This is a genomic window from Streptomyces sp. NPDC026673 (genome assembly GCF_040638135.1).
In the GTDB taxonomy this organism is placed as follows: domain Bacteria; phylum Actinomycetota; class Actinomycetes; order Streptomycetales; family Streptomycetaceae; genus Actinacidiphila.
Genome location: NZ_JBEZXR010000025.1, coordinates 55,652 through 107,377, shown reverse-complemented (window position 1 = coordinate 107,377; position 51,726 = coordinate 55,652). Strand labels below are relative to the sequence as shown.

51 protein-coding genes (1 of these 51 running past the window's edge) are annotated in these 51,726 nt (G+C 67.7%); 17 read left to right on the top strand and 34 right to left on the bottom strand.

Translation table 11 applies throughout. From position 1 onward, the window contains the following. Nucleotides 1-343 precede the first annotated feature (343 nt). On the bottom strand, nucleotides 344-904 hold the full coding sequence (locus AB0F62_RS19285) for a hemerythrin domain-containing protein (protein ID WP_361799956.1): 561 nt from the start codon (nucleotides 902-904) through the stop codon (nucleotides 344-346). Nucleotides 905-1,479: 575 nt separating this feature from the next. On the opposite strand from AB0F62_RS19285, the gene AB0F62_RS19280 reads away from it, so the two are divergent. The 7 genes from AB0F62_RS19280 to AB0F62_RS19250 all read left to right on the top strand — a co-directional run bounded on the left by AB0F62_RS19280 (nucleotide 1,480) and on the right by AB0F62_RS19250 (nucleotide 6,237). Then, a complete protein-coding gene (locus AB0F62_RS19280) occupies nucleotides 1,480-2,514 on the top strand; it encodes an iron-containing redox enzyme family protein (protein WP_361799968.1) in 1,035 nt (344 codons plus the stop codon). Between the two features lie 75 nt (nucleotides 2,515-2,589). Next, nucleotides 2,590-3,465 carry an SDR family oxidoreductase gene (locus tag AB0F62_RS19275; RefSeq protein ID WP_361799953.1) on the top strand — a complete coding sequence of 292 codons (876 nt, stop codon included), beginning with the start codon at nucleotides 2,590-2,592 and terminating at the stop codon, nucleotides 3,463-3,465. Nucleotides 3,466-3,542: 77 nt separating this feature from the next. Further along, nucleotides 3,543-3,764 carry a DUF5133 domain-containing protein gene (locus AB0F62_RS19270; RefSeq protein ID WP_361799950.1) on the top strand — a complete coding sequence of 74 codons (222 nt, stop codon included), beginning with the start codon at nucleotides 3,543-3,545 and terminating at the stop codon, nucleotides 3,762-3,764. A gap of 5 nt (nucleotides 3,765-3,769) precedes the next feature. Further along, on the top strand, nucleotides 3,770-4,867 hold the full coding sequence (locus tag AB0F62_RS19265) for a glutamate--cysteine ligase (protein WP_361799947.1): 1,098 nt from the start codon (nucleotides 3,770-3,772) through the stop codon (nucleotides 4,865-4,867). A gap of 264 nt (nucleotides 4,868-5,131) precedes the next feature. Continuing rightward, nucleotides 5,132-5,386, top strand: coding sequence for an acyl carrier protein (locus AB0F62_RS19260; RefSeq protein ID WP_361799944.1), 255 nt, complete (start codon nucleotides 5,132-5,134; stop codon nucleotides 5,384-5,386). A gap of 272 nt (nucleotides 5,387-5,658) precedes the next feature. Further along, nucleotides 5,659-6,078: a nuclear transport factor 2 family protein gene (locus tag AB0F62_RS19255; RefSeq protein WP_361799941.1), complete on the top strand. Its 420-nt coding sequence runs from the start codon at nucleotides 5,659-5,661 to the stop codon at nucleotides 6,076-6,078. Between the two features lie 6 nt (nucleotides 6,079-6,084). After that, a complete protein-coding gene (locus AB0F62_RS19250; protein WP_361799938.1) occupies nucleotides 6,085-6,237 on the top strand; it encodes a hypothetical protein in 153 nt (50 codons plus the stop codon). 113 nt (nucleotides 6,238-6,350) lie between these two features. On the opposite strand, the gene AB0F62_RS19245 is transcribed toward AB0F62_RS19250, so the two are convergent. From AB0F62_RS19245 to AB0F62_RS19235, 3 genes are all read right to left on the bottom strand, one after another. Further along, nucleotides 6,351-6,785, bottom strand: a complete 435-nt coding sequence (locus AB0F62_RS19245) for a DUF2267 domain-containing protein (RefSeq protein ID WP_361799935.1) — start codon at nucleotides 6,783-6,785, stop codon at nucleotides 6,351-6,353. 61 nt (nucleotides 6,786-6,846) lie between these two features. Beyond that, the gene (locus AB0F62_RS19240) at nucleotides 6,847-7,242 is read right to left on the bottom strand and encodes a DUF2267 domain-containing protein (protein WP_361799933.1); all 396 of its coding nucleotides are present in this window, start codon (nucleotides 7,240-7,242) and stop codon (nucleotides 6,847-6,849) included. A 98-nt stretch (nucleotides 7,243-7,340) separates the two neighbouring features. Continuing rightward, a complete protein-coding gene (locus AB0F62_RS19235) occupies nucleotides 7,341-7,775 on the bottom strand; it encodes an Hsp20/alpha crystallin family protein (RefSeq protein ID WP_361799930.1) in 435 nt (144 codons plus the stop codon). 126 nt (nucleotides 7,776-7,901) lie between these two features. On the opposite strand from AB0F62_RS19235, the gene AB0F62_RS19230 reads away from it, so the two are divergent. The 3 genes from AB0F62_RS19230 to AB0F62_RS19220 all read left to right on the top strand — a co-directional run bounded on the left by AB0F62_RS19230 (nucleotide 7,902) and on the right by AB0F62_RS19220 (nucleotide 11,768). Next, nucleotides 7,902-8,603 carry an HSP18 transcriptional regulator gene (locus AB0F62_RS19230; RefSeq protein WP_361799927.1) on the top strand — a complete coding sequence of 234 codons (702 nt, stop codon included), beginning with the start codon at nucleotides 7,902-7,904 and terminating at the stop codon, nucleotides 8,601-8,603. Between the two features lie 1,067 nt (nucleotides 8,604-9,670). Next, on the top strand, nucleotides 9,671-9,958 hold the full coding sequence (locus AB0F62_RS19225) for a hypothetical protein (protein ID WP_361799924.1): 288 nt from the start codon (nucleotides 9,671-9,673) through the stop codon (nucleotides 9,956-9,958). A 1,615-nt stretch (nucleotides 9,959-11,573) separates the two neighbouring features. Next, nucleotides 11,574-11,768, top strand: coding sequence for a hypothetical protein (locus tag AB0F62_RS19220; RefSeq protein WP_361799921.1), 195 nt, complete (start codon nucleotides 11,574-11,576; stop codon nucleotides 11,766-11,768). Nucleotides 11,769-12,180: 412 nt separating this feature from the next. On the opposite strand, the gene AB0F62_RS19215 is transcribed toward AB0F62_RS19220, so the two are convergent. After that, entirely contained in the window at nucleotides 12,181-12,384 is a 204-nt protein-coding gene (locus tag AB0F62_RS19215; RefSeq protein ID WP_361799919.1) for a hypothetical protein, read from the bottom strand. A gap of 884 nt (nucleotides 12,385-13,268) precedes the next feature. Here AB0F62_RS19215 and AB0F62_RS19210 point away from each other — a divergent pair. After that, complete coding sequence (locus AB0F62_RS19210) at nucleotides 13,269-13,544, top strand: hypothetical protein (protein ID WP_361799916.1); 276 nt, start codon at nucleotides 13,269-13,271, stop codon at nucleotides 13,542-13,544. A 212-nt stretch (nucleotides 13,545-13,756) separates the two neighbouring features. Here AB0F62_RS19210 and AB0F62_RS19205 read toward each other — a convergent pair whose 3' ends face one another. Continuing rightward, nucleotides 13,757-14,650 (bottom strand): IS982 family transposase, encoded by an 894-nt coding sequence (locus tag AB0F62_RS19205; RefSeq protein ID WP_361799913.1) that lies wholly within the window; start codon nucleotides 14,648-14,650, stop codon nucleotides 13,757-13,759. Between the two features lie 69 nt (nucleotides 14,651-14,719). Further along, nucleotides 14,720-15,478 (bottom strand): Ku protein, encoded by a 759-nt coding sequence (locus tag AB0F62_RS19200; RefSeq protein WP_361799910.1) that lies wholly within the window; start codon nucleotides 15,476-15,478, stop codon nucleotides 14,720-14,722. A 124-nt stretch (nucleotides 15,479-15,602) separates the two neighbouring features. On the opposite strand from AB0F62_RS19200, the gene AB0F62_RS19195 reads away from it, so the two are divergent. After that, on the top strand, nucleotides 15,603-15,869 hold the full coding sequence (locus AB0F62_RS19195) for a hypothetical protein (protein ID WP_361799907.1): 267 nt from the start codon (nucleotides 15,603-15,605) through the stop codon (nucleotides 15,867-15,869). 1,120 nt (nucleotides 15,870-16,989) lie between these two features. Further along, the gene (locus AB0F62_RS19190) at nucleotides 16,990-17,946 is read left to right on the top strand and encodes a TIGR03557 family F420-dependent LLM class oxidoreductase (protein WP_361799904.1); all 957 of its coding nucleotides are present in this window, start codon (nucleotides 16,990-16,992) and stop codon (nucleotides 17,944-17,946) included. A gap of 611 nt (nucleotides 17,947-18,557) precedes the next feature. Here AB0F62_RS19190 and AB0F62_RS19185 read toward each other — a convergent pair. From AB0F62_RS19185 to AB0F62_RS19130, 12 genes are all read right to left on the bottom strand, one after another. Beyond that, a complete protein-coding gene (locus AB0F62_RS19185; RefSeq protein ID WP_361799901.1) occupies nucleotides 18,558-18,833 on the bottom strand; it encodes a hypothetical protein in 276 nt (91 codons plus the stop codon). 1,037 nt (nucleotides 18,834-19,870) lie between these two features. After that, complete coding sequence (locus AB0F62_RS19180) at nucleotides 19,871-20,038, bottom strand: hypothetical protein (protein WP_018562898.1); 168 nt, start codon at nucleotides 20,036-20,038, stop codon at nucleotides 19,871-19,873. Between the two features lie 684 nt (nucleotides 20,039-20,722). Then, nucleotides 20,723-21,568, bottom strand: coding sequence for a hypothetical protein (locus AB0F62_RS19175; protein WP_361799898.1), 846 nt, complete (start codon nucleotides 21,566-21,568; stop codon nucleotides 20,723-20,725). Next, the gene (locus AB0F62_RS19170) at nucleotides 21,568-21,903 is read right to left on the bottom strand and encodes a hypothetical protein (RefSeq protein ID WP_361799895.1); all 336 of its coding nucleotides are present in this window, start codon (nucleotides 21,901-21,903) and stop codon (nucleotides 21,568-21,570) included. Before AB0F62_RS19170 ends, AB0F62_RS19175 begins: the two co-directional genes overlap by 1 nt. A gap of 69 nt (nucleotides 21,904-21,972) precedes the next feature. Continuing rightward, entirely contained in the window at nucleotides 21,973-22,323 is a 351-nt protein-coding gene (locus AB0F62_RS19165) for a hypothetical protein (RefSeq protein ID WP_361799892.1), read from the bottom strand. After that, on the bottom strand, nucleotides 22,323-23,372 hold the full coding sequence (locus AB0F62_RS19160; protein WP_361799889.1) for a major capsid protein: 1,050 nt from the start codon (nucleotides 23,370-23,372) through the stop codon (nucleotides 22,323-22,325). Before AB0F62_RS19160 ends, AB0F62_RS19165 begins: the two co-directional genes overlap by 1 nt. Nucleotides 23,373-23,390: 18 nt before the next feature. Beyond that, nucleotides 23,391-23,801 (bottom strand): head decoration protein, encoded by a 411-nt coding sequence (locus tag AB0F62_RS19155; protein WP_361799886.1) that lies wholly within the window; start codon nucleotides 23,799-23,801, stop codon nucleotides 23,391-23,393. Nucleotides 23,802-23,923: 122 nt separating this feature from the next. After that, on the bottom strand, nucleotides 23,924-24,619 hold the full coding sequence (locus tag AB0F62_RS19150) for a hypothetical protein (protein ID WP_361799883.1): 696 nt from the start codon (nucleotides 24,617-24,619) through the stop codon (nucleotides 23,924-23,926). Nucleotides 24,620-24,873: 254 nt separating this feature from the next. Beyond that, nucleotides 24,874-28,077: a type I restriction endonuclease gene (locus AB0F62_RS19145; protein WP_361799880.1), complete on the bottom strand. Its 3,204-nt coding sequence runs from the start codon at nucleotides 28,075-28,077 to the stop codon at nucleotides 24,874-24,876. A gap of 3 nt (nucleotides 28,078-28,080) precedes the next feature. Then, entirely contained in the window at nucleotides 28,081-29,208 is a 1,128-nt protein-coding gene (locus AB0F62_RS19140; protein WP_361799877.1) for a restriction endonuclease subunit S, read from the bottom strand. Nucleotides 29,209-29,342: 134 nt separating this feature from the next. Next, nucleotides 29,343-31,334, bottom strand: coding sequence for a class I SAM-dependent DNA methyltransferase (locus tag AB0F62_RS19135; protein WP_361799871.1), 1,992 nt, complete (start codon nucleotides 31,332-31,334; stop codon nucleotides 29,343-29,345). Between the two features lie 125 nt (nucleotides 31,335-31,459). Further along, the gene (locus tag AB0F62_RS19130) at nucleotides 31,460-31,597 is read right to left on the bottom strand and encodes a hypothetical protein (RefSeq protein ID WP_361799868.1); all 138 of its coding nucleotides are present in this window, start codon (nucleotides 31,595-31,597) and stop codon (nucleotides 31,460-31,462) included. A gap of 65 nt (nucleotides 31,598-31,662) precedes the next feature. Between AB0F62_RS19130 and AB0F62_RS19125 the strand changes: the two genes are divergently transcribed. Further along, nucleotides 31,663-32,193, top strand: a complete 531-nt coding sequence (locus AB0F62_RS19125) for a hypothetical protein (RefSeq protein WP_361799865.1) — start codon at nucleotides 31,663-31,665, stop codon at nucleotides 32,191-32,193. 480 nt (nucleotides 32,194-32,673) lie between these two features. Here the strand turns inward: AB0F62_RS19125 and AB0F62_RS19120 are convergent, their stop codons facing one another. Together AB0F62_RS19120 and AB0F62_RS19115 are read right to left on the bottom strand one after the other, a co-directional pair. Further along, entirely contained in the window at nucleotides 32,674-33,702 is a 1,029-nt protein-coding gene (locus tag AB0F62_RS19120; RefSeq protein ID WP_361799862.1) for a PIN domain-containing protein, read from the bottom strand. A gap of 229 nt (nucleotides 33,703-33,931) precedes the next feature. After that, nucleotides 33,932-35,740, bottom strand: coding sequence for a hypothetical protein (locus AB0F62_RS19115; RefSeq protein ID WP_361799859.1), 1,809 nt, complete (start codon nucleotides 35,738-35,740; stop codon nucleotides 33,932-33,934). Between the two features lie 207 nt (nucleotides 35,741-35,947). On the opposite strand from AB0F62_RS19115, the gene AB0F62_RS19110 reads away from it, so the two are divergent. From AB0F62_RS19110 to AB0F62_RS19100, 3 genes are all read left to right on the top strand, one after another. Further along, on the top strand, nucleotides 35,948-36,472 hold the full coding sequence (locus AB0F62_RS19110; RefSeq protein ID WP_361799856.1) for an HNH endonuclease signature motif containing protein: 525 nt from the start codon (nucleotides 35,948-35,950) through the stop codon (nucleotides 36,470-36,472). Nucleotides 36,473-36,753: 281 nt separating this feature from the next. After that, nucleotides 36,754-40,212 (top strand): AAA domain-containing protein, encoded by a 3,459-nt coding sequence (locus AB0F62_RS19105; RefSeq protein WP_361799853.1) that lies wholly within the window; start codon nucleotides 36,754-36,756, stop codon nucleotides 40,210-40,212. Further along, nucleotides 40,199-41,551: a phospholipase D-like domain-containing protein gene (locus AB0F62_RS19100; protein ID WP_361799965.1), complete on the top strand. Its 1,353-nt coding sequence runs from the start codon at nucleotides 40,199-40,201 to the stop codon at nucleotides 41,549-41,551. Before AB0F62_RS19105 ends, AB0F62_RS19100 begins: the two co-directional genes overlap by 14 nt. On the opposite strand, the gene AB0F62_RS19095 is transcribed toward AB0F62_RS19100, so the two are convergent. The 13 genes from AB0F62_RS19095 to AB0F62_RS19035 all read right to left on the bottom strand — a co-directional run. Beyond that, the gene (locus AB0F62_RS19095) at nucleotides 41,520-41,843 is read right to left on the bottom strand and encodes a hypothetical protein (protein WP_361799850.1); all 324 of its coding nucleotides are present in this window, start codon (nucleotides 41,841-41,843) and stop codon (nucleotides 41,520-41,522) included. The two genes, AB0F62_RS19100 and AB0F62_RS19095, sit on opposite strands and share 32 nt — an antisense overlap. 299 nt (nucleotides 41,844-42,142) lie before the next feature. Beyond that, nucleotides 42,143-42,439, bottom strand: a complete 297-nt coding sequence (locus AB0F62_RS19090; protein ID WP_361799847.1) for a hypothetical protein — start codon at nucleotides 42,437-42,439, stop codon at nucleotides 42,143-42,145. A 77-nt stretch (nucleotides 42,440-42,516) separates the two neighbouring features. Continuing rightward, nucleotides 42,517-44,070 (bottom strand): terminase family protein, encoded by a 1,554-nt coding sequence (locus AB0F62_RS19085; protein WP_361799844.1) that lies wholly within the window; start codon nucleotides 44,068-44,070, stop codon nucleotides 42,517-42,519. Next, on the bottom strand, nucleotides 44,054-44,602 hold the full coding sequence (locus AB0F62_RS19080) for a hypothetical protein (RefSeq protein WP_361799841.1): 549 nt from the start codon (nucleotides 44,600-44,602) through the stop codon (nucleotides 44,054-44,056). The genes AB0F62_RS19085 and AB0F62_RS19080 overlap by 17 nt, the downstream gene beginning before the upstream one ends. A gap of 103 nt (nucleotides 44,603-44,705) precedes the next feature. Beyond that, on the bottom strand, nucleotides 44,706-45,224 hold the full coding sequence (locus tag AB0F62_RS19075) for a hypothetical protein (protein ID WP_361799838.1): 519 nt from the start codon (nucleotides 45,222-45,224) through the stop codon (nucleotides 44,706-44,708). Between the two features lie 32 nt (nucleotides 45,225-45,256). Beyond that, nucleotides 45,257-46,738, bottom strand: a complete 1,482-nt coding sequence (locus AB0F62_RS19070) for a ParB N-terminal domain-containing protein (RefSeq protein WP_361799835.1) — start codon at nucleotides 46,736-46,738, stop codon at nucleotides 45,257-45,259. Further along, nucleotides 46,735-47,496, bottom strand: a complete 762-nt coding sequence (locus tag AB0F62_RS19065; protein ID WP_361799832.1) for a ParB N-terminal domain-containing protein — start codon at nucleotides 47,494-47,496, stop codon at nucleotides 46,735-46,737. Before AB0F62_RS19065 ends, AB0F62_RS19070 begins: the two co-directional genes overlap by 4 nt. A gap of 59 nt (nucleotides 47,497-47,555) precedes the next feature. Next, nucleotides 47,556-48,458 carry a DUF2637 domain-containing protein gene (locus AB0F62_RS19060; protein ID WP_361799829.1) on the bottom strand — a complete coding sequence of 301 codons (903 nt, stop codon included), beginning with the start codon at nucleotides 48,456-48,458 and terminating at the stop codon, nucleotides 47,556-47,558. Between the two features lie 256 nt (nucleotides 48,459-48,714). After that, nucleotides 48,715-49,404 carry a hypothetical protein gene (locus tag AB0F62_RS19055; RefSeq protein WP_361799826.1) on the bottom strand — a complete coding sequence of 230 codons (690 nt, stop codon included), beginning with the start codon at nucleotides 49,402-49,404 and terminating at the stop codon, nucleotides 48,715-48,717. Beyond that, complete coding sequence (locus AB0F62_RS19050; RefSeq protein ID WP_361799823.1) at nucleotides 49,401-49,811, bottom strand: hypothetical protein; 411 nt, start codon at nucleotides 49,809-49,811, stop codon at nucleotides 49,401-49,403. Before AB0F62_RS19050 ends, AB0F62_RS19055 begins: the two co-directional genes overlap by 4 nt. A gap of 11 nt (nucleotides 49,812-49,822) precedes the next feature. Continuing rightward, on the bottom strand, nucleotides 49,823-50,158 hold the full coding sequence (locus AB0F62_RS19045; protein ID WP_361799821.1) for a hypothetical protein: 336 nt from the start codon (nucleotides 50,156-50,158) through the stop codon (nucleotides 49,823-49,825). Nucleotides 50,159-50,417: 259 nt separating this feature from the next. Continuing rightward, on the bottom strand, nucleotides 50,418-50,660 hold the full coding sequence (locus tag AB0F62_RS19040) for a hypothetical protein (protein WP_361799818.1): 243 nt from the start codon (nucleotides 50,658-50,660) through the stop codon (nucleotides 50,418-50,420). A 67-nt stretch (nucleotides 50,661-50,727) separates the two neighbouring features. Next, nucleotides 50,728-51,726: the 3' portion of a ParB/RepB/Spo0J family partition protein gene (locus AB0F62_RS19035; protein ID WP_361799815.1), read on the bottom strand. The gene runs 111 nt beyond the window's last position; only the last 999 of its 1,110 coding nucleotides appear in the window; the start codon falls outside the window, past its right edge; the stop codon is at nucleotides 50,728-50,730.

Below are 51,726 nucleotides of genomic sequence, written 5' to 3'. Positions count from 1 at the left end.
TGAGCGTAGAGAACTCCATGATCACTTTGGCTCGTGCCTGCTCTACTTCCGGGTGCCTGCCATCAACTCCACACCCGCCTACTGCCGAGCCCTCTAAAAGGGTTGATCGCTAGGGCTCCGGCTTGGCGCCTTCGGCGCCATCGGCATGGCCGCCCGCGCGGGGTAAGCCCGTATCGGTAATGTCGCCCCGTTGATCCAGGGCGCCCATCGTGTGCCCGGATCGCCAGGCCACCAGCCACGGCAAAGCCGATGCGCCCACGATCCACCGCGCTAACGAGACCGCAAAGACCTGGGGCGCTCCGGCGCGCATCCCGCCTGAGCGCCCCAGGGAGGCTGGCTCGCGTCAGGAGCGACCGCGGCCGGTGACAAAGTCGCGGGCCCGATCGACCAGTCCGGTGCCCGGCGCAAGGAGCTTGTTGCCGGGCGGAGTGTCAGGGGCGCTGGGGTGCGGCCGGGTCGGTGCGACCTTCTTGGCCTTGCGGACCTTGTCCCCGAGGTCATTGAGCTGCTCGGGCGAGCAGGCCTGCGCCAGGCTCGGGAAGAGCTGCTGCTCTTCCTCCTGGACGTGCTTGGTGACGTCGGTGACCAGTTTGCCCACCAGCTGGTCGAAGCGGGCGTCGTCGATATCGACGTCCTCCAAGTCCTTGAGGACCTGCTCGACCTCGGCGTGTTCCTCGATCTCTTTGTCGGCGAGGGCGTCCCCGCCGGGCAGGTGCTCCCGGACGGCCGGGTACAGGTACATCTCCTCGGCCACCGAGTGCCGCACCAGTTCGATGGTCACCTCGTCGAGCACGTTCCGGCGTTCCTTATCGCCCGCGGGCAGGGCCCGCAGACGGGCGAAGTACTCCTCGACCTCGCGGTGGTCCGCTGTGAGTTCTGCGATGACATTTCCGCCGTGTCCCATCACATGGCTCCCTTCCGGTTCGGACGATCCTCTCCGGGACGGCTTCCCGATCCCGCTACGGGCACGCCCCCATATGTCAGCCATCTCGGCGCCGATGCTCCGCCCAGGCTGGGGCGGTGACGTCGCGGTCGGCTAGGACGTCGCCTGCGGTGCAGGCCAGCGCCTGGGCTGCGGCCAATACCCACCGCTGGCCACTTAGTGCGACCGCTCAGTAGCGCGGGGCCCCTCATCAGGCCAGGCTGGTTTCGTTGAGCTTTGCACGTCAGCGCCGAGGACATAGACCGCCTCCCCGCGTCATTCTGTGCAACGACCAGTGGCGCGACGCTTACCCCCTACACGGAAGGTCACGGTCGCCATGCCCGGGCCGGAGAAGTTGCTGAAGCACCCACGGCCTCTACGCCAGAACCGGCCACGGCCCAATGTGCGGGACACCAATGACTCCGCGTCGCCGGAGACGCTGCATCCCACGGCCCTCACCCGCTGCGGCGTACCGGGGGTCTGATCTCCTTCGGCATGAGGCACTCGCTCTCGGGCAGGAGCATCGGTGTCCCGATGAGGAGGGAAACGTGATCCTCATGACCGTTGCCCCCGACCTCAGGCAAGAACCTGCGCTTCCTGCCGCGCGTGGACCAGTTTCCGCAGCGATCCTGGGCGCGCTGGCTGCCAGCCCGTCGAAAGGTCGGCTACCCGATCTCGGTGAGGAGCTGGAGCAGGCTGATCCGTACGGCGAAGACCTTCAGCTCACGCTGCACGCCTGCTACGAGCTGCATTACCGCGGATTCGCGGGGGTCGATCCTGTCTGGGAGTGGAATCCAGAGCTGCTGCGGCTTCGTGCTGCTATCGAGGACGTCTTCGAAGCTGCGTTGCGCGCGGACACCAGCGGAGCCGACGACTCGTCGGCGCTCTATGCAGAGCTGGACGCACTACTGACAGAGCCCACGGATGCCGACAGCGTGTCGCACCACCTTCGCGACGAAGGGACCTGGGAGGAGGTACGCGAGTACTTCGTTCACCGGTCGGTGTATCAACTCAAGGAGGCGGATCCGCAGGCATGGGTCATCCCGCGGTTGACCGGCCAGGCAAAGGCCGCGCTGGTCGCCGTCGAGTACGACGAATTCGGTGCGGGACGCGGCGAGCGCATCCACGCGCAACTCTTCGCCGAGCTCATGCGCGACGCTGACCTCGACCCGACATACGGGCGGTATGTGAACGATGTCCCGGCAGTCACGTTGGCCACGGTGAACCTGATGTCCCACCTGGGTCTGCACCGCCGCCTCCGCGGCGCGCTCGTCGGGCACTTTGCCGCAGGAGAGATCACGACCGCCCCAAGCGCCCGCCGGCTTGTACAGGCCATCGACCGGCTTGGAGGGGGCCACCCCGCGTGTCGGCATTTCTACAGTGAGCACATAGAGGCTGATGCCGTGCACGAGCAGGTCATGCGCCGCGACGTCGTCGGTGATCTGATCGCGCACGAGCCCTGCCTCACGTCGGATGTCGTGTTCGGGATCCGCGCCACTGGGCTGCTGGACCAGCGCCTGGAGAGCAATCTGCTGGAAGCGTGGCGCGAGGGTCGCTCGTCGTTGCGCGGCTCCACGTTCAGCGCGTCATGAGTGCCCTGCAAGGCCGTTCTTCGTGGCCGTCGACGCTATCTCAAGACTTGATTGAGAAGTGACGGAGGAACCCGCATGACCTCCCGCAACGAGGACCCGGTCAGCCGCCATCCCCAGCCGGACTTCCCCGCCCAGGACCAGCCGCATCCGACGGGGCCGATGGACCCGCCCCCCGACCACGGCGAGACCTCCTACGAGGGCAGTGGCCTGCTGGAGGGCAAGGCTGCCGTGATCACCGGTGGCGATTCCGGGATCGGTCGGGCCGTTGCGCTCGCGTTTGCCCGCGAAGGCGCGGACGTGCTCATCACGCACCTGCCCGAGGAGAGGGCAGACGCGGACAGCACCGTCGCACTCATCGTGGACGCCGGACGAAAGGGCGTCGCCCTGTCCTGCGACATCCGCGAGGAGGACCAGTGCCGCGAGGTGGTCGACCTGGCGCTCGCGCAGTTCGGACGGCTCGACATCCTGGTCAACAACGCCGCGTACCAGATGTCACAGCCGGACGGGATCGGCGCCATCGACACGGAGCAGTTTGACCGGGTGCTCAAGACCAACCTGTACGCGATGTTCTGGCTGTCGAAGATGGCCCTGGAGTACCTCCCCGCTGGCGGCTCGATCATCAACACCAGCTCCGTGCAGGCCTACAAGCCCAGCCCCCATCTCCTGGACTACGCGATGACGAAGGCGGCGATCGTCAACTTCACCCAGGGACTGGCACAGATGGTCGCCTCCAAGGGGGTACGCGTCAACGCGGTGGCCCCGGGACCGGTGTGGACGCCGCTCATCCCGGCGACCCTCCCGGACACCACCGAGTTCGGCAAGCAGTCCCCGCTCGGCCGACCCGCCCAGCCGGCCGAGATGGCCCCGGCCTACGTCTTCCTCGCCTCCCAGCGCGCCAGCTACATAACCGCGGAGGTCGTCAACGCCACGGGCGGCACGCCGCTGCCCTGAGGAACGGCATGCGCCGCCACCTACCGGGAAGACGGTGGATCAACGACCACCTTCGAGTAGCTGCTGGAGGAGACGCCATGCTGATGGCCCACCCCGCCGTCCTGGACGACCTGGTCGACCGCTACCAGACCCTCAGCCTGCTCAACGCCCAGGACCCCGAGGTTCGCCGGCGGCTCGATGACGTCGCGTACACCCTCTGCGTGGCCACCGGCACCAGCGACGTCGACGCGGCCCTGCTCGCCGCCCGTCTCCACCTGCCGGGCGCCCGCCCCCACGACGACTCCCTGGTGGTGGGGTGACGGTTGTGCGCAGCGTGGGAGTAGAGGAAGAGCTCCTGTTGCTCGATGCCGATTCCGACCAGCCGCGTGCACTGTCGTCCGCGGTGCTTCATTCGGCTCGGCGCGACTCCGCTACTCCGGCCAAGGTGTTCGAGGCGGAACTGCAGCGACAGCAAGTGGAGTTCGCCACTCGCCCACAGACGCGGATGCAGGACCTGGCCGACGAGATCGTCCGATGGCGGGCTGAGGCCGCCCGCCACGCCGCAAAAGTAGGGGCCACGGTAGCCGCGCTGGCGACGTCACCTCTGCCGGTGAGCCCGACCCTGAGCACGGGGGCACGGTACCTGTGGATGCGAAAGCGGTATGGGCTAACTGCCGACGAGCAGCTGACGTGCGGGTGTCACGTCCATGTGTCGGTGGAGTCTGACGAGGAAGGTGTGGCGATCCTTGACCGGATCCGGCAGTGGCTCGCCGTACTGCTCGCGATGAGCGCCAATTCGCCCTTCTGGCAGGGGCGGGACAGCGGATACGCCAGTTACCGCAACCGGGTATGGGGGCGATGGCCCTCTTCGGGTCCGGTGGAGGTGTTCGGCTCGGCGGCGCAGTACCACCAGTTGGTCAGGACCATGGTGGCCACCGGCGCTCTCCGGGACGAGGGCATGATCTATTTCGACGCGCGTCTCTCCCGTACCTATCCCACCGTGGAGGTCAGGGTCGCTGACGTCTGTCTGGATCCCGCAGTCTCCGCCCTCATTGCGACGATGGTGCGCGCCCTGGCCGAGACGGCTGCCCGCGAATGGCGAGCGGGAGAGCCGCCTGCCGACTGTAATGTGGCGCTGCTACGGCTGTCCGCGTGGAGGGCGGCACGAGAGGGCCTGGACGGGCAGCTGATCCATCCCGCCACCATGGAACCCGCCCCGGCGGAGACCGTGGTCCATGCCATGCTCGACCACGTACGCAACGCCCTGGAAGACAACGGTGATCTCATCCCCGCCCAATACGCTCTCGCCGAGCTGTTGAAAACCGGGACCGGAGCCCGTATCCAGCGCGAGGTGCTGGCCGAGTGGACCGGGAGCCTCCGCGAAATGGTGGCTGAGTGTGTCCGTCGCACTCAAGGGACGTAAGCGCGGTCGCGTCGCTACGCTTTGCATAGGAATGCGCGTACTCGAAGGGCCATCCCCAGTCGTCGTGTCCCGAAGGCCCCCATAATTCGTCGGAAACTTGACGGCAGCCAACCTCCGCCGACGCTGCAGCCCTACTTCAGTACAGGCCAGAGTGGGTGAGACCTGGGCGGCCGAGGTTCGGTAACGCCTTTCTGAGATCGCACCGTTTGCCCCGTTTTCGCATGGGCAGGCGTGGGACGTTCGCACGATAAACGGAGGGAAACCATGGCGACAGGTGAGACAGGATTCAAGGACGTCGCGTACGACCTGGTATCGGTCCAGTACCACTCACTAAAGGCAGGACACGACTACGGCCAGTACGTCCGGGACGCCAAGAACGCCGGAGAGACCGAGATCGCGGACTTCTTCCAAGACGTGATGCGCGAGGACTCCGAGCGTGCCGCGCGCTGCCACGATTTCCTGACGGAGCTCGCGGAGAAGGGCGACATCGGGCCCGCCGCGTCCTCGTCGAATAGTTGACTCGCGCCGGGCGCGGGTCCCTAAGGGAAACCGGAAGACTGGGCACGGGCGGGTGACCTCAGCGACAGGGCGATCGCACACGGGCGCCCGCCGGTGCCCACCGTCGCTCGACGAGCATGGCGACTCCCGACGGCGAAGGTGAGCCGGTGGATCGTCAGGTTGGTTCCTCCCGCGCCCTGCTGGCGGTCCGTGAATAGGCCCGGCACGACGGCGGTGACTTCCGCCGAGGACGCGGGCACTGGTGTGGTGCCGCCAGCGCCAAAGAGGCCGCAATGTACATCGCCCGTGAGGACCCTAGGAGATGCGCATGGGGTCCCAAGGAGGAGCCGCACACGCGCGGTCACACATGTGATGGTGCTCCCGGAGCGCGGCCCCTAGGCACGTCTGACGAACACTGTTGTACTTTTGGACATGTAGAGGCGACCGCAGACGCTGTTGCCATTTCCAACCTGATCGCCAAGTACGCCGAGCTGGTCGACACCGGAGATCTCGCCGGCGTCGGTGAGCTGTTTGCCGACGCCGTGTTCATCGGCAGCGGCGCGCCGGTCCAGGGCCGGGATGCGGGTGTGGAGAAGATGCTCCGAGACAACATGATCCTCTACGAGGACGGCACGCCTCGCACCCATCACGTCACGACCAACACTGCCGTCGACGTAGACGAGGATACAGGGACCGCTGCTGCGCGTTCCTAGGTCACGGTGTTCCAGTCCCTACCCGACTTCCCGCTGCAGCCCGTGGCCGCGGGGCGCTACAACGACCGTTTCGAGCGCCGGAACCGTCAGTGGCGCTTCACGGAACGCCGGGTCCGCATCCACCTGGTGGGCGACGTCAGCAGGCACCTGCGCGCCTAGCTAGAGCCGAGGCCGCTCGACTGCATCGACCACTTGTTCACTGGAGATATTTGCGCGCCGTCGCTGTGATAGGGGAGCACCAGGGCGTGAACCACGTGAGCAGGTCGCCCGGACTACCCAGCTGGCGCCAACTCTGCACGGCCGAAGAGCAGGCTGTACCCACTGGGCAGCTGCGCAAGGACACTGCCGACCAGGTCCTCCCCGACCATGCGCGCGAGCACCGCGAACACGGTCCCGGCGTCCCAGCGTGCGGTAGCAGGTGTTCCGCCGGTGCGGCTGGCCAGGTCGCTGACGAAGCCGAAGCCGGTGAGCGGTTCCGTGCGAGGAACCTGGGCGGTGAGTTCAAATGCGGCTTCGACGGGAAGCCTGGCGGCGAGGGCAACGCGTTCGTCGCCGATGAGCTGCCGGCCGAGGCCGGCCAGCACCTCACGAATGGCCTGCTCGGCCCGGTCGTAGGTCGGGTAGGCGCCTTCGTAGCGGACGTGCTCGACCATCGCATCGAACGTCATCGCCTCGGCGTGGGGGGTCGCTTGGTTGTGCGCGGGCATCGGAGTGCCTTTCTCGAGCTGTGGGGTGGGAGCAGAGAGTGCTCGCCCCTCGTGGTGATGGTCAGGCCGGTTCAAGGTGGCCGAACAGCAGGTCGTACCCGGGCGGCAACTGCAGCAGAAGCCGTCGCAACAGGTCCGGTCCTGCCTCGTCGGCGGCAACGCTGAGGACCGCGCCGACGTCCCACCGGGCGGTCTGTTCGCTCGCGCCGTCGATCCAGGTGGCGGTTGCTCGCACAAACCGTTCGGCGTCCAGCGGCTCGACGGCCTGGAGCGGGTTGAGCAGGATGAGCGCGTAGGTCTCCGGCAGGCGGGCGGCGAGTTCGGCGCGTTCCTCGCCGACCACGTGGGCGCCGAGTAGTCCCAGTACGACGCGGGCCGCCCGGTCCGCTTCCTGCGGAGTGGGGTATTCGCCGCGTTCCTGGACGCGTGCCAGGAACGCCTCAGTACGCATGGCCACGATGCCCCCTTGGGTGAGGCGGAGGGCGGAGCCGAGGGGGGATCGGTGTCCGTCCTCCGCCGCCTGCATGCCGGGTTCTGTCTGGCCCGGCTCAGGGTTCAGCCGCTGATCTGCCTGCGGTCTCCGGTGGACGTGATCGAGATCTTGCGGGGCTTGGCCCGCTCGGCGATCGGGATGCGCAGGGTCAGGACACCCGCGTCGTAGTCGGCCTCGATGTGCTCGGTGTCCAGGGTGTCGGCGAGCACGAGCTGCCGAGAGAAGACACCGAGCGGCCGTTCGGACAGCTCCATCTGCACGTCGTCGGCCTTGGCGACCGGGCGGCGCTCGGCCTTGACCGTGAGCATGTTGCGCTCGACGTCGATGTCAATCGCGTCCGGGGTCACGCCGGGCATGTCGAGGGCGATCACGTAACGGTCGCCCTCGCGGAAGGCGTCCATCGGCATCGCCTGGGGCCTCGACCAGGTGCCGGACGTTCCCAGCATTTGCTGGGTCAGCCGGTCCAGCTCACGGAAGGGGTCGGTGCGCATCAACATCGTGAAACACCTCCAAGCGTTCGGGCAGTGACTGCCAATGCGCTTCACCTGCTTCCGTTGTAGCATGTCATCCAAGTGATGACAAACCCTGAGTCATCGAATGGATGACGGAAGGAGCGGTTTCCGATGGAGGCCTCCGAGCTCCCCGCACCGATGGATGCCGAGGACAACGGCGGCGTATCACTCATAGCCGCAGCAGCTGCTCTCGGTGCCATCGACCGCGCCTTGCGCGATGCCCGTTCCGTCGACACCGGACTGGCACCCAACGATGACGCGGGTCAGGCTCTCGCCTCGCTCATGCTGCTGCGGGAAGTGCGCGAGCAGCTCGCCGGCTGGGAGAGGGGGCTGATCGAAACCGCCCGAGCCGCCGGCGCGAGCTGGGCCGACCTGGCCAGTCCGCTCGGGGTCGCCAGTCGTCAGGCCGCCGAACGCCGCTACCTACGTCTCCAGCCGGGAGCAGCAGGCAGCACGGGTGAGGCGCGCGTGAAAGCAACCCGGGACCGCCGCGCCGCCGACCGCACGGTCACAGCCTGGGCCCGCGACAACGCGGCTGACCTGCGTCGGCTGGCCGCTCACGTCACAGGGCTGACTGACCTCCCGCCCGGAGCCCGCTCAGCTATCGCCGACATCGACGCAGCCCTCGCCCACGACGACGCGGCACGGCTCATGGCACCCCTCGAAGCCACCCGCGACCACCTGCAGCCCCGGCATCCAGAGGTCGCCGCGCGCGTCGACGCTCTCACTCGGCATGCCGAGCAGCTGCGCCAGGAAAGCGACGACCAGCGACGCAGCAGCAAACGACCTACCGGAGGAAACCCCACCAGCTGACCAAGACGTGCCGCGGCTACGGCGCCGGTTAACCAGGTGGTAAGGGACTCGAAGATCTATGCCTCGAGGATCCGCTGCAGAGTTTCGACCGGCACGCGCGCCACCTGGCCGATGGTGTGCATCCCGTACTCGAGGGTCGCGGCCTGCGCCTTACAGGTCCCGCGCCGGGAGAGGGTCCAGGGAGGTCCTTCCCGCCCGGTAGGCGCCAGGTACGACACGGACGCCACCGCGGCCGGGACCCGGAACCGTGGCTGCTGCCGCCCAGTGAGGGCCGGACTCCGATCTGCAAGGACAGGGCGATAGCCCCGAGAGCCCGCGCCTGAAATCCATAGCTCGGGCGCCGGGCAACGACGGCAAGAGCAGCAGTCGGCTGAAGCGGCTGGACCACCGGCGTGACGTCGCCGAGCAGCGTCAGCAGCTCCTTATAGCTGGGCTCCGGGATACCGCGGGCCGTCACTCGCGTATGCAGTACGGAACGTCCAACACCTAGAGGAACGCCAGGTGACAGCACCGGACAAACAGCCGGCCCGCGGGCGACTGGCCCCAGGCTGGAAAGCAAGCAAGTAGGCTCGCTGATGTGGGCACTCTGCCTTCAGATCTGGAACGGCTGCGTGTAATCCGCCTCTACCTGCAGCTACAGATTGACGCTGTCGACGCCAAGATCCGGGCGACCAAGGCGGCCGAGCCTGCCGCACCTGCACCAGGAGAACGCAGGCACCCTTCTTCCAGTCGCTTCCGCCTCCAGCACGTACCAAAAGAGGGGAGGCTCCACTCGGTTATTCATCGCGGAGACTGCCCGGACGCAGCCGGCGGCTGGCTCAGCGCGCGCGAGGTCGAGATCGCCTTCCGCATGTCCGATGTCATGCCCTGCCCCCGCTGTCACGCGAGCCCGAACGATGAGTAGCCAGCGCGAGGCCTACCCGAAGCAGTCATCCGGTGCAGTAAATGGGCGAAGTGATGGTCCGGCTCCGTCACTGCAATTGGGCACGCAGAGCGGGTTTATCGTGACAACTAAGGGCAAGCCGGGCTACAGGGGGAAGTCGGCTTTCCCGTCCAAGGAGCCCGTCATGATCATCCAGAAGATGCACGGCATGGGCATACGCAGCGAGCACGCGTACCTGGCCGGCATGGCGTCAATCGGCCTGTCCATCGCCGCCTGGGCCACGAGCCTCACGGCAGAGCCAGGCGTAGGCCTGGCGCGCGCCGACCGCTGGGGAATCTATGTCGGCGAGTGGGCCCCCACGTTCTTCGGCCTTGGCCTCGCGCTCAGCCAATACGAGCAAGCGGACGGCACACTCCAGGAGAGCGACATTCACCACCTCAAGGACAAGGTCCAGGAGAAGGTCGCGGCCTGAGGCGCCCCTGCTCGCGCCAACCCTTCAGGCTGCCCGCCTGGTTGTCCCGGTCCACGCTGCGGCCAGGCGGGCGCAGATGCGGTCCCCTCGAACGCTGACCTGCCTGCCGCGACGGGGCACGTCGCCTTTGCAGCTCGGGCGGGGCGGAGGGGGTGTCGGTTATCGACATGCGCGCGCCGAGGTCACTGTGGCCGCCTGAGTGAGCGTCCCAGGTTGGGCGGAACACGCCCGAGATGAGGCAAAGCGCGGCGGGTGGCCCTTCGAGGCGACCCGCCGCATGCCTGTGGAGTGCCGCACAGTGCCGCACCGTCACAACGCTTCGCCAACGGTGACCTTGCGGCGACACCGCTCAGCGTACGAAGAAGGGCCCCGTGTCGCCAGCGGGGCCCTGGGCCGTGTCCGCAGAGGCTGCCACAGACAACGACGCGAGCCTATGCCCGGTGGCGCTACCCACGGGCCGACGCGCCGAAGGGCCACGTCAGCGCCACTCCGAGGGACCTTCACCGCGCCGGCCCTGTCGTCGATCGCGGACGACCATCCGACTCGCGCTGTCCAGGGTGCTCGATGCGCGGCACGACGCGCATCCTGAGCCCGCGGCCCCGTCCTGGCCTCCGTCGCGCGCACACGGGCGGGGCCGCGTTACCGCCCCGCTCGCAGCTATCCGTTTGTCTGCGCGGGGTATCGAACGGCGAGAGCAGAGCAGGAGCCAGCGGCGTCACCACATCGTCGGGCCGACCCCGCGCCACTCGACAACCTCGCCGCTGTACAAGTCAGATATCCGCAGAGGAAGCCCAGCCCGGCGTACCAGTGTGAGCAGCTCGCGCGGAGCGTATGCGAGGCCAAGAATTTTCCCGTCGCACCGCACGCGGCGTCCACCACTTCCCGTCGGTGGGTACACGATCACTCGGCAGTTCATGAGGCAAGCGTGACGTCAGCCATCAGCAGTCGCATGCTGGTAGCGCGGCCCTGTCCGCGCGGGAGTCGTCGCAGGGCAGGGTCGCCCGTTACTTACTTGCGACTATCAGCTTGCAGCCCTGTGCAGGCCCGCGAAGGCTGGGCACAACGCCCAAGGGATGTCCTCCCCCAAGCGTCCCCTGGCCGAGGGCCACGCTCCTGATGTGCGAAAGGCAGGACCTGCCCGCATTTGCCAGCGCGCGGCAGCGATCCAAAGCGCGCATCCTTGGAAATGCGATCCCGCACGACGTGCCTCCACACGGCCGCAGGATCGCCCCGGAAGAAGGGGCCCTTACCGGCGCAGGCTGTGCGGTGAGGGCCTCGCGGATTGCGCGGAGCAGGCGCACCATTGAACTGCGGCCTCGCTGACGTCCTTCCCTGATTTGAGGCGGGGCCACCGAAACGTCCGCCCGACTGGTCGTGTGACGTATCCACGAGGCCCGGGCCCCAGCCGGGCGGGCTCGCGTAGCAGCAGATCCTCGCCTGGTGCCGTATGCGCGCATCTCGCGCCTGCCGAGGTCAGACGCACCTTGAGGATTGCGGGCGCCGAGGGTTTCGGCGACTCCCGGCAGGTAAGGCGACCGGGCGGACCCGCCGCAGCCCTTTCCTGCTCGCTCGACGGCTCCCCCGAAGGTGCCTCCCCCTCGGCAAGGAGGACTTGATGGACGAGACAGTTCGTATGCATCGCCCGGGCGAGAAAGTCCCGGTCAGCGGCATATACGAGTGCACCTGCGGCAACGGTCACCGCTTCACCAGCACGGACGTACACGGCCACACCTTCCCGCCCGTCCCCCAGGAGTGCTCCGGGGTCGGCTGGAACCTTTTGGCCCCCGCCCACGCGGAGCGGAGTCCGTAAGCCCTCTGAACGCCCGCCTGGCTGTGCGGGGCCGAGGCAGCGGCCAGGCGGCCCACGAGGTAGTCCCGCCAAACACTCGTGCCTGCCGCGGCGGGACTGTCGCCCTTTGGAACGACAACGCGCATCAGCACGATCACCGCCCGCCCGTCCACCCGTTCGCGGCCGTCGCCCTCACTGCACTACCCATCCTGCCGCTCGTCGGGGCCGACTCGGTCACTGCCGCTCCGCAGCAGGCCCGTCACCGCCGCCCAGTCCGGTAGCCAATACCAGGGACCGGTAGGGCGGGCCCCGAAACGCGGCACGGCGAAGATTGGCCCGCCAGGCGCCGCGTGGCCGTAGCAGTGGGCGGCAACGTCAGCGCGAAACGCCGCTACCACTGACTGTGAGACTGGTGCTCGCCTACCGCGGCGGCTCACGGCCACACGTCGGGGCCGCCGCCTCGCCAGTCAAAGAGGTCGGGGTCGAGGACGCTGACCGAGTCGGGGTCGAGGCCGGCGCGGCGCAGGAACTCCAGCAGGTCAGCCATGCGGTACGCGGTGCCGAGGATCTCGCCGTCCGCGCGGACCACCCGGCCGCCTGTGTCCCCGAGTGGCATCACAACTATGCGGTGCTCCATGTCGCCAGGATGCCTCTGGGGCGGTTGAGGCGCAGCGTCGAAGAGCGGCCTCGACCAAGCGGAACGAGATTCAGCCCTCAGGGCGGGGCCGCCCGGGGCCGCGCCGACCTCACCCCCGAGCTTCGGCGGGCGCTTACGGACGCGACTCCGCCTGCCTTCCCTTGGCTCTGCCTTCGAGTGGCCACGAGCCCAGCCCGGCCCGCCCCGGCCGATCGTTCACATCCCATGAGCACCGTCGAAGGCGACCTTCCCCCCGACGATGACGTCGACGTGGCCCTCACCGGCCCCGTCGACCAGGCCGCGCCTGGATCGAAGCCCGAGCTAAGGAGGGGAGTAGCTCCCTGATCGACCTGCCCGACGGCCTGGTCCGCTGCCGCATGCGCATCGTCGCGCCGCCCGAGCTGGACGCAACATAGGGATCACGGACACGCAGGTTTCATTGTCGCGGGGCAGGTTAGGCGACCTGGCGGAGCCGCCCGTTTCGCCCCCCGACCGGGCGGTTCCCCGAGAGGCTCCGCCTCTCGGCGGTCACGCCTTGCAGGCCGGGACCTGCTCCACTTAGGCCCCGGCCGGCGGGGAGGTCACATGGATCGCCCCGGCGAGAAGGTCCCCGCCAGCGGCCTCTATGAATGCACCTGCAGCCAGGGCCACCGCTTCACCCGCACGGACGTGCAAGGCCACATCTTCCCGCCGGTCCCCCGCGAGTGTTTCGGAGTCGGCTGGAACCTGCTGTTGCCCGCCCTCGCAGAGCGGAGCCCGTAAGACAACCAAAGTGCCCGCCTGGCTGTGCGGGGCCAAGGCAAGCGATCAGGCGGGCCTCAGACGCGGCCCCGTCAAACGCTGACCCGCCTGCCGTGGCGGGACCGCCACCCTTAGGAACGACCATGCACATCAACAGCATCACCGCCCGCCGGGTCGCAGCCGCCGCCCTCGCGGCACCTATTCTTACGTTCGTCGGGGTCGGCACGGCCGCCGCCGCGCCACAGCAGACCGCCACCCAGTCCGTCGTCGATCACGGCGGCTGCTGGGGTTACGGCTGCGGCTACGGCGGATACGGATACGGCGGCTATGGATACGGACCCGGATTCGGGTACGGACCTGGTTATGGCTATGGATACGGCCCCGGATACGGCAACGGCGTCATAGTGATATTCGGGTAACCGCAAGCAGGCAGTGAGGCCCCGCCCGGCGTACCCCGGTCCCCCAGGAGTGCTACGGGGTCCTCTGGAACCTCATGCGGAGAGCAGCCCGTAGACCCCCCAGCAGGCCCGCCCGGTTACGCGGTGAGTGCCGGGCGGTGCCTCCACGCACTCCACCGAACGCGGAGCCCCAGGCAGCAGTTTTCTTCCCTAGACGAGTAGTTCCGATGTGGTCAGTGGTCGAAGGCGATCAGTGACCTGGTGGTGGGTGCGTTGATGTGGTGGTTGTGCCAGATGGCTGCTGCCATCGCCAGGATTCGTTGGGCGACGCGGACCGCCACGCCCTCGAAGGTGCGGCCGCCGTGCTGTTCCAGGCCGAGCTGCCCCTTGAGGGTGTCGTTGACCGACTCGATGAGCTGGCGGACCGACTTCAGCAGCGGTTCGCCCGGTCGGGTCTTCTCCCGTTTGAACGATGGCCTCAGGAGTGTGACGCCGCGCGTTGCCAGTTCGGCTTCGAACTCCTTGGACGCGAAGCCTTTGTCCGCGATCAGCAGCAGGCCCGGTCGGTCGGTGGCCAGATGCGGCTCGCGGTCGAGCATCGCGGCCAGGACCTCGCGTTCGTCGATTTTCGGGCTGGCCAGGGCCCAGGTGATGGGCATTCCGGCCGGGGTGCAGATCAGGAACAGTCGCAGTCCCCAGTACCAGCGGCTGTGCGAGCGGCAGAATCCGTAGGCGGCCCAGCCGGCCAGATCGGAGCGTTGGACCGTGGGCCGGGAGCGGCCGCATTCCACGGGGGTGGAATCGGTGATCCACACGTTGTCGAACCAGAATGCGGTGTCGGTGGCGAGTTCCCGAATGACTCGCTTGACCAGCGGTAATGCCGAGCGCAGGCGCTTGTTGTAGCCGGGCCGCTGTGGCAGGTAGGGGAACATGCAGGTCAGCTGGGCGCGAGCGAACCGCAGCCAGCGGGCTTCGGAGTGGAAGCCCAGCAGGGCCTGGGCGACCGCGAGGCAGACGAGCTCGGAGTCGCTCAGCCGGGGCGGTCGGCCCGTACATCGAGTTCCTCCGATCCCGTCGTCGATCTTCACGTACAGTGCGGTCAAGAGGGTGTTCAGGTCTGTCGTCACAAACGGATCTTGGACACCCTCACCCTTTCCCGGCAGCCGAACTTCGGAACTACTCGTCTAGCGGGGCAATCAGCGGTTTTCGGCCTCCCGGATGCTGGCTTCCAGTGCCGCCATCAGATCCACTGCCAGCACCGGCTCTTCCGGCACTTCGACTTCGCCGCCCGTCATCTTCGCGACCACGAGCTGCTCCAGTGCGGCCGCGTACTCGTCGTGCAGGTCGGCGATCTCTACCCCGGCAAGCAGGTCCATCAGCAGCTCCGCAAGCTCCAGCTCTCGGTCCGTCACCGGTGCCGACGAGGACAGGTCATCCGGCTCACGAATCTCCTCGGGCCACAGCAGGGTGTGGAGCACGAGCATCCCGTGCCGTGGCCTGAGCACCGCCAGCCGTTCACGGGTGCGCAAGGTGACTTTCGCGACGGCGACCCTCCCGTGTCGCGCCAGGGCCTCCACCAGCAGCGCATACGGCCGCTGCCCCTGCTCGCCAGCTGCGCCGACCCAATACGGGCGGGAGTAGAGCACCGGGTCGACATCGCCCTCGTCGATGAAACCCAGGACCTCGACCGTCCGCTTCGTCGGGAGGGGAAGCCCGGCCAGATCCTCATCAAGGAGCACGACGGTGCGGCCGTCAGGCCGCTCCAGGCCGCGCGCGATCTCCGACTGCGGTACCTCGACGTCTTCGCTCTCACAAACCCGGCGGTGCCTGACCCTGGAACCGTCGCGCGCATGAACCTGATGGAAACCCGTGCCGTGCTCCTCAGCCGCCGAGTAGAGGTGGATGGGCAGGGTGACCAGGCCGAACGAGATATACCCGGTCCAAATCGCGTGCATACCGACAGCGTGCAATCCAGGGCAGCAAGGCGCTCTCACTGATGCTCCGGGCCGGTGACAGCAATTTTGCGCCGAATGCGTGATACGCGAAGAGGTGGGCTGCCGCAGCGGCTAGGCTCCCGGAATGGCACCTTCCGACACGCCGACTTGCGAAGCAGGGACGCTGACCATGCCGAAGACTCGCCTGAAGTGCCGCAACGCCTCCTCGGCTGCGGCCGTCGTGGCCGCTGGCGACGGGCCCGGCGACGCCCAACACTCCGTCCGCCAGGACGGCCGTCACGTCGTCATCGCCTATGCCGACAAGCGGTGGCCCTTCGATGTCGCAGAGTGGGCCGCCCTCGAAGGACACGCTAGCGACAAAGCCGCGGCGCGGGTCATGTCGGAACTTTGAAGCGACGGCCCCCACCGCGCACCGCCGCAGGAGATGAGGGCCGCCGAGCCATCCCAAGCGGCCCCACCCGGGTGGGAGCGGGCGGAACCGCAACTCCAAAATGTGGGTTGGTACACATCTCCGCGCACTGACCTATCTGCCCACGACGCGGATCGCGTCAGGATAGCCATGATGATCTTCTGCGGCGCGCCGGTGTCCACTCGGTCACCGTCTCGCTGGACGACCCGCATCTGACTTTTGAGGTGCAGGTCCGACCGCGTGGATGCCCACGTCAATACGCGATGACGCCGTTCACCACGACCGTGCACATGTACCGATCGTTGGGCGGGCATGGAAGACACCGCCGGTACGTCGACGCCACCCATCACAAGCTTTGCTGAACTTGCCGGGGCGTACTGGCTGTCGGCTTCCTCCCCCATCTACAACGCCGTGGTGCGGCAGTGGCTTGAGCAAGGCCGTGAGGTCCCCCGACTGCCCCAGGTCGAGGTAGCGCCCGGCGGCGACCTCTGCACGCGGGCCTGATTTGCAGTAGATCGCCAAGGTGGCGAGCTGCGGAGCACACCGGGCACCTGCGAGCTTCAGCCTCGTTGCCGTACGGCGGTGTGCGGCACCTGCCGCGAATCGCAGTGGAGGGACACGGCGGCGAGCTAGGCAAGGACGTAGCGACAGCGGTATTGCGGTACGGGAGCGGGCACCGGGGCCGGACTCTGGTAATCCAGCTGCTCACCTCCAGACTGCGGCAGCTACGCTCCGGCGAGGACCAAACCCGCTGACGACGGCTTCCGCAACGCGCCTTCCGAAAGCGGAGGTCTTGAGGGGTGGCCGTTGCTTCGGACGAATCCGACGGCAGGGAGGCGCCAACGGCTCGCACGAGGACGTCGCGCGTGCCAGCGCACTGGGCGAAGTGCCTGCTCCGCGCCCAGGGCCGCTCCACTCTGATGGCAGCTTGCGCTGCGCGCGAAGAGACGCGCTGTGAGGAAATCGGAGAGGACCGGGAACGTGACGCAGATGGATGCCGAACCCGGTGGGCCGATGGTTCCCGCAGATCTGTCGCGAGGCATCGACGAAGGTCCAGGCGGCCCGCTCTCCGTCTGATCACCAACTTGTTGGAAGGAACTCCATGACCGTCTACGGATACTTCCTGTCCTCGGAAGAGTTCGCACCCGCCGAACTGATCGAACAGGCGCGCATGGCCGAGCAGGCCGGGTTCGAGGCACTGGCCATCTCCGACCACTTCCACCCATGGAACGACGAGCAGGGCGAAAGCCCGTTTGTATGGTCCATGATCGGAGCACTGTCCCAGGTGACATCGCTGCCAGTCACCACCTTGGTCACCTGCCCCACGGTCCGTATGCACCCGGCGATCAACGCCCAGGCCGCCGCAACAGCGGCCGTGCTCACCAATGGCCGATTCCGCTTCGGGCTGGGAAGCGGTGAGGCACTCAACGAGCACATTCTCGGAGACGCCTGGCCTGAGGCCGCGGAGCGCCTGCAGATGCTCGAAGAGGCCGTCCAGGTCATCAGGAAACTCTCCACGGGGGAGCGGGTCACCCACCACGGCACCCACTACACCGTGCAGAATGCCCGGCTCTACACCGTTCCCACGCAACCAGCACCGCTGTACATCTCCGGCTTCGGTCCCGAGGCGGCGGCGCTGGCCGGCCGCATCGGAGACGGCTTCGTCACCATGAAACCCGACACGACGCTGGTGGAACAGTTTCGGCGAGCCGGAGGTGGCAGCAAGCCGGTCATCGGCGGACTGAAGGTTTGCTGGGACACCGACCGGGCGCGCGCGGTGAAAACCGTGCACCGGCTGTGGCCCAACGAGCAGCTACCGGGCGAGCTCGCCCAGATCCTCCCTACCCCCGAGCACTTCGAACAGGCCGCCACCCTCATCACCGAGGAAATGATCGCCGACACCATCGTCTGCGGCAACGACGCCGACGACCACTTCGAAGCCGTCAGCTCATACTCCCAGGCTGGATTCGACGAGGTCTACGTGAACCAGATCGGCCCTGACCAAGAGCAGTTCTTCGACTTCTACCGTGCAGAAGTCCTCCCCCGCCTGCGCGCTTGAGCGTGCCCACGGGGACGCGATCTGCCAGGGGGTGCAGCCGAACTGGCAGGGGAGCATCAGCCACGGCAGGGCGGGGGGGACGCTCTTACTCGGACAGCGCGAGGTCTGGTCCGGGAGGTCGACGCCGCGGGCCGTGACGACCGCTGCCGCATGCGCATCACCGCCCCTCTAGCGGTGTGAGAGTTTCCCGCGGCGGGGGTTTCGGCTATCTGTGCGAGGTAAGGCGACCTGCCGGAGCCGCCCGCTTCGCAGGAGGCTCTCTGAGAGGCTCCCCCTCTCGGTGATCAGCGTCCTTGTAGGCCAAGGGCCTGCCCTTCAGGCCAGGGCTGGCGAGGAGGTCACAGACCCGCATGTATCGCCCCGGCGAGAACGTCCCCGCCAGCGGTATCTACGAATGCACCTGCGGCCAAGGCCACCGCTTCACCACCACGGATGTGCGGGGCCACACCTTTCCACCAGTCCCTCACGGCTGCTCCGGGGTCGGCTGGAGCCTTTTGACCCCGCCGGCCCCTAAGCAGCCCGTCTGGTTTCGCGGTGAGTACCAGGCGGGCGTATACGCGGCTCCGCCGGCGCCACGGCGGGGCCGCTCACGCTGCAAAGGCAGCGGCTGGCTACTCGCCAGCGTAATCGTCACCGTACGCCGCCTTCCGGATGGCCCTTCCCAGCTCGAACGAGCCATGCTTCGCTTCAAGGCCGGACTCCTCGATCGCGGCCCGGAACTCGGCCGCGACCTCCTGCCATTTGGCCTGCAGCGCGACGCTCTCGGCTCGCTGCTGTTCTGACCACTCAAGGACTGCGGTCTTCGTCGCCCGGTGGTGAGCGTCGAGTGCCTTCCGGGCTGTGTCGTACTGCCGCCGCAGCTCAGCGAGTGATTCGGGAACATCCATGGCGCGGATGCTAACCCCGGGCACTGACATTGATGCTGATACTCAGGTCCTGGTGGCTGTGGCTCGGGCACTGACTGACGCCCTGCTGGGTTGTCCTCGCGCTGTTCTGTCCGGCCGCCGGGACCTGTTCTCATGGCTCCGGCCGGGCGGAACATGACCTGATAGGAGCTTGGTCAGAAGCCCCTTCAATGTCCTGTCTGCGCCACCCGGCCGGTGCCTACCTTCGGCGAGGAAGGCAGCACCAGCATGACATCAGCGGTGGCACCGGACACGGGTTACGGCCGGCTGGTATGGCGCGCAAAAGACCGCCAGGGGGCGCCCGCCTCTTTGGGGAGCGGCACCGCCGTCTGTGTGCAGCAGGTTCGACGGGACCGCGTCCTCGGGCCCGCCCGGCCGCAGCTCTGCCCCGCACGGCCAGACGGGCGCCTGAGCGGCCCCCGCCTGACCAGAGCCAAGGGAAGGCAGGCGGGGGCCGCGTCCGTGAGCGGCCCCGCCGGGGCTCGGGCGGTGAGGTCGACGGGACCGCGTTCCTGGGCGGCCCCGCTCGTGAAGGGCTGAATCTCGTTCCGCTTGACGAGGCCGCACTTCCACCCTGCGCCTCAACCGCCCCAGGGGCATCCTGGCCGGATGGAACACCGCATATTTGTGATGCACCGGGGGAGACCCGGCGGCCGGGTGTCCGCGTCGACAACGAGCTCCTGGGCACCGCGGACCGGATGGCCGACCTGCTGGAGTTCCTCCGCGCCGGCCTCGACGCCGACCTTTTCGACTGGCGTGGCGGTGGACCTGAGGTGTGGGACTGCACGGTGCGTGGAGCCACGACTCTGCAGAAGACTTCATCCCGCCGGCGAACCCGCACAGGGCCGAGGTTGTGCTGCAGGGCCCAGACGGTGGGGTGGCGCTGCTTCGCGAGTGGATCGAGTTCCGGACCGCCGAGGTCCGCAGCACACTCGCGGCGGCCAGGCTGCTCGACGAGGGCGGAGGGAGTTTCAGCAGGCTCAGAAAAAAGCGGCTGAACCGTTGGGGGCGGTGGTGCCTTAGCGGAGCAGACTTTGACGCCTGTGACGCCCTCTCGCGACGATGTAGACGAAGTCGAGCACGAGGACCACGATGCCGATGATCAAAAGATAGAACAGACCATGGGCAACCGCGCCGATCAACCCGAGGATGATCGCCGCGATGATAAGCAGCAGGAAAAGCACCATTTCCGAGCACCTCCTCGACGCAGCTCCGCGACGGGCGGGGTGCCACCGCCACCAGCCCCGCGACGGAGTGGGCGATGGCTCCAGTAGGGCGTCTTGCCCCGGGCAGGCCTGGGAAACCACTACGCCGGAGTAACTCACCGCTCGCCGAACCGCCCCGGCTTCCTACGCTGCTGGTATGCGCGCGATCTGGACCAGCTACGTGTCCTTTGGCTTGGTCACGCTGCCTGTCCACCTCTACTCCGCGACCGAGGAGTACGGCAGCAGGTTCCATCAGGTCCACGCGAGCGACGGGGCGCGCATCCGGAACCGGTGGGTGTTAGTTGTATGCCACCGGGGACCACCGGCGGCCGGCGATCCGCGCAGACGACGAGACCCTCGCTACGGCGTACCGCATGGCCGATTTGCTGGAGTCCCTGCTGCGCGCTGGCCTCGACCCCGACTGCGCCAGCGTCCTCGACCCCGACCTGTTCGCCTGGCACGGCCGGCGGCCCTGGAGTGCGGTGAGTGCAGGCTGTAGGGACCAGCCGCGCGACCGGTCGAGAACCTGGGCCGTCGTGCCTGCTGCAGCTGCGTTGTTTTGGGCTGGCTTGGCCGGCTCCGGTATCACCCCCGAGCGCCACGCACCAGGCGCCCGAACGCACGGAAGCGCCCCGTGGCCGAAGGTGAGCGGGGCGCTGGCGTCTCTCAACTGTTCGACGGCTCGCAGGCCGGATTAGCGCCGGGCGCATGGTCTGGGCGGGGCCCGAATGCCCTGGTGCACCTCGGGTGGGAGATGGGCCACGCCGCAGCGTCCTCGATCGTGCGGAGCGTGCCTGTGGCCTTGTCGGGGTCCTTGTGGCTGGTCCAGCCGCACCTGGCGCCGTCGAAGACCTCCATCCACTGCACGCCGGCCTCCCGCGCCCGGTTGAGGGTGCCCGCGTTGTAGGCCACCGCGCTCTTGGCGAGCGTCGCAGCCTCCGCCCACGCATGCACCGGCATCCGCGCACCGTTGCGGTAGATCACCGTCGTCAGCTGATGCTCGGCGGCCAGGCGGTCAGCCAGAGCCTTCGCGGCCTGCAGGGCCGTGGTGTGGCCGGCGGCCAGCAGCGGCACCTCGCGGCGTGCGGCGTCCCGTACAGCCCGGTAGAACGCGCCGGCCATGCGCTGCTCCTCCTGTGAGCGGCGCAGGAAGTCGGCGTAGGAGTCGGAGGCCAGCGAGTGCAGGGCCTCGCGGTGGATGAGCGTCCACGAGAAGTGCCCGCCGACTGCTCGCGCCGCGGCCCGCGCCCCCTCCTCGTACAGGTGCGGCAGCTGCACGGACACGAACGCCCGCGCTTCGCTGTCCACGCGCTGCTGGAAGTCGGTGATGGCGGCCTGGAACTGGGCGAGACGGGTGGCGACCTCCCGGGAGCGGGCGTTGTCGCCGATCGCCGCGATGACGGCGGCCTGCTCGTCGGCCAGGCGCTGCCAGGCGTCCTCCAGCACCGTGGCGACCCTGGCCGCCACGGTTTCGGCGTCGCCGGGCGTCAGCGGCGGAAACTCGTAGGCCACTACCGGCACCAGGGGTCGACGTACCGGCGGCGGGCGGGCTGCAGCGGGGCAATGACCAGGGTGTCCCCGCTGGCCGGGTCGTCAGGGGCGGCCGCGTCCTGCACGGCTTCGATCTGCCGCTCCAGGCCGGTGAGGTTGTTGGACTGGTCGAGGGTGGCGACACCGTTGACGGTGAGCTGCAGCGGCTCGGCCAGCAGCTTCGCACGCCTCTCGGACAGCACTTCCAGGGCGACAGCCCGGGCGCTGCCCAGGCGGGTGTAGCGGGTCTGCAGGTCGCTCTGGTCGGTGGCGGGGCCGAGCTGCGCCAGGAGCCAGGCCAGGACTGCGGGGTCCACGGGCGGGTCCTTCCGGGTAGAGACACGGCCCGGCACCCCGCAGCGGGTGCCGGGCCGGGCCTGGCTGGGCTACTTCTCCTCGACCGGCTTGCGCGTCCGGGTCCGGGGCTTCGCCTCGGGCGCCGGTTCCGGCTCGGCCACGGCTTCGGCCGTGGGCTCCGGCTCGGCCTCGGGCTGCGGCTCGGGCTGGGGTGCCGGGTCGCGCTTCGTGGTCGCGTCGGGGTCGTTGAACGTCGGCGCGGCTGGCTCATCGCCGATCAGCGCCGGGTCGTCGATCGTGGGCGCCTCGAAGTCCACCCAGGCGTCCGGGTTGGTGATGACCTCGGCCACCACCGGGTCGATGTCCTCGCCGGGCAGGAGGATCAGCAGTTCGTGCGTCTCGGGGTGCTCCACGTGCACCGCCGCGGCCAGGCGCCGCATCACAGCACCTTCGCCACGATGTGGCAGTCCGGCGTGAACAGCACGGGCATGGCGACGGCGGCGCCCTTGGTCCACACCTGCGGCGGGTCGTCCTGCGTGCCCTTGGTGATGATCAGGCCAGGCGCGTCCTGGCGAGTGATCTCCGGGTTGGAGCCGCGGGACAGCACCAGGGACTCCGCCGTGGTGCCGTACATGGTCTGGCCCCACTGGGTGCGGTTCGGCGGCACCATCACCCACCGGTCGTCGGGTAGCGGCCGCACGTTGGCGCCGTCGACCCGCACCTGCCCCTTGTACAGCTCGATCGGCGGCAGGTTGTAGTTGCCGCGCACCACGTTGACCTGCTGCGGGGTCAGCGTCGCCGTCGGCGTGTTCGACGGGTTCACCGACCCGTAGTATGCGGCCCGGTAGGCGTTGTTCTTGCCCAGGTACGAGGTGGCGCGGCGGCTGGTGAGGACCAGCTCGGGGAACGGTGCGCTGATGGAGTCGAGGTAGTCCAGCCACCCTAGCTCGTCCTTGATCGGGTCCGAGGTCGGGTCGGACCACAGGACCGGCGCGGTCGGCATGTTCGCCGCCGGCACCTGGTAGTCGAGGTCCATGGTCAGCCCGTTCTCCGCTGCGAGGGAGAACTTGCCGTCGGTGAGGACGTCACCGGCCGCGAGCTCCAGGCGGGAGTTAACGGCCTCGACGTGCCGCTCGACGTCGTCGTACAGCAGCTCGATCAGGCGGTCCTGGTCGGCCCCGCGGGAGGCCTCCTGCAGCAGGATCTCCATCTCGCCGACGAGCAGCTTCTGCCCCAGGGCGGGCAGCATGCCCTGCGTGCTGGTCGTCCACGCCTGGCGGTCCGCGAACGGCACGGACGAGTCGTAGCTGCGGTACTTCGCCGCGTTGACGTAGCGGCCCTGGTTCTTGATCCGCCACATCACGTCGGCGACCTTCACCTTGGGGAAGATCGTCTGCGTGAGCAGGAAGTCCGCCGGGGTGGGGATGGCACGGGCGAACGTGGTGAGGTCCTTGACGGTGACGCCCTTGATCAGGTCCTGGATGGTCATGGTTGCGGGCCTCCTTCCTTACGCGAAGCGGATCTGGCAGATGGCGGACGGCACGACCGGCGCGACGACGACCGGCAGCTTGGAGGTCTTCACCGCGCCGTGCCACAGCAGCGCGGCCCCGACCTTCGTCTGGCCGGGCGCGAACAGAACCTCGGCGAAGACGAACCCGGCCAGATTCTGCCGGCCGTCGGCGGCACCGGTGGCGTACAGCCCGTACAGGCCGCTGGCGGTGATCTTGCCGACGGGGATGCCGGACAGGAACCGGCTGTAGGGGACGTTCGGGTCGGTCGACGGCACGTAGTGGGTGCCGGACACGAACGAGGACAGGTCGAGGGTGATCGAGTCGACGTCGCGGGTCCCGTGAAGGCTGGCAAGCCAGGACCGGTCGGCTGTCAGGTTCTGGGTGGTGGTGACCGGCTGAACGGTCATGAGTCCTCCCGTGGACGATCAGACGAGTGGGCAGTTCGTCCGCTCACCTGCTGGTGGCGTCGTCCACGGGAGGGGTGGGGCGTGGTCCCCGAAGGTCCGGCCTTGACCCGCCGGTGGGAAGTTCAGGTGGTGACGTAGCCGCGCCGGCGGGCCATCTCCTCGCCCTGGTGGCCGGGCTTGGGCACGTTGGCGCCGCGCGGCGGCGGGCCGCCCGCAGGGGAGCCACCTGGCGCGGCAGGCGGAGCCGGGTCCGTGGTGGCGGCGGTGAACAGCTCGGGCCTGCGCTGCTGCAGGGCTGCAGCGGCCTCGGCGACCGCGTCCTCGTCGGCGTCCTCCTCGACGACCAAGAGCAGTTCGGCGTCCTTCAGGTCGTCGCCGGTCGCACCGAGCGCCACCAGGGCGGCCCGGCGTACCGCGGCGCGTTCACGGAGGATGGCCCGCGCCTCACGCTGCTCTGCGGCGGTCGTCGCCGCGGCGGCGGCCTGCTCGCGGCGCTCGACCTCGGACAGTTGCGCGGCCTGCGCGTCACGCTGGGCCTGCACGAACGCCGTCAGGTCGTCGGTCTTGGTGAAGCCCAGCTGCTCGACGAGCTTGCGGACCGCGGCGCGTTCGCCCTGCTGCTTCTCGCGGGCCAGCAGCCGGTTCAAGGTCTCCTGGTCCGGCAGTTGCGCTGGCGGCGCGGCCGGATCGGTGTTCGGGCCCGGCGGCAGAAGCTGGTTGGACGGGTCGGTCGGGTCTGCGCCCAGGATCGGGGAGATGGGGCGGCCGTCACGCCGGTAGCCGACGGGCGTACGGGGGGCGGGCAGTAGCCTGTCCATGCGGGATCCAGTCCTCCAGCAGCAGCGCCCCCGCGCCAACGATCAGTGTAGCCACCTGGGGGCTCGCTGCTGCCCGCGAACTGGCAGGCCGGGGGCAGGGAGCAGACGCCCGGGTCGGCAGACAGGGGAATGGAGGACAGCGAACGCGCTGCCGTGCCACGGAGTGGGAGGATGCGGGTCAGCCGGGCCAATGGCGGCGGCACTCGCAGGGAGGTGCCGAGGCGTCCCTCGGAAGACGCCTCCCCCTCAAGGAATTATTCTTTTGGATCTTCCGCCCCAGCCTCCGGTTCCGTGCGCGCGCGCCGGGACTGGTACAGATAGGCTCCGATCAGCTGGATGAGCTCTTCGGCTCGCTCACTCTCGCCGGTCAGCGCGCCCGTCAGCTTCCCGAAGGCCCCCTCGTTAAGCACGGCCGCGTCGGTAAGGGCCTCGCGCAGGTTGGGGGAGATGAGGAACTGGTCCTGGGCGTTGTTGTCGATCTGCTCGGCGATCAGCGGGTCCTCCTCGGCCATCCCGGCTGCGGCAGTAACGAAGCCGCCGATCTGCGGGTCCGCGAACTCGCCGCCGAACAGGCTGTTGATCTTGGCGATTACCTCCGACAGCAACACCTGCTGTGGATCACGGGCCACGGCGGTACCGATGCCAGTGACGCCCCGCAGCCCTGGCGTCTCCTGGTCGCCTGACAGGGCTATGGCCGCCTTGCCCTGGTCAATGTGCCGCACCCGCTTGAGGACTATCCCGGAAAGGTCCACGTCGGCGCGGGGATCGTCAATCGCGAGCAGGCGCACCAGCTGGCGCAGGAACTCGGCGAGTTTCTCCAGGTCGGTGGTCGCGTAGTCGACGACCTGAGACATGAAGTCGTAGAGGCGGACGTAGGAGCCACAGTCCTTGCGGAAGGTCCGCAGCTCGTTCAGGGCCTCGCTGTCGTCGCTCTCGGTTGCGTCGGCCCATCGGTTGGCGAACTCGTCGCGGGCCGGCGCGATTGCCGCCGCCAGCGCCGAGTGCCGCTGCTGGCCCCACCACGCCTCGGCGTAGCGTTCGACGTCGGAGTGGGTGTAGATGCCGGGCTGTGCGAGCTTCGTGGCGAGCTGGTGGACGAGGTTGGGGTCGGCGGCAGTCTCGACGTGGGCCTCGGTGTAGTACTGCAGGAATGCATTTTGAATGTCTACGGGGTCGTTGACGAAGTCGAGGACGAACGTCTGGTCCTTCGCCTCACCAGTCGGGGCGCGGTAGGTCCGGTTGAGGCGGGAGAGCGTCTGGACGGCGTGGACGTCGGGAAGTTGCTTGTCGACGTACATCGCGCACAACAGCGGCTGGTCAAAGCCGGTCTGGAACTTCTCCGCCACCAGCATCAGCCGGTAGTCGGGGCGCCGGAACTCCCGAGCGAGATCGGATCCGAGACCCGGGTTCAAGGACGCTTCGGTAGCGTTCTCCAAGCCGTAGTCCTCGTCGGTGATGTCACCGGAGAACGCAACGATCGTCTTGAGCTTGTAGCCCTTGGCGCGGATGTACTTGTCCGTCTCGATCTTGTAGCGGACGGCTGCTTGACGAGAGGAGGTGACGACCATGGCCTTGGCCTGGCCGTCGAGGAGGCGCGCGACGTTGGCCCGGAAGTGCTCGACGATAATCTCGACCTTCTGCCCGATGTTGGACGGGTGCAGGTTCTTGAACCGCATGATCTTCTTCGTCGCGGCCTTCGGGTCGACCAGTTGACCCTCTTCATCGCTGCTGATCGTGGTGACGACGCCATCGGCGCCGCGCTCCTCGATCTCGAAGGCGGTGTTATAGGTCTGGTAACCGCGCAGGACGTCGAGGATGAACCCCTCCTCGATGGCCTGCCGCATCGTGTATACGTCGAACGACTCGGGCTTGCCATCGTCGCCGGGGCGCCCGAACAGGGTCTTCGTTTTGTGCTTCGGTGTGGCGGTGAACGCGAGGAACGACACGTTCGGTGACGAGGCTCGGGCCGCCGTCTCGGCTGAGATCCGCTGCTCCCGCTGGACGTGCTCGTCGTCGGCGGAGAGGAGCTCGTTGACGACGTCCTGGGTGTCGACCGCCTCGTCCTCGGCGATCTGCCCACCCTCGGTGAGGACCTTCTTCAGGGCGTTGGCTGTCTTGCCGGATTGGGAGGTGTGGGCCTCATCGACGATGACGGCGAACACCTTGTCGCCGAGCGTCGTATCGATCAGGCCCTTGACGTAAGGGAACGTCTGGATCGTGACCACGACGACCAGAGCGGGCCCGGTCAGCGCGTCGAGGAGGGCCCGGGACTTCGAGCCGCCGGCGCGCCGCACGGCGGCGGAATCGATGACGGCCACCGAGTCGCCGGAGTCGTCGACCTGACTGACGGCGTCCTGGAGCTGCCGGTCGAGGACCTTGCGATCGGAGACAATCAGGACCTTGTCGAAGACCTTGCGATTGTCCCCATCGTGCAGCCGGGCGAGGCGATGCGCGGCCCAGGCGATCGTGTTGGTCTTGCCCGAGCCGGCCGAGTGCTCGATCAGATACCGCCGCCCCGGCCCGCCAACGCGGACCTCGTCGACGATCCGCCGTACCGCCCGCCACTGGTGGTAGCGAGGAAACAGCAGCGTCGTCGTCCGCTTGATCTTCCCGGTGGCCGGGTCCTCGTCCTCGTCTTTGCGCAGGAACATCAGCGCGCCGAGGATATGGAGCCAGTTGTGCCGCTCGAGGACCTCCTCCCACAGATAGGAGGTGGCCGCACCGTTCGGGTTCGAGGGGTTGCCTTTCGCGCCATCGGCGTGGCCCCGGTTGAACGGCAGGAAGTGGGTCTTGTCGCCGGCCAGCTTCGTGGTCATCCACACCTCGTCGTCGTCGACGGCAAAGTGGACCAGGGCGCGAGTACCGAAGCCGAGGAGCGGCTGGCCTTTCGGTTGGCGGTCCTGCTTGTACTGCTTGACCGCGGTACGCCACTCCTGCTTGAAGAACGACTTGAGCTCCAGCGTCGCGACCGGCAGCCCATTCACGAAGAACACCAGGTCGATCGACCGGTTGTCACCGCGGGCCGACGAGAAGTGCACCTGCCGCGCCACTCGCAGTCGTACCGATTCGTACGCCTTCGTCACCGTCGGATTCAGGGTCGTCGCCGGTGCGAACTGGCACATCCGGAAGTGCGCTGTCGCGCCGCGGGTATGCGAGAACCGCCGCCGCAGCACGTTCAGCGTGCCGCCGCCCGAACCCATCGGGGTATCCAGGCGCGCCACGAGTGCATCAAGCAGTGCGTCCTTGTCGGCTTGCTCCGTCGGGGTACCGACTTTGACGACCTTCTCGTACTCCTCGGGCTGAGTGGTGCTCAGCCACCAGTGCACGTCCTCGGGCCACAGGGCACGCTTCGCCTCGTACCCCTTATCCGACTCGCTGTACGCCCAGCCGTGGACGGCGAGGTATTCGGCGATTTCAGTCTCGAACGCCTCCTCGCGAGTCAGATCTGCAGTCGCCATGCGTCAGCCTGCCTTCCGGGCGGTGCGTACGTCGAGTTGTCCGGTTACTACGGCCGTGATGAGCGCGGCACGACGCTCCTTGGCGAAGGCAATGTGCTCCTGTGCCTTGGCGACGAGAGCGTCGACCCGCTCTGTAGCGGCCGCTACCTCAGCCAGCAATTGGTGCTGCTCCTGGATTGGCGGCATGGCTAGCCGCAAGGCCCGCAGGTCGGCCACGGTCAATCCGCCTTTTGTAGCGCCATTCTCACTACTGATGCGACGCAGGTAATCGTAGTTTGAGCGTAGGCTCCACAAGAGGTACTCGGGTACCCAGTAGCGTTCGTCAGGCTCGATGTACGCAAGATGCTGGTTGATGGTGGACTCGATCCGGAGGATGGTCGCGGCACCTCGAGTCTTACCTTGCCCGGTGAGCGCAACCAGAATGGATCCAGGCCGCACAATTGGCAGATGACACTCAAAGACAGCAGCTTCGGTTACGCGCCGCGAAGGCTCGCGGACCTCTGGCAGGTTCACCACAGATGAGTTGACCCACGGGATCTCGCCGCCAAGCCAATAGCGGTCCTCACCGCTCCGTGGGGTTGACCCGTTCCCCATGCGCGTTCGACGGTGAAGCTGGTCAGACGGATTCCCGTCTTCCTGTGTCCGAGAGAGGATTTCAGAGACCACAACGCTTCGACGCTCGCGGAGCAGTGTCACGAACTCCTCCTGCTTGGAGACCAAAGCATCGATCTGCGCCGTCTCATGATCCAGGAAGTCGGCAATGGTCCGCTGCTCTTCGAGCGGAGGAACAAGCCATGGGGCAGCAGCAAGCTCATCGCGATTGATCTTTGGCATTTTGACGCGCATTGAGGTGACTGTTGTGTACGAGTGAAACGGCCGTGCGAGCATGTAGTAGAGCGCATAACGGGGAAAGACGGCCGAGCGGAACGACATAGCATACATGTCGGCGCTACACAGGCATTTTTCAACTGCGATGGTAACCTTGCTGAGAGCTGGCCGGATCTTTGAATAGATAATCTGGCCCGCATTGGCCAAATACTTACCAGAGTCTGCACCTTGTTCGGCGGCCGTTTCACGACCAACGATTCGGCCGGTACCGCTCTCAATATGGTTTGGTGCGACCAAGATCATAGAGTGCCATGGCTCCACGCGTGGGTCCACTTGCCCCCCGTTGACCTGCGCTTCGTATCCGAAGCGACTTACTCGCCAGTGGGATGGGACATCTTCGAGCCACGGAGACCCACTCGCGACAAGCTCGTACGAACTCATGCCTCCACCTCCCGCAGCATCTGCAGGATCTCGCCGACGACGCGGTTGAGGTCGGCGTCGATCTCCTCCAGCGGCCGCGGTGGGGTGTAGCGAAAGAAGTGACGGGTGAATGGGATCTCATAGCCGGTCTTCGTCTTGGTCTTGTCGACCCAGGCGTCAGGCACGTGCGGCTTGACCTCAGCCTCGAAGTAGGCGTCGATGGTCTCCTCGGCGGCATCGTGGGTCTTCGGGTGACCGCCCCAGCCGAAGGGGATGTTCTCGGTAACGCGCAGCGCAGGGTCGGGTTCGATCTCGCCCTTGTACGGGCCGGAGGTGTAGCGGCAGTCGTCGGCGTCGTCATCGTGTTCGCCGATGGTCTGCCACAGCGCCTTGCGCTGAGCCGCGGTCAGCGTGACCGGGTACTCACGCAGGTGCTTGCCGAGGTCGTGAAGGAACTCCTCCCGATTGAGGTAGGCCTGCTCGCCGAAGGAACGGAGGGCCTCCACCAGGTCCGGGATCTTGCCAAGGGTCTTGTGGTCAGCCACGCCAGCGATCCGCTCGGCGGTGCACTGGAACCTGAGGCGCCAGGGACGCTCAACGGTGATTGTCCAGTAGGCGAAGTCGCGGTTCTCGAAGATCTTCGAGGTGTCCGATGCCTCGCGGGAGGCGAACGCCTGCACGATCGCGGTGCGAGCGTCGTCAGAGATTTCGACGCGCTTGGAGCCGATCGACTTGCGCAGCTTGGAGCCGAGCCCGGTGGCGTCGATGAGCTGGACGGTGCCCTTGCGCTCGGCGGGCTTGGTGTTCGAGAGGATCCACAGATAGGTCGCGATTCCGGTGTTGTAGAACATGTCGTTAGGGAGGGCGACGATCGCCTCGACCAGATCGTGTTCCAGCATGTGCCCACGGATGTCGGAGGGCCCGGATCCTGCGCCGCCGTTGAAGAGCGGCGAGCCGTTGAGGACGATGCCAGCCTTGCCGCCGCGGCCGGTGTCGTCCACGTCGCGCATCTTCGACGCGACGTGGAGGAGGAACAGCATTGCGGCGTCCCCAACGGCGGGCAGTCCGGGGGCGAAGCGTCCCTGCCCGCCGCGCTCGTGCTCGGCGGTCACCTTGGAGGCGACATCCTTCCAGTCGGTGCCGAACGGTGGGTTTGATAGGACGTAGTCGAACTTGTGGTCCTCGAATCGGTCGACGACGAGGGTGTCGCCCTGGCGGACGTTGGTCGGGTCCTGGCCCTTGATGAGCAGGTCAGCCTTGCAGATTGCGTAGGTGCGCGGGTTGATCTCCTGGCCGAACAGGGCCGTTGAGGCGGACGGGTTCAGGTCGTGGAGGTGCTCGTCGGCGACGGTCAGCATGCCGCCGGTGCCGACGGTGGGGTCGTAGATGGAGCGGACCTGGCCTCGGTCGCGCAGTGCCTCGGTGTCCTCGGCGTAGACGAGGTCGACGAGGAGGCGGACGACGTCTCGGGGTGTGTAGAACTGGCCGGCGCCGTCGTTGGCGGACTCGGCGAACCGGTAGATGAGGTTCTCGAACAGGTCGCCCATGTCCGCGTTCGAGACGGTCTCAGGGCTCAGGTCGATCTTCTGGAAGTGCTTGACGACCGGCGAGAGGCGGTCGCGGGCGTCGAGGGTGCGCAGGACGTTCTCGAAGTCGAAGGACTTGAACACGTCCAGGTTCGACGAGAAGCCAGAGACGTAGTCGATGAGATTGGCCGCGAGGTTGTTCGGGTCCTGCAGCGCCGTCTTCAGCGTGTAGTTGCTGGTGGTCCAGAAGTTCAGGCCCGCGTTGTCCGAGGTGCGCGTCTTGAGCTTCAGGTAGGTGCGGCGCTGCTGATCACCGGGGTACTTGCTGATGATCTCGGCCATCGCCTCCCGGTGCGGTTCCATCACGCACTCCAGGCGGCGCAGCACGGTGAACGGCAAGATCACCGAGCCGTACTCGGCTTCCTGGTAGGGGCCGCGCAGGGTGTCGGCGACGCTCCACACGAACTGACTGAGGACGCTCACGCAGGTCTTCTCCGGTCTAAGGCTGGGGCGGTCACAGCTCTGCTCGGAGCGGTGCCGCGTCGCCCGAACCCTATCCGCCGGGACCTACACGCGGCAGAGCAATAGTCGAGAGTGGCGGTGCGGGCTCATGAAGCCAGTGTCATCACGATCAGCGCCGCGCCGGGGTCGCCGAGCTGTTCGGCGACATAGTCACGGTCGAGGTCGAGCAGGAGGCGCTGCCGGGGGCGTAGGCGCGCCGACAACTCCGTGTACAACTCGGCCACGGCAACCATTCGTGCCGACTGGCCTGCGATGATCAACCCTCTACGCGCACCAGGGGGGACCACCTATGCACCGTCGTACACTCGCCGCCACCTGCCTCACCGCAGCCGGCCTGGCGCTCACCGCCTGCAGCAGCAACGACAGCGGCAGCACGGCCGCGGGTTCCAAGCCGGACATGGCCGCATCCACCACCGAGGCTGGCACGCCGAAGGATGCCACCGCGGACTACGCGCTCATCCACGGCGCCATCCCCACTACCGCGCTGACCGCAACGGTCACGGCTGCGAACGATGGCAACCACCTGCTCGGACGACCGCACCAGTACACGTCGGCGATCAAGTTCTCTGACTCCCGCATCAAAGCTGCCGATGTGGATGGCCTCGACAAGGATGACGTCACGCGCGGTGGAGGCATTGAGGTCTTCGGTAATCATGACGATGCCCAGGCCCGAGCGGCCTACATCCAGGCTGTAACAAAGGGAATGCCAGCTCTGACTGAGTATGACTACGTGTCCGGCAATGTCGTCGTGCGCGTCAGTCATCTCCTCACGCCCGACCAGGCGGGTAAGTACAAGGCGGCAGCCGCCAAGCTGGGGTGACCGACGACCGGAAGCCCTCGCCATGCACGATGCGGCGGAGGCTGGCCCTGTTCGCCACAAAGCCGCGGCCTCCACGACGACTGGGCGCCGGCCTGTCCCGCCGGCATCACCCCCCCCAAATACGCGTACCTCTACGACGGCAACCTGGTGACCGGCACCCTGGGCCGGTACGCCAAGGACTGGGCGGTCGTCCGCCACATGGGCAGCACCATCTCCCCGGACGTCGCCCCCTGGCGCGGCCCGCACTTCACCGTCCACGTCGAGGAGCGGACCCCCAACGCCCAGCGCGACTCGATATACCGGCTCTCCGTGGGCAACGACACCACCGAGATCGAAGCCCGTAAGACCCCCCCAGCGAAGTCCGCCCCGCTGCCTGACGTCGCCCCGCCTGCTGCGCCCCCGGCTCTCGACCTGCCGGGGGCGCTGCCACGTTCGGGGCCCGTCCGCCGACCCCGGGGACGATGCCGCTTCGTGTTCGCATTAAGCCAGGAGTTGAGACACGTCCTTGCCAGCGACGGTGACCCTCTGAGGAGCGAACTCGATCGTTGCCCCCTGATCTCGCTCATCGACGATCAGGGCCATGCCCTCGACCTGTGCGGGGAGCCCCCGGTAGGCGGAATTGCCACCGGGGCTTCGCGGCAGCCGCTCGAAGATGAATCGGACTGACCACCTGCCGGTGACGGTCGTGACGGTCGCGTGATTACCGCTGCAACGACGGCCCTTTTGGCCGCTGATCAGCCGCACCTCGACTTCTGCCTCGACCATCCGCTCCTGCTGGCGCGTAGGCAGGTCGGCCGAGGTGGTGATCACGTTTGTCAGCGCCTCCTGGAAGTCATTGCGCTGGGTGATCTCTTCTGCCTCGACGAGCTGCTGCGGATAGCCGAAGGCGTCCATGGCGTCGACGACTGTCGACTTCAGGAGCAACCTGCCTTTGCGCGTGTCATCGTTCATCAGGTGCGGCGCCAGGCCACGGCTCTTGCCCGGGGCTGTGAAGTCGCCGTCCGAAGAGACGAAGATGACAGGCAGAAGCCGACCCTTGCTGTCCCTCTCCCGAGTGGCAGCCGCCCTGACGGCCGTGAGCCAGATCGACGCGTCCCTGGCCCCCGCTCCGTTCAAGCCTGGGTCTAGGTGGTCAGCCTCCAAATTCAGCGCGGCCAGCGCGTCCTCCGGCGTGGTGGGCAGCACAAGGAAGTTGGCGCGGACGTCCGCCTCAAATTGCTCGACGTGCTTGGACATGGAAACCGCCCGTTGCACCGGATGTTCTGGCATCAGCCGGGTGTCGTGGAGGCGCTTGGCCGGCGGCAGCAGCTCATTGAGCGCGCGATGGGCTCGGCGATAGCCGTTGATCGCCGACGTCAGATTTTCGCGGTGCTGCCGGACGACCTCACGGAGGACTATGTCCGTGGTGGCGAGAGTGTGTCCGGCCCGTTGCGCGACTGCGGCGAAGAGCTTCAAGGCCGGGCTGTGAGGCAACACGAACCTGATCTGGTTGCTGTCAACGATGATCACGTTACGCAGAGTAGTGCCCGTGTTGATGCCTGGATGCTGCTTTCTGGGAACGGACACGGCCCGCCCACAGTCGAGTTGACCGGGCCGCGCCCACGTCATCAGGCGTCGAGGATCCGTAGCCCGTCGATGCGGTCGACACTGGACCGGTCGGCCCTCGCCGCCGGCCTGTCCTGGCGCGGGGCAGTTGCGTTAGCAGGGCTGGCCAAAGGCTGGCGGTCTGCTACACGGTTTACGTGGGGATGAGCGGCACCGGCGGAACGCCGGAGTCGGCCTCAGGCAAGCCGAGGTAGTCGCGCACCGCGGCGTTGTCGCCGGTCGCGTCGGCGAGGCGGGCGGCCTGGTCGAAGGCTCGCTTCTGGATGCGCTCGATCTCCTTGGTGACGTCGTCGATCGGGTAGCCCGCTTCCTGCAGCATCCGTACCGCGGTGTCGAGGGAGAACACGCTTGCCGCGTATCCGGCCGTGACGTCGTTGAGGACGGTGGTGCGGTCGGTGGGGGTGTGCGCTCCCCACGCCAGGCGTGCGGGCAGCGACTCACCGGCGGGCCACACCTGCCCGGCCTGGTGGAGGCGCTGCACCATGCGCAGTAGCAGCTGGTACTTGTGGTTGCGGGCCAGGCGCATCGCGCTGACCAGGGAGTCCAGCGGGCCCAGCGCGAGCTGCAGGGCGTACCCGGACGGCACCTTGGCCACGTCGAGGGTGCCGAGCCCGGCCGTGGTCAGGCGGGTGTTCGAGGCGAGCCGGTCCAGCAGGTGGTCGATGCGCTGGCGGAGCTCGGCGAGCTGCGCCGAGGTGTCGAGGGTGTCCATGCGCCCGGAGTCCGACAGCTGCCACACCGTGCCCGCCTCCACCCGCACCGGCATGGGCTGCCCGGTGGAGCGGTCGATGGGCAGCCGCGCCCCGGCCAGCGCCACGATCGGTGTGCCGGTGGTCGCCGACGCCGACGCGCTGTCGGTGTCGGTGGCGGCCAGCTCGTCCAGCAGCTGCAGCACCGTCGCCAAAGTGGACTTCCCCCAGTGCTCGCCGACGTCGGGGACGCTGTTCGGGATGTGCACCACCGGAATGAAGTCGCACATCAGGTCCAGGCCGTGCAGGACCTGCCCGTCCGAGCGCACCCGGTAGGCGGCCTTGTCCAGCGGCAGGGAGAACACGTCGTGGGCCAAGCCCAGGTCCTCCAGCAGCCATTCGGCGTCGGTGAGGTAGCACGTCGTGCCCGAGGGCCTGCCCGGCGCCCACGGGTACACGCGGGTCACCGTGCCGGTCAGCGGGTCGAGGGTGTCGCCGACCGTCAGCACCGGGTCGCCGTCGGCGCCGGCGACCTGCTCGCGGATGGCCCGCCCGTCCTCGGTGCTCCCGGACGCGGTCGACGGGCCGATCGGGCCGAGCTCGTACGTGATGCGCCGCACCCGGGCCTTGAGGCCGCGCGCCGGGTCGGCGGCCAGCTCCCACGCGAAGTGCACCCGAGACGGGTACTCCTGCGCGTCCTGCTCGCCCTCGTCCCACTCGGGGAAGTAGAACCCGGGGTCGTAGGTGCGCAGCAGCGCCCGCTGCTTGGCCGGCTCCCACGCCAGGGTGTACACGCCGTCGCCGCAGCGCACCGCGCACCGTTCGGCCTGCTGGATCCGCAGCGGCAGCAGTTCCTTGTCGGCCCACGCGCGCAGCTTGTGCTGCAGTTCGGCGGCCGCCTGGTCCTCGGCGGTCGCATGGTCCTGCTGGGCGTGGTCGGCGCCGGGCACCATGATGGTCTGCTCAGCGCCTAGCAGGTAGCCCAGGGTGGTGTCGATCAGCTTGGAAGGGTCGCCGAGCTCGCGGCGCTCCACGCCGTGCTGCTCTCCGGTGACGGCGGCGAGCTGCCCGGCCTGGTTGGAGTCGTAGGCGGCAAGGAACTTGTACGCGGACAGGCGGCGCAGTTCCTCGCCTGGCACCCACGAGGTGTTCAGCTCGGGGAACGCGTTCTGACCGGGCCGGGTCGGGTCGGCCATGGCCTGCTTGTAGTTGAGCCACGACCAGGCGTCGATGAGCAGTTCGCGCAGGCCCACGGGTGCCCTCCAGGCAGCAAGGCCCCGCGCCCGCGCCGACCAGGATACGGGCAGGGCCTGCCCGCCCTGCATCGGGCCGAGGACCCCCTGCCGAGCTAAGGCTAGGGAATCTGGCGCGGGCAAGAGCTTGCCCCTTTGCAACTTCGGTTCGTAGGCGAGCTTCCCGGCTGGCCACTGGCGCACTTGCCTCTGCGGTATCTTGCGGCGGTGACCCAGGACCGACCCTCGCTCCCCTCGGCACTGCATCGCGCAGTGCTGGAAGAAGCTGGCTATGCCTGCGCAATCCCCACTTGCCGCATGACGCCGGTAGAGGTCGCCCACATCGAACCGTGGTCGAAGGTGAAGGAGCACGCCTTCGACAACCTCATCGCGCTCTGCCCGAACCATCACACGCGGTTCGACCTGGAGCGACGTATTCCGAAGTCCTCGATGCTGAAGTACAAAGCGAACCTTGCGGTCCTAAACGGTCGGTACAGCACCCTAGAGCGGCGGCTCATCGAGGATGGCGCAACGATGCCGCCGGGACAGGAGATCCCTGTCCACATTGGTGTCCGGATCTTGATCCGGAACCTGCTGGAAGACGGCCTGCTCGAAGAAGCCAACGATCCTCAATACCTGCTCACGGGCTACGACCTGGGCGGCGTCAAGACCACCGAGTTGTACCATTTTACGGAGAAGGGCCGAGCGTTCATCGAGCGATGGAAGGACGCAGAGCCACTCTTCGACGAGTGACCCGGGGCCAGCTGCCTCCCCGCTGGACTCTTGATTGCGCCGCCATACACCGGGCGCTCGCTTCGCTCGAGCCGGACAACGGCTCCGCGTCGCACTCGCACAAGCCAGGCCATGCAGAACCAGCCGGGACGGGACGCGATCCGCGAGACCCGGCCTCATGACGGCTGGCGGAATCCGTGGCCGTCTGAGCAAGGTGAAGATCCTCATAATACCCCACGAGGCGTCATCAGTATTGCGAGAATGGGCAGCCTCAGGACGGGGTGGCGGCGAGGAGACATAGCGTGGGGGAACAGCGCATCAGTGGCCGATTCCTGCTGCTGGGAGACGGGCCACGCGACGGCGGCATGTCGACGGTCCACCGGGCGATCGATTTGCGGTCTCCTACCGGGGAGTCCGTGGCTGTCAAGCTGCTCCACAAGCGGGCTGGGCTGCTCTCAAACGAGTTCCTCGACCGCGAGCAGGAGTCCCTGAGGCGACTGGGCAAGGCCGACCATCCGAACATCGTGCGCCTGATCGAAGCCGGATGGTCGGAGGAGCTGGACCGGGCCTACCTCGTGCTGGAGTGGATCGAAAACAGCCTCAAGCAGAAGATGGACCATGGCGAGGCGATGAGCTGGCGTCGGTTCTACACCGACGTCGGTGCCCCGCTGCTTTCGGCGCTGGCGTGTGCTCACCTGAGCGAGATCGAGCATCGCGACCTCAAGCCGGGGAACGTGCTGCTCACCGCTGATGGGCTGGTCAAGCTCGCCGATTTCGGGATCGCAAAGATTCGCGACAACTTCTCGTCCGTTGCGACTGTCGCTGGATACCGGTCGGGGCTCTACTCTCCACCGGACGTCTCCAGCCCCCCGTACACACGCGACGTTTTCAGCTGGGGCGTTCTTGCTGTCCAGGCCCTCTCCGGTAGCGCCGCCAAGGAATACGCGGATCTGCAGACTGTTTTGGAGGGTCTTGACCTTGAGGACGAGGTCCGCAGCATCCTGCGTTCCTGCGTGAACCTACAGGCAGCCGAACGCCCCAGCAACGCGAGTGTCCTTGAGCAGCAGCTGGCCCGGGTAGAGCAGCGGTTCGATAACAGTGCGGCGCAGCGAGCCTGCCATCTGTGGCTTGGGTTGACCAGGCGGGCCGCCAACGTCGTCCTCGGCCGACCGGCGGGCAGCCAGGAAGCGGTTGTCCGCGACGAGTGGAAGCGCGCGGAGTCGCTGCTGTTGGAGGACCTCGCAGGGGCTGTGCACGCGGACTTCGGCACTGACAGGGAAAGCGGAAAGGTCAATGACCACGACGTAATCCTTGTCGGCCAGGCCTTCCAGATAACCATCGTGCCGGATAACCGCAGCGATGACGACCGGGCGGTCATCGTGAAGGTACAGAAGGTACAGCCGGAACAACGAGCCCGGTGGTGCGAATCTCGGGTCAACGTCGGTGCCGTCCTGACGTTCACGTTCACCAACCCAGGGGAAAGGGCTGCTGCGCAGGGCTGGGATGAGATGGTCGCTCAGCTGGATCGGCAGGCTGAGGACCGCGAGCGTGCGAAGCAAGTTGGGACTACCGCCGTGTCGGCGGACCTGTTCGAGGGGTGGGGGCGGCTCCTGGCGGCTCGGGATGACCTTGCCGCTGGAGGCCGAACCCCAGTGGCATATACGCGGGCCGTACCGGACCCCGATGGCCGCACATGGCGGCTGTACCTGTCCCAGGGCTCTGTGGCGGAGACCGGGGAAGAATGGTCGGTCGCCGAACACGAACGCGGTAGGCCTGTTGAGCGTGGTGACATCGTCGCTGTCGACCGGGAAGACGACGTGATCACCCTGCGCTGCCCCCGGGGAGCCCATCTGCCCGATCGGGGGGTTCTAGTCCCGTACCTCGGCGCGTCTCGGGTTTCTCTCAATCGGCAACGCGATGCTTTGGCCGCACTAATGACCGGCGGCGACGCACTCGCGAACCCTGATCTGCAAGCGATCCTCCTCGATCCCGGCTACGCTCCCGCCGGCGAGCCGGTGGAGATCAACACTTGGCTCCGGCCCGACCTCGACGACAGCAAACGGGATGTGGTGCGGCACGCACTGGGTAACCAGCCACTGTTGGTCGTGGAGGGGCCCCCCGGAACGGGCAAGACTACGGTAATTGCCGAAGTTGTCGAGCAGAATCTCCGACGCTCGCCCGGCATGAAGATCCTTATCGTCAGCCAGACCCATATTGCCGTCGACAACGCCCTTCGTAGACTCGAAGAGGCAGGAGTCACCGGCATCGTGCGTCTTGGGCGCCCGGACGACCCCAGCGTCGGCGCCGATGCTCGACACCTTCTGCTAGACCCGCAAATGAAGAAGTGGGTCCAGCAAGTTCGCCGCAGCGCCCAGCAGCACATGGAGGACATGGCCTCCCGTCTTGGGCAGAAGCCTCGGTACCTGCGCGGAGCCCTGCACCTGCAGCAGTTGGCGTCTGTGGCCGCCGACCTCGAACACGTCGAACGCCGACTGGCCCGGCTGGAACAAGGCGATAGCGACTTCACCACCAGCGAGCAGGCCCGCGGTGATGCCATCGTCTCGACGCGTCAGCGTCGCGACGACCTTCTGGCTCTTCGCGCGGAGGTCTTTGCCGAGGTCCAGCGCGAGATCGGTGAAGATCTCACCCTCAGTGAGACGCAGCCCCCGCAGGACTCCAGGGACGCTGTCGCTGTGCTCCTTGGCGACAGTGAAGAAGCGCGGGCGCTGATGAGTGTCATCACCGTCCAGGGTGACTGGCTACAACGCATGGGCAACGACCGCGAGATCGTTGCCGAGTACCTGCGCACCAGAAACGTCGTTGGCGGCACTGCCATCGGCTTCCTGGGCCACCCTGCTGCCCGGAACCTCGAATTCGATCTCTGTATTTTTGACGAGGCATCCAAGGCGAGCGCCCCCGAAGCCATCGTCTCTCTGGTCCGAGCCAAGCGGTGGATCCTCGTCGGTGATCCCAACCAACTCCCGCCCTTGGACGAGGACCTCCTGCGGAATAGAGCTGTCATGCGGGATTACCAGCTCACCCCCGGCCTGGTGACGACGACCCTGTTCGATCACGTTCTGCGGCAGACCGCCAGTCCTGTACATCAAAAACTTCGGCAGCAGTACCGTATGACGCCCGCAATCGGAAACCTAATCAGTGAGTGCTTCTATCAGGGGGATCTTGAGTCGCCGGGCCGCCAACGCCTCGAGGGATACGCCACACTCGGCAAACCCGTCATGTGGATCGACACTGGCGCCCTAGGGGCTGCTCGGCGCGAGTCCAGCCGTGCAACCGGCGAGACCAGTGTCGTCAACCGCGCCGAGGCCACGCAAGTCATGCACCGGTTGACCACGGTCGACAAAGCCGTCGCGAAGAACCACGTCCGCCCCCATAGAGGCCGGACTCTGGAAGTCCTCGTAATTACGCCCTACAGCCGCCAAGTCGACGAGCTGCGTCGGCGGCTGGCTGCTACCCGCCTTCCTCACCTTCACGTCGAAGTGCTTTCTGTCGATGCTGTACAGGGCCGTGAATGCGACCTCGCCGTCGTCAGCGTTACCCGCAGCAACGACCAAGGACAATTCGGGTTCATCGGCCAGCACTACTGGCGACGCGTAAACGTGGCCCTCTCTCGGGCTCGCTATGGAATAACCATAGTTGGAGACGCAAGATTCTGTCGCAGCAAACCAGGCCCCCTGCGCGACGTCCTCCAGTACATGGACCGCCATCGAGAGGACTGCGAGATCCGTGATGCCCACCGCTAATCACGCCATCCTGGCCGATCAGTTCGCCGACGCCCGCGACGGGCTGACCCTCGTAGCCATCGTCCCCGCCGGCATTCCAGTCACCACGCTCAAAGTCGATGTCGACGCACAGCAGGAGAAAGAACTGCCCCTGCTCACCGAGAGCATGCTGCGTCTGATCGGAGCCGGAGTCACCGCCCCCACTGACCTCAGTGGCCTGCTCGGCTTCCCTGTCGACCCGGTCCGGCGAACCCTTAGCGAAGGCATGTTCAGAGGGCACATTCGCCTTGACCCGAACTCATCGGACGGCGACGAGCGCGTACGACTAACACCGCTGGGGCAACAGGTCGCTGTGGAACACGCCGCCATCCGTCCCGTCCGGGAGCGTATGACGTTCTACTACGACGGAACCCTCGGCGACATCCAGCCCTACGACCCTGCCCTGCTTGTCCAGGCCCGAAAGGCCGCCGACGAGGACCTGCTCAAGCTTCCCGCTGTCACGACTAACCCCGTCCATGCCGACGACGTTACCCCCGAGAAACTCAACAGCCTTCTGCGTGCAGATGCCGACAATCGCTACACCGTCCTGTGCGTGCGAGACGTCCGTCACCCTCCCACGCCCCGATACCTCCCAGCGGACTTGCTAGTCTACTCTGATCCTGACCGCAAGGACATCGAAGTTGCCGTCGTTATTGACGGAAAGATCTCGACTGCGCACGAACTTGCACTGATCAGCCGCGGCGGAGCAAATGCTCTCGGAATCCGAGTCGATCCTCCTGCCGAACGACCTCGCCTCAATGACGAACTCGAACTCATTCGGGTTCCCATCGCCACAAGCCGCGAAAAGACCTCATCTCACGCCATGCCCGGGGCCGGCCCAGGCGAGCAAGGGAAGGTCGTAGGGGTCAGTGTCTTCGACCACCCCCGTCTACTGGAAGACGCCATCACTCAGGCGCGTGACCGCCTTCTCATCATGTCTCCATGGATCAAGAAGTCCGTTGTCAATAATGCCTTTATCGCCAAGCTCGAAGGACGAGTTCGCCGCGGCGTCCGAGTGGACATCGCCTATGGCTTCTCCCGCCATGACACCAAGTGCGACCCAGAAGCGGTTGGGCTCCTCGAAGACCTATCCAAAAGCTATCCCGAAAGCTTTACCTTCAGCCGCCTAAATAGCACTCACGCCAAAGTCCTCATTTACGACAACACCTGTGTCACCACGTCGTTTAACTGGCTTTCCTTCCAGGGGGCCCGCGACCGTACATATCGCATGGAGGAAGGCAATCTGGTTACGATCCGCTCCTTCACTGACACTCAATATGCGTACTTCCTCAGCCGTATCGCCGATGAACGCATGGCCTGACTGAGGTAGGAAGCTTGTGGACGAAGGACTGGCCGCGCTTTACGGCGCGGGCATCGGTGCCGTGTTCGGCGGTGGAACGGCGATCGCAGCCGCCTGGCTCGGCCGGGCCGGCATGCGCATGCAGGCCGAGGCGGCCATCAGGCAGGTTGAACAGCAGACCGACGCCCAGCGGGAACAGTGGAAGCTGACGATGCGCAGGGACGCAGTGGTGGCATTCCTGATGGCAGGCAACGACTTCTTCCATGCCGCGGTGGCTCACCACGAGGCGGAGGAGCAGGTGCAGCAGGGCCACAGCTCACCGGAGTCGCTCCACGATGCTCGGGGGACGCTCGACGGCGCATACCGCGCACTGCAGCGGGCTGGCGCGACGCTCTACCTTGAGTCGCCGCCAGAACTTGCCTCAAGGTCACACAGATTCGAGATCAGGCGTTTATGGCATACCGACAAGGTACCGACGACTCCATCGCCAGACTGGTCGGTGAGAGGAAGGCGCGTGCCCGGGCTGCGATTTGGGGCCTGCTCCACGTCATCGAAGAACGCGTCAGCAAGCTGGCCGACGAAGCCCGACCGCACCTCAATTGACGGCTCCTGTTACTGGGGGGCGTCCCTGCAGCCGGTCATCCACATCGAGAGGTCCATACCCTTTCGCTCCTTGGGCAGCTTGTTGTCCCACGCGGCCTGGCAGGTCTCCTCGCCGGGCGTCTGGCCCATAGCCCGCAGGTTCGCCCGCCAGTAGCGCCCGTCTTCGACAGAGGCGTCCAGGCGGGCCTGCGCCGAGGCTTTGATCTGGTCCGACGTGGGCGCTGCCGGCGTCGAGCTGCAGCCGGGCAACAGCAGGACCACGCCGGCGACGACGGTCGCGGCCGCCACTTTCCCCCTGATCGACATGGGCCGGAGGCTAGCAGCCGGGGCCGGTTTTGGAGCCCCGGCTGGGCCGTTGGGCTTTATGGGGCCGTTTCCGGGGTCTATCGGCGTCCTCCGAGGCGGTCGTCGTGGATGTGCCCGGCGACGGCGTCGAACTGGTCGGGGTCGGCCAGCTCGGTCAGTCCGTGGACGGCCGCGTCCATGCGGTCGGGGCTGTCCATGCCGACGACCCAGGTGACCATCTGGTCCTCCAGGGCGACGTGCGCGCCGACGTGGTGGACCAGGCCCTGCTCGTACAACTGGGCGATCGGTTCGGCCCGCAGGCGCTTGCCGACCTTGGCGGTGACCTCCAGTACGCGGGGCATGAGCTGGCCCTTGGTGGTGCCTTCGCGGCGCAGCTGCTCCCACGCTTGGGAGAGGACCTGACGGGCCATGTCTCCGCCGTAGTTCGATTCGACCACGATCGCGTCGGCCTTGAGGGCTAGTGCCAGATGGCAGGCGGCGCGTCCCCAGTCGTTGGCGCCCATGCTGCCGGAGTGGTCTTCCAGGATGTACAGGTGGCCGTCGTAGCCGCGGGCGGCGCCGATGATGCCCGTCTCGTCGCCGATGGCGGACTCTCCGCCAGCGGGGTCGACGGCGACGATGACCCGGGCCATGTCCAGGCCGCCGAACTCGATGGTGGTGAGCCGGTGGTTGGTGATCCAGGCGCGCTGCCACACGCCTCCCTCGGGGGGCCTGGGCTTCTGCTGGTACAGGGCGGCCCATACGCGTTCGCCGACGCGGCGGCGGGTGGTGGCGTGGTGCTCGGCGTCGAAGCGTTCGGGCCACAGTGGCTCGCCGAGCTTGCGGCCGAGCGGGTCGGTGTCGCTGTCGGCAAGCGCGGGCAGGTCGATGATCTTCCACTCGTTGGCCTGCGCGTCGGCGAGGATGCGGCCGGCGAGGTCGTCTTCGTTCCAGCGGGTCTGGATGACGCAGATCGCGCCGTCGGGTTCGAGGCGGGTCTGCAGGACGGACTGCCACCACTCCCAGGTCTTGCGGCGCATGTTGGGCGAGTCGGCGGAGGCCATGTCCTGCACGGGGTCGTCGACGAGGGCGATGGTGGCGCCCTTGCCGGTGAGGCTGCCGCCGATGCCCGCCGCGACCAGGCCGCCTTGGTGGCCGGCGATGTCGAAGCGCATCGCGGCCCGGCTGGAGGGGTTGAGGTGGATGCCGAGGTCGTCGCCCCAGGTTTCGATGGCGTCGCGGATCCAGCGGGAGTGTTCCTCGGCGAGGTCGCCCGAGTAGGAGCCGATGATGACGCGGCGGTCGGGGTGCTGGCGCAGGTACCACAGGGGCGCCCAGCGCGAGGCCCGGCGGCTCTTGCCGTGACGCGGGGGCATGGTGATCATGACGCGGTCGGCGCGGCCCTCGGCCATGTCGATCCACGCCTGGTCGATGAGGTGGAGGTGGCGGGCCTGCATCTCGCGGCGCTGGGTGAGGACGGCGGCCATCGCGCCGGGCGAGGCGTCCATGGCGATGCCGCGTTCGATGCGGGCGAGCTGGACGCGCAGCTCCGGGGATGCCTTCGCGGCCAGGGCGCGGCGCTGCGCCGGCGGCCGGGTGCGGTAGGCGGCCAGCAGCTTGGTCTCGCGCTCGCTGCTAGTCATCGGAGCCATGTGCGGCCTCCTCCGAGATGCCGATGAGGGCTTCGAGTTCGTCGAGCGCGACGTTGGTCAGCTCGCTGCCGGTGGCGGCCGGGGTGACGAGCTCGGTCTTGTTGGGCTTGTCGAGGCCGTTCATGCGGGCGCGGCGCTCCATGATCCGCAGGGCCCGGTCGATGGCGGGCAGGTCGCCGTCCTTGACGGCCTGCCGGTAGGCGACGAAGAACAGCCGGTCCAGGCGCAGGTTCTCCACGGCGCGCAGCTCGTCGGCGCTCTTGTCCTGCTCGGTGGTGCGCTCCTTGAGGGCCTGGCGGACGTCCTTGCAGGCGGCGTTGATGAGCTGGTCGTCGCCGGGCGGCTCCTGGCCCTTGCGGTACCGCTCGATGCCGTAGCCCTGCGGGTAGGCGATGCGGTCGGAGTTGACCGCGGGGTCGGCGGCGAGTTTGCGGCCTACGGTGAGCCAGTCGACGCCGGCGAGGCGTAGGTCGATGGCGTCCGCTCGCCGCTGTGCGATGGCGGCGCGCGCGGCCTTGTCGGGGCGTCCCACCGGCAGGAATCCTTCCGCTGCTGCGCGCCCCCGCGCCGAGAATCATGATGGCACCACGGCTCGGCGACGTGGCCTGTCGCCGAGCCGTGCCCCCGTGGTCGAGCTACATGAAGGTCAGCTGCTTGGGCGCGTCGGGATCGTCGGGCGGTGTCCAGGTGGAGGGCGGCGCGTCGGGGGCGCCCCGGTTGGTGCGCAGCCACCACGCGAACTGCCAGTTGCGGCAGGTCCGGTATTTCCACTGGCCCCGCCGGTGGGCGTCGGCGGGGATGGAGTGCTCGCCCCATCCGACGATGGGGCGGGCGTTGTCGAGGGTCACCTGCAGGCCCCGCACGAGGGCGGGCCCTTCCCAGTGGTGGCCCTCGGCGTACTCGAAGGCCAGGTGCGCGTTCTGCGACCAGTCCCACGGGTGGGGCAGCGCGCACAGGTACCAGGCCAGCGGCCGGTTCTCGGCGCGCAGGACGGCCTGCTGGTCCGGTGCCTTCGGGTTGAGCGGGTGACGATCAGACCAGCCGAACGTTTCCAGGCAGTGGCGGTCGAGGTTCACATGTCGAACCCCGGCCAGCCACATGATCAGGTACGGTGCGGCGGCTTTGATACCGACCCTCACGGGCGGTTGTGGCATGCGTGGAATTCCCCTCCAATAAAGAGCCGTGGTTAGTCGGCCCGGCTATTCCTTTCTTTAACCAATTTTATCAAAATTTCCACGAGTTGCTTATGGCGCCCGTGCCGGAAGTCGTTGGGGTAAGGCATGTTGAATTCCTCGTCGAGAGCTTTCTCGTAATCGAGGTCGGAAAGCGGCAGGGGGTCTTTGCAGATGGCCCGGAGCGTGGCGTTGGACCGGCCGGCGACCTTCACCGATCCGAAGTACGCGCCCAGCAGATCAGCCAGCGACTCGGGGGTGTGGTAGCGGATCCGCATCCACTTGCCCTGCATGAATCGCATGTCGACGTTCTCGGAGTCGAGGAACGACAGGCGGGTGGAATCGTTGGCGCTGGTGGTGTGCTGCTTGGCCTCGAACGCCTGCTCCACCAGAAGGTTGCGGGTGCCGATGCACACCGTGCCGTCGGCGGCGCACAGGGCGTTGACGGCCGTCAGCACCCAGTGCTGGTAATCCAGCGAGGTGGTGGCGTTGATGACGGAGTCGAGCACGACCATCTCGTACAGGCCGTGCGCGGCCACCCGCTTCTCGATCGTCCGGATCATCGAGACGACACCCCGGATGTCGACGGCGTACTTCCCGGGGGTGGTGCGGTACGGCTCGTAGTCGTCGATGCTGTACCCCTCGGGGCGCAGCTTCTTCGCGTAGTCGCCGTGGCCGGCGCCGAAGTCCACCACGCGCGTCTCGGGGCGGTCGCGCAGCCGGGGCAGGGCCAGCTTCTCCCACACCTCGCTCTTGTAGGCGAGCTTCCCCTGCTTCTTCAGCGAGGTGTACTGGCGCAGCCGCTTGGGCTGCACGATGTGCTGGTTGTAGACCGGCGCCTGGTCCTCAAGGCCGGACCAGTCGTACACGCCGTACTCGCCGGTGAGGTCGGCGACCAGCTGCGCCGCGTCCATCGACGTGCAGGTCCACGCGAGGACGTCGAAGTGGTTCGCGGCGGCGACGACGGCGTACTCGGCGTTCAGCGCGATCTGGCCCTGGTCGTCGATGACGACGCTGCCCCACGCTCCGTGCCCGCCGGTCATGTGGGAGATGGCCTGCTGGAACGGCTTGTTGCGGGAGACGCCCACTTCAATGGTCTGCCACGGGATCCACGACCACTCGCCGATCGGGCCGGGCCGGGCGTACACGATCGACGCCTCGGTCTCGACGCGGTTGTGCAGCAGGTTGAACTGGATCTCGTCGGTCAGGCGGACGACCTGCCCGAGCATTACCGCGGGAGTGTGCGTCATCCCCAGTGCGGTCATGGCCTTGGTTCTCTGGTGGCCCGCGACCAGGGTCCCGTTGGCGTTGAGGATGACCGGCTTGACGATGCCGTGGCGGCCGATGGACCCCTGGAGCCGCTCGAAGGCCTCCTCGGACAGATGCCGGGGGTTGTAGTCCGCCGGCCGCAGGTCCTTGAGCGGGTACGCCTCGTAGAAAGTGGTCTGCGGGCCGCTGCTGTTGGGGGCGGGGATGCCGCCCGGGACGTCGCTCATGCGTCGTCGTCCTCGTCCTCGTCGACGTCGTCGGCCTCTTCCTCGGCGTCGTCGTCGCCGGCGGGCGCGGCCTGGTCGTCGGAGGCGTCCTCGCCGGGCACCTCGGCGGTCTCGGTATGGGCCTCCTGCAGCAGGTGCCAGCCGAAGCCGAGGTCGGTGCGGGACTCCTTGAGGAACCGCTCGTAGATGCCGTTGAGGGTTTCCACCTCGGCCGCGGTGATCTGCACGCGGGTGGTGGACCACTGCAGGTAGCCCCACTGCAGGTACTCCAGCTTGGCCATGGCCCCTGTGCCCTGCCCGTCGGAGGGCAGGTCGATCGTGGCGGGCAGGGCCCGGCTGTCGAGCAGCTTGTCCAGGGCGGTCTGGTCGTAGCCGGTGCCGTCGAGGTCCGGCAGTTCCTCGAGGATGTCGGCCAGCAGCTCGCTGTCGTACCCGGCGAGGTCGGAGGTGCGGTTGTCAACGACGACGATGCGGGCCGCGTCCTCGTCGGACACGTCGACCCACGTCGCGGCGATCTGCTCCCAGCCGAGCTGCTTGGCGGCGGTCCAGGTGTGGTTACCGGCCAGGATCTCGTTGGGGCGGCCGGTGTGGGTACCGCGGTTGACGACGATGGCCTTGTACTGGCCGTTGACGCGCAGCGATTCGGCGATGGCGTCGACGTCGCCGGTACGCGGGTTGCGGTGGAACACCGCCAGGTCGTCGATCGGCACCGCCAGCGGCAGCAGTGACTCGGGAATGCGGGCGGGCGCAGCACTCACAGCAGGAGCCCTTCGTGTAGGAGCGTTCCCCGCGCCCTACGCCCGCCCACATTAGAGGATCACGCGCTCATCAGCTCCAACTGCTCCTCCGCGACGGGCTTACGGGCCGCCCGCAGGAGGTCCCGCGCCCGGGTCTCGCCCTTGCCGATGTCGACAGCCCACTGCGGTGCTGTCAGCTTGGGCCGGTCGCCGAGGGCACCGCGGGTGAGGGCGATCCGCTCGTCCTCGGTGCTGCACTCCTCGTACAGCACCGCCCAGGGCCTGCTGCTGTCAGCCTCCAGGGGCGACCGCTGCCGCTGCTGACGCTGCGGCCCGTCCTCCTCGACGGGCTGCTCCTGCTGCTCGCCGCTGTCCTGCTGCTGCTCGTCGGCGTCGCCCTGCTGTCCGGACTGCTGTCCGCCGCTGCTGCCGACCTGCGCTGCCGGTGCTGGCGCTGCCTCTGGTGCTGCTGCAGGTGCTGCCGCTGGCGTCGGTGCTGCTGCAGGCGCTGGTGCTGGCACCGCTGGCGCTGGTGCGGGTGGCGGTGTCGCTGCTGGAACCTTTACCGCGGGTGCTGCTGCTTGCTGGTCGCGCTGCGCGGCCCCGGGCTGCGGCAGCAGCAGTGCGCGCAGCTCCTGCATCCCCATCTCCAGGGCGACCATCTGTGCGAGCGGGGCGACGGTGGCCACGGCCCATCCGCCGGCGGTCTTCGGGGCGTGGGAGACGTTGAAGACCCAGCTGACGAGGGTGAAGCCGATGGTGACGGTCCAGTACGGCTTGGTGGAGCGGCGGCCCGCCAGGGCCCGGACGACGCCGACGGACCCCAGGACGATGCCGCCGTCGACCAGGACGGGGAACATCCACGCGGAGCCTTCGGAGACGCCGTTGTCGACGGCAACGTGGTGCAGGGCCTCGTACGAGAGGCGGAAGCCGACGGCCTCGAACGCCGCGACTGCGGCAAGGAATACGGCGGTGACCAGCACTCTGGTCGTCCTGGTGCGGCCAGCAGCCGCCGGCGCGATAACGTACGGATCAGGCACGGGAGCTCTCTCTCCTGCTGCTCAGGCCCTCGGCGGTGTGTCCTCACCGCTGGGGGCCGCAGCGTTTCTTCGGTTGTGCTGCCCACCGTAGCGGTGCTGTTGCTGGGCTGCAGCAGCAACAGCAGTGCCACCGACCGCTGTTGCTGCTGGCGTCGGTGGCGGTGCTGGCGCTGTCCTGGGTGCTGGTGCCCGCCGTACGTCAGGTGCTGGTGCGGTCGCCGGGTCGGCGCAGCACTGCTGTGAGGGTCCTGATGCGTCGGTACTTCATCTCGATGGTGTGCCCGTCCCACTGGGCCCACGGGTCGTCGGCGGACACGCGCTGGACGTGGTCGAACAGGGACAGGTCACCGGGTGCGATGTGCCAGCAGAACTGCCAGCCTCCGGCGCGCAGGAACAGCACGTGCCAGTCGTCGCCGACGTCGGCCGGTGCGGGCGCGACGACGCTGGGGTGCAGGGCTGAGAGCCACGCGGCGAGGTGGGCGCGCTCGCGGTAGGCGGCGCCCAGCAGTTCGTCGAGCGGCCCGGCCGTGGCGATGTGGGCGCTTCGCTGCCGGTGGTGGTCGCGGGTGCCGACGCCGGTGACGGCGGCGGCCGCGAGGCGTTCGGTGTGCGAGCCGGACAGGGGCGGCCCCAGGCGGGTGACGCACCCGACTCCGGGGGGTGCCTGGCAGACGGGGCACTCGACGTCGAGAACGGGGCGCGCCCCGCCGGCGAGGCGGCGGGTGAGCTCGGCGACCTTCGCGTTCAGGCCCGCCTGGCTGGCGACCAGGTGCTCCACGCCGGCGCGGAGCCGTTCGGACTCGACGGCACTGAGGACCCGGCGCCCGGTGTGGCCGATCAGGTGCCGCAGCTGGTCCAGCGTCGGATGTTCCTTGCGGGCCCGGGTCATCGCTCTGCCTCCAGGTCGGCCTTCGTCCACCGCCGCAGCAGGGAGCGGCGCTGGCCGGGCGTGAGCCGCACGGCCCTGTCGTACACGGACACGACTCGGGCGGCAGGAACACACCAGGTGGGGAAGCGGTCCTCGGTGGAGGGCTCCAGCTCGCCGACGGGCTCGACGGTGTACAGGTCGCCGTACCAGGCCAGGGAGGCGTAGAAGCGGCCGTAGTCGCGGTCGGTGGTGATGTAGACCCGGTCGGGGCGGCCGTTGGGCGGGTCGATGGACTGGCCGGCGACGGTGGCGGTCAGGCCCTTGGCGCGGGCCTCGCAGACCGGGCAGCCGTCGAGGGCACGCGGCGGATGCGGGGTGATGAGGTCCCCGGGCCGCAGCCCGGAGACTCCACCGTGGAAGTAGCGCAACGCTGCCTCGCCTACCGGTCGTTGCAGCGGCACATGCCCTGCGGCGTGCACCAGCCGTCGCAGGCGTTGCACCAGGTCGCGCCGGGTACCGGCGGGGTGCGCTCCTTGGGGGCGACGGCGGGGCGCGGTCGACGGGCGTCGAGGTCCTGCTGGAGCTCGGCGACGTGCGTGGCCGCGTCGGGGTCGGGGGCGGGGCGGGGGTACATCAGGTGACTCCGGACAGGATCGGGTGGACGCGGGACGGACCGCTCGGCCAGGACCTTGTGCAGTGGTCCGTAGCGTTCGCGCATGAGCCGTTCGAACAGCTCGGGGTCGGCGGCGTGGTTGCTGCGGTAGGTCGCGGTCACGACTTCGTCCCCGAGCAAGCGGGGACCCGCCCGGCCTGGCGGCGCGGGCGGGTCCGAACGCGGATGCGTGGGGCGGCGTCCCCGTGTGGCGCCGCATAGGGCGGGGCCGGCGTCTGGCGGGTAGGGCGCGGGGGATTGCCACCCGCCAGACACCTTTGGGGGATGCCGCATGCCACGGCACTGCTGAGGGGCCGGTCCCGCGGCTGCAGCCGTTCCCGTTCAGCGAGCAGAACGTACCACGATCCAATGTTGTGGCACATCATTCGAGACCTGTGATCGGCACGTCTGCGAGGCCCGGAAGCGGCTCGGGGTCGGTCGGGGCGGCCGCGGCGCCGGGTGCGTCGTCCCACAGGTCGACGCCGAACAGGGGGTCGGTGCCTCCGGCGTCGAGCTCGTCGGCGGAGAACAGGCCGCGCCCGGCCTGCGGGGCCTTGGGCCGGCGGCCGGTGAAGTCGCCGGGCTTCATGCTCCGCCAGTCGGGGCGATCGGTCGTGTCGCTCACGGGGTTTCCCTTCGGTGGTGGGGACGAGGCCCGGCCCGCCCCCGGGGTGGGAGCGGGCCGGTTAGGGTCAGGCCGTGGCCGCGGCGGCGCGCTTGGCCGGGGCCTTGCGGCTCGTCGGCGCCTTGCGCTGTGCCGGGGCCTTCGGCTTGGCGGTGGCGGCCTTGGCCTGGGGCTTCGGCTTGGGCGTGGCGGCCGCGTCCGGGGCGGCGGGCGCGGCCGGGGCGGCGGGCTTGAGGCTTGCGTGCTCGGCGTCGGGGTTCAGGGCGATCGCGCGGGCCTCGGCGTGCGCCTTGGCCTGCCGCACATTGAACCGCGCCTTTTGAACGGCGTCGGCCACGCGGTCCATCTGCTCCAGCCGCTTGCCGACCTCGCCCTCCAGGGCCAGCGCCAGCTTCATCGGGTCGGCCTTGGCCAGCTCCTCCAGCAGGCCGAGGACGTGCTCGATCTTGTCGATGCTGCTGCGGGTCTTGGTCCGCTCGCGCTGCCGCTCCTCGCGCTCCTCGGGGGACATGTCCTCGACGAGCATCGCGACGACCTGGCCCTGCTGCTGCTTGAGCGCGTACGCGAAGTGGACCAGCTCGTTGTCGCCGGCGAAGGCGCCCTTGGCCCACTTGGCCATGACCGCGCGCTGGTTGCCCGGGGTGAGGGCCGCGATCTGGACGGCGGCCTGAGTGCCGATCGCCCCGGAGTTGACGTGCTGCTGCACCTCGTCGGTCAGGTCGAGGAGGGCCAGGCGCAGGTTCACGTACACCGAGGACTTGCCGAACTCCTTGGCGACGTACTTGACTTCGGAGCCCTCCTGCTCGTCGAGGATGCGGCGGAACGCCTTGGCCTCCTCGATCGGCGTCATGTCGGCCCGGTTGATGTTCTCGGCGACCGACCGCTTGAACCGCTCCAGGACGGTCAGGTCGTCGTCGGTGACGATGCACTTGATCTCGGTCAGGCCGGCGAGCTGGTGTGCGCGCCACCGGCGCTCGCCCGCGACGATCTCGTACCGCTGGTTGCCGGGGATGTCATCGAACTCGGGCAGCCCCAGGCGGCGGACCTCGATCGGCTGCATGAGGCC

Excerpts from the sequence above, each read along its gene's own strand:
- AB0F62_RS19285 (WP_361799956.1), bottom strand. The coding sequence starts at position 904 with ATGGGACACGGCGGAAATGTCATCGCAGAACTCACAGCGGACCACCGC.
- AB0F62_RS19280 (WP_361799968.1), top strand. The coding sequence starts at position 1,480 with ATGACCGTTGCCCCCGACCTCAGGCAAGAACCTGCGCTTCCTGCCGCG.
- AB0F62_RS19275 (WP_361799953.1), top strand. The coding sequence starts at position 2,590 with ATGACCTCCCGCAACGAGGACCCGGTCAGCCGCCATCCCCAGCCGGAC.
- AB0F62_RS19270 (WP_361799950.1), top strand. The coding sequence starts at position 3,543 with ATGCTGATGGCCCACCCCGCCGTCCTGGACGACCTGGTCGACCGCTAC.
- AB0F62_RS19260 (WP_361799944.1), top strand. The coding sequence starts at position 5,132 with ATGGCGACAGGTGAGACAGGATTCAAGGACGTCGCGTACGACCTGGTA.
- AB0F62_RS19255 (WP_361799941.1), top strand. The coding sequence starts at position 5,659 with ATGTACATCGCCCGTGAGGACCCTAGGAGATGCGCATGGGGTCCCAAG.
- AB0F62_RS19245 (WP_361799935.1), bottom strand. The coding sequence starts at position 6,785 with ATGCCCGCGCACAACCAAGCGACCCCCCACGCCGAGGCGATGACGTTC.
- AB0F62_RS19235 (WP_361799930.1), bottom strand. The coding sequence starts at position 7,775 with ATGTTGATGCGCACCGACCCCTTCCGTGAGCTGGACCGGCTGACCCAG.
- AB0F62_RS19230 (WP_361799927.1), top strand. The coding sequence starts at position 7,902 with ATGGAGGCCTCCGAGCTCCCCGCACCGATGGATGCCGAGGACAACGGC.
- AB0F62_RS19225 (WP_361799924.1), top strand. The coding sequence starts at position 9,671 with ATGATCATCCAGAAGATGCACGGCATGGGCATACGCAGCGAGCACGCG.
- AB0F62_RS19220 (WP_361799921.1), top strand. The coding sequence starts at position 11,574 with ATGGACGAGACAGTTCGTATGCATCGCCCGGGCGAGAAAGTCCCGGTC.
- AB0F62_RS19215 (WP_361799919.1), bottom strand. The coding sequence starts at position 12,384 with ATGGAGCACCGCATAGTTGTGATGCCACTCGGGGACACAGGCGGCCGG.
- AB0F62_RS19210 (WP_361799916.1), top strand. The coding sequence starts at position 13,269 with ATGCACATCAACAGCATCACCGCCCGCCGGGTCGCAGCCGCCGCCCTC.
- AB0F62_RS19200 (WP_361799910.1), bottom strand. The coding sequence starts at position 15,478 with ATGCACGCGATTTGGACCGGGTATATCTCGTTCGGCCTGGTCACCCTG.
- AB0F62_RS19195 (WP_361799907.1), top strand. The coding sequence starts at position 15,603 with ATGGCACCTTCCGACACGCCGACTTGCGAAGCAGGGACGCTGACCATG.
- AB0F62_RS19190 (WP_361799904.1), top strand. The coding sequence starts at position 16,990 with ATGACCGTCTACGGATACTTCCTGTCCTCGGAAGAGTTCGCACCCGCC.
- AB0F62_RS19185 (WP_361799901.1), bottom strand. The coding sequence starts at position 18,833 with ATGGATGTTCCCGAATCACTCGCTGAGCTGCGGCGGCAGTACGACACA.
- AB0F62_RS19180 (WP_018562898.1), bottom strand. The coding sequence starts at position 20,038 with ATGGTGCTTTTCCTGCTGCTTATCATCGCGGCGATCATCCTCGGGTTG.
- AB0F62_RS19165 (WP_361799892.1), bottom strand. The coding sequence starts at position 22,323 with ATGCGGCGCCTGGCCGCGGCGGTGCACGTGGAGCACCCCGAGACGCAC.
- AB0F62_RS19160 (WP_361799889.1), bottom strand. The coding sequence starts at position 23,372 with ATGACCATCCAGGACCTGATCAAGGGCGTCACCGTCAAGGACCTCACC.
- AB0F62_RS19155 (WP_361799886.1), bottom strand. The coding sequence starts at position 23,801 with ATGACCGTTCAGCCGGTCACCACCACCCAGAACCTGACAGCCGACCGG.
- AB0F62_RS19150 (WP_361799883.1), bottom strand. The coding sequence starts at position 24,619 with ATGGACAGGCTACTGCCCGCCCCCCGTACGCCCGTCGGCTACCGGCGT.
- AB0F62_RS19145 (WP_361799880.1), bottom strand. The coding sequence starts at position 28,077 with ATGGCGACTGCAGATCTGACTCGCGAGGAGGCGTTCGAGACTGAAATC.
- AB0F62_RS19140 (WP_361799877.1), bottom strand. The coding sequence starts at position 29,208 with ATGATCTTGGTCGCACCAAACCATATTGAGAGCGGTACCGGCCGAATC.
- AB0F62_RS19125 (WP_361799865.1), top strand. The coding sequence starts at position 31,663 with ATGCACCGTCGTACACTCGCCGCCACCTGCCTCACCGCAGCCGGCCTG.
- AB0F62_RS19100 (WP_361799965.1), top strand. The coding sequence starts at position 40,199 with ATGCCCACCGCTAATCACGCCATCCTGGCCGATCAGTTCGCCGACGCC.
- AB0F62_RS19090 (WP_361799847.1), bottom strand. The coding sequence starts at position 42,439 with ATGTCGATCAGGGGGAAAGTGGCGGCCGCGACCGTCGTCGCCGGCGTG.
- AB0F62_RS19085 (WP_361799844.1), bottom strand. The coding sequence starts at position 44,070 with ATGGCTCCGATGACTAGCAGCGAGCGCGAGACCAAGCTGCTGGCCGCC.
- AB0F62_RS19075 (WP_361799838.1), bottom strand. The coding sequence starts at position 45,224 with ATGCCACAACCGCCCGTGAGGGTCGGTATCAAAGCCGCCGCACCGTAC.
- AB0F62_RS19070 (WP_361799835.1), bottom strand. The coding sequence starts at position 46,738 with ATGAGCGACGTCCCGGGCGGCATCCCCGCCCCCAACAGCAGCGGCCCG.
- AB0F62_RS19055 (WP_361799826.1), bottom strand. The coding sequence starts at position 49,404 with ATGACCCGGGCCCGCAAGGAACATCCGACGCTGGACCAGCTGCGGCAC.